Here is a 57671-nt window from a genome sequence, read left to right on the forward strand (position 1 = left end):
CCCCCAACAGCTTCTCGCCCTCGCGGAGCTTGCGGATGATCTGCTCGGGAGTGTGGCGTCGTCGTGCCATGTCGTGATCCTGTCCTCCTGCGCCCATTCTGGCGCATCAGAACTCTCACAACCGTCGGACCTGCTCAGGGGGCTCCAGTCACCACACACACGCGCCGCTACAGCACAACGGCTTGGGAGGGGAACCCCGGCATGGACATCGACATCTCGTGCCCTCACTGTCATCACATCGATCTCGTCCAGAGCGTGCCTGCGTTGCACGCCGACGGCGTGTCCACCAGTTACGGCACCGATCTCTACACCGGCGTCGGGTTCGCTTCGACCGGATCGGTGCCCACGGTGGGGACTGTGACGGTCGAGCGGACTCATACCACTGCGCTCGCACGCAACTTGGCGCGGGAACCGGGCCAGCGGCCTGCGGGGCGTCTTGTCGTGGTGGGGCTGTTGCTCCTGTTCCCGGTCCTGGTGTCAATCGTTCCGACGGCGCTCACCGTTATTCATCCCGAAGAGGCCGGATTCTGGATGTCTCTGTTCGCTGCGGTCACGGTGCTCGGCGCCTTGACCACACCGTCTGCCATTCTGTTCGGGATCGCGACCCGCCGCAGCCGCCGAAACAGCAGGATCATGCGGGGACAGCGTGCAGCACATGCGGTGTGGAGCGCTGCTTTCTACTGCCATCGATGCGGTGTGGCGTTCTGGCCCTTCCCACCGGCTCCGAACATTCCGGCTCGACAGGCTTTCGCCCCGCAATATTTCCGCTGGTACGTCTGGGATGCCGGAGGCTACGCGAACGCGTAACAGATGCATTCTCACTTCTAGTGAGCAGCGTGTTGTGTTTGGTTGCGGTCAAGCCACGGCGAGTTTTTCGCCGACGAGTGGCTAATGACGGGATTCGGAGTGGTGGCTGTGCAGTTCGACAAGAGCGGGTTCGTTCGTCTCAGTAGCGGCGGGGTCAGCGTGTTCCGCATCATCGAGATGCGTGAACGGAGACCCGGGCAAGACGCTGGGCGAGGCTGTCGGTGATCCAGCATCCGGTATCTACCCGTGGCCGATCGAGCTTGCCTACCTTGTCCCCGCCGACCGGCCGATCACCGAACCTGGTGACGACGGTTACGGGACCTGACTCCCGCCAGTCGCGCCTGCGACGTCGTCGTCCCTGGCCAGGGATGCCTCGGCGTTGTCTCGCTGTGCTGGTGCGCTCCGCGCGGGCTCGACGCGGTCCCTTGGCCTGCTGGCGGTTTCGTCGGTGCTTGTCGCTGTGCGTGCCGCAATGATCAGTTGCCGTGCTTGCTTCGGCGTGATTTCGAGGAGTTCGGCGACGTCGTCGTCGGTTTGCCCTTGGTCGCGGATCGTTGCCGCGGCGAGCGCCTGCTGGGTGCGATGGCTCGCGATCTCCTCTGCGGCACGCGCTTGCAGCACCGTGATCTGTTGGCGTAGCGCCTCAATGTCGCTGTCTCGTTTGGCTTCCCGGGCCGCGATCGCTTCCCAGGCCGCGAGGTATTGCTTGACTGCGGCGGTGATGGCTTGCTCACGTTGACGGGCACGGGCACGACGTGCCCGCACACGTCCGCGCGAACGTTCCAGGCGGTCACGGACTTCCGGGTGCTGTGGGGTGCGCGACGAGCGCTTCGGACCAGTGGCGGGCATAGCGGACTCCTTGGCGGCCCGTCTGCCAGATTCTCCCGATCCCCAGCGTACCGAAATCGGAGGTGTTGATGGGGCGCCACAGTGATCGGACCATCAGCTACACGTGGTGGTGCGGCCAGCGGGTCGCCGGACCAAGTGGAACAGCTGGAGGGTGGGCGTGCGTCCCACTCTTCAGCCCGAGCATTTGTAGCAGCCCAAGGATATTGGGGCCGTCTTGGAGCCCGGCCACTTGAAGGAGTTTTCATCGCCGCACCGAACTCGGTGTATTTCACGCAGCGGCCGAGATTCGAGACCGCTGGTACTGCACGCCGATCGGCGGCTGCTCGCCATCGAGGACGCCGCGCTCGCGAGGGCGACGTCGATGCCTGACGCAGCGTGAGTCGGGTCCGACTCGATCAGTCCCCACCCACCCACAAACTCAACCAACCGACCGACGGGATCCGTACGCGACTGCCTCGCGTGCGGTTCCGCCGTCATTGCCCACTCGTGGTGGATGACCCCTGCGGCGGGCGTGTCACGGTGAGCCAGTGACGTAGCCGAACACCCCCTTACTGACCGTGAACGCCAGGTCGGAGCGAAAGCTCCGGCCTGGCGTTCTTTTGTTTCCGGAAGGTGCGCTGCCATGCCCGATATCGATCCCTATCCCCTGTGCACGATCTGCCGAACCCGCGAGCCGGGTGACCGGTACCCGATCGAGGATCAGCTCGTGTGCGGCAGCTGTGTGCCTCGGCTGTCGCGGTGCGGGCGCTGCGGTGAGTCCACGATCGCTGTGACCGCCACCGCCGACGGTCAGCAGTTGTGCGGCCGGTGTGTCGCCGGGTGGCGGGCGTGTGTGTCGTGTCGGGGGTTGACCGACCCGCGGGTGCGCACCGACACCGATGAGGGGGTGTGTCTGCGCTGCGCTGCCGTGTTCTTCGACCTGTGTTTCCGGTGCAGCCGATACAGCGGCTCCAGTCGCTACGTTTCCGGCGGTCACCGCGTCTGCACCCGCTGTGCTGAGCAGTTCGAGTCCTGCCGGGACTGCGGCACGCTGCTGCGAGGCGGCCGCTCGTGTGACTGCTGCGCGCGGCACCCGCACGTGTGGAATTACAGCTACAAACCCGACCCCCGCTTCCACGGGCAGGGTCCACTGTATTTGGGGATGGAGTTGGAGGTCATCGTCCCCGACTACCGCTACCGCGAATGCGTCGCCGTCGCCAGCGACTACCTCGGCGGCCTGGGCTATCTCAAACAGGATTCGTCGATCCGGCCCACCGGATTCGAACTCGTCACGCACCCCATGTCGTACCGGCATGCGATCGATCATTTCCCGTGGCCGCTGCTCGAGGCCCTCGAGGACCTGGACTGCGAGACCGATACGAGTGTCGGTTTGCATGTTCATGCCAGCCGGGCCGGGTTCGATTCTGCGGCGCATGTCTACCGGTGGATGAAGTTGTTGTACCGCAACGAGTCCGCGGTGTCGACGATCGCGCGGCGGCGCTCGCATTATGCACCGTTCGACCGGGCCGCCCGCGCGCGGGTGAAGGACACCGCCAAGGGCCCTCTGCACGCGTTGGGGCTAGATCGGTATCAGGCGATCAACCCCTATCCGCGTCAAACCCTGGAGCTGCGGGTCTTCGCCAGTTCCCTGGACGCCCAGCGGGTGCAGGCGGCGCTGGCTTTCACCACCGCATCCATCGACTACACCCGCCGGCTGCGCGTGACCGATGTCCGCGCCGGCGGCTGGGAATGGGCGAGGTTCGCGGCCTGGGTTCGCGACCACCCCGATTACCAGCCCTTGTGGGCGGAGATGGAGGACCTCGCATGTGCCTGCTGACCTACCTCCCACCCGGTGTCACCCCCGACCCGGTCGCGCTGTCGTTCGGGGCGGCGGCGAATCCGCACGGGCACGGTTTCGCGGTCATCGCCGGACGGCGGATCCTCGTCAGCCGCGGGATGCGCGCTGAGACCGTGATCGACACGTTCACCCAAGTTCGTGCCCGCTACCCCAGCGGTGCGGCGTTGTTCCACTCCCGCTACGCCACCCACGGCACACGCGGGCGCAGCAACTGTCACCCGTTCCGGCTCGGCAACGACCCGCGAACCGTGTTGGCGCACAACGGTGTCCTCCCCAAACGCGTGCACCCGAGCCCCTACGATCCGCGCTCGGACACCCGCATCGCCGCGGAGGACTACCTCGCCCGCGAGCCGTTCGGGTCGATCGACACCCACCGCGGCGCACGCGGGCTGGGGTCGTGGCTGGGGTCGAGCAAGCTGCTGATCCTCACCGTCGACCCCGCCTATCAGCATCACGCCTACCTGTTCGGCGAATCGGCGGGGTGCTGGGTGGACGGGATCTGGTACTCCAACACCAGCTACCTGCCGCCGTCACAACGCTGGCCGTCGCCACGCCCGCGCCGGTATCTGTGCGGGTACTGCCAAAGGCCGGATTCGGACCGGCGCGGCCGCTATTGCACCCGGTGTGGCTGGTGCTTCGACTGTGAAACCGCCTTCCCCGACTGCGACTGCCTCACCAGCGGCCGCAGTGCGAGTGCCTCGGGCATCTCACTACACAGCCCACGCTCCCTGACGCCCGCCACGCGGCAACGCGCCGCACCAGGTGAGACGTCGCACCACACGTCGACCCGCTGATCTGTCCCTCGAGAACCCGCGTCCAGTCCACCTTTCGGCTGTGCGCGGGGTTCTTTCTCTTTCACCGAAAGGTCGTGACTTGTCATGCCCGTGTCCACGCTGATCGACCCTGCATGCGAGGAATGCTCCGATCCCGTCCCCGTAACCCGGGTGGTTTCCACGGTCGAGGGTGAGCGGTTGTGCCCGGCGTGTGCCGAGGACCTGACTCGCTGCGACGAATGCGGCACCCACACCCGCACCACAACTCTGACCACCGCGGAGACCTTCCTGTGCAGTGACTGCTTGATCGGGTGGCAACAGTGCGGGGACTGCGACGCCTACACCCGCGAAACCCGCACCGTGATCGGCGGCGCCGACGTGTGCACCCGCTGCGCCGAGGACTACTCCAGCTGCGATGACTGCGGCCACCTGGCCGTGGATACCTATGCGGTCGATGGCGGCAACCGGGTCTGCTCGACCTGCGAGGGCGACGACTACCGCGAATGCTCCGACTGCTTCACCCTCATCCGCCGCGAGGAAACCTACTGCGAGTCCTGCGAGGACACGCATCCATCCCACGACGCCGTCCACGACTACGACTACAAACCCACACCCCGCTTCCACGGCAAGGGCCCGCTGTATCTCGGGCTGGAACTCGAAATCAAAACCCCCTCCGGTCAGTTCGATGACGCGGTCGAGACCGCCCTCTCCCACCTCGGGAACCTCGCCTACCTGAAAGAGGACTCCTCGATCCGTCCGTGCGGGTTCGAATTGGTCACCCACCCCATGGATTACGCATACGCGCAGGCGCGGTTCCCGTGGCCACTGCTGGGCCGGTTGCGGCTGCTGGGCTGCTACACCGACGGCGACGTCGGTATCCACGTCCACGTCTCCCGTACCGGGTTCGACTCCCCCGCACACGCCTACCGGTGGCTGAAATTCGTGTACCGCAACGAGGACCCGGTCACGACACTCGCGCGTCGACGGTCCTCGCAGTGGGCGGAGTTCTCCCCCTACGCGCGCTCGCAGGCACTCGACCACGCCAAGGGCCAGCGGTCAGCCGCCCGTTACCAGGCCATCAACGTCCGCCCACCAGAGACTTTCGAGTTGCGGATCTTCGCCAGTTCCCTTGTCCCCCACCAGGTCCAAGCCGCACTCGCTTTCGCTGCGGCATCGGTCGAATACACCCGCCACCTCTCAGCGGCTGATATCGCGTGCCGCCGCGGCTGGGAATGGGATGCCTTCACCACCTGGCTGCGCACCCGCCCGCAGTACTCGCCCCTTCTCACCGAACTGGAGGCCCTGCAGTGTGCATCCTGACCTTCGTCAAACCCGGCATCAGCCCCGACCTAGACGCACTACGCAACGGCGCCCTGGCGAACCCGCACGGCCACGGCTACGCCCTCCTCACCGACGACCGCCTCACTGTCGGCCGCGGCATGGACGCCGCCGCGGTGATCACCGAATTCGCGCAGGTGCGGGAACGGTATCCGGATGCTCCGGCGTTGTTCCATTCCCGGCTGGCCACCCACGGCCTACGCGCGATCGAGAATTGTCATCCCTTCGCTGTCGGCGGGGACGAGCGGACCGTGCTCGCGCACAACGGGATCCTGCCCGACAACGTGCACCCCTGCCCTGGTGATCTGCGTTCGGATACCCGTATCGCCGCCGAGGACTACCTGCCCACCTCGCCGTTCGGGTCGCTGGACTCCTGGGCCGGGCGGGAACGGCTGGAGCGGTGGCTGGGCAGCGACAAGATGGTGCTACTGACCGTCGACCCCGCCTACAAGCACCCGGCCTACATCTTCAACGAACGCCACGGGCACTGGGACAACGGGATTTGGTATTCCAACCGCTCCTACCTGCCCGACAGCTGGGCGGCCGAAGCGTACTGGGCCTACTGCGTGTCCTGCGGCGAGTTCGACGACGCCAGCCTCGGCCCACACTGCACCTCCTGCGGATTCTGCGCGGACTGTTTGCAGCCCTTCCCGAAATGTGAATGCCCCACCTTCGACGGCGACGAACGCTACGCCGACCTGCTCGCCTACGAGCACGCCTGACCTGAGCACCACGGCCGAAGAGCCGATGCGAGAAACCCTTCCCTTCCAGAAAGGCCGACTACTCGTGCACCACAAGCTGAACCTTCCCTCGACCCTCATCCGGCTCCACGACATCCATGACCACCATGTCATTGCCAGCACTGACGGCCACCTGGTCCGGCTACTGATCCGCGATGCCGACCACCCCGACACCGACTGGCGTTACGCCGATCTCGACCCCGACGCCGCCGACAATCTCGCGGCGGCGCTGACGACCCGGCATCGAACCCGCCCAATCCGGCGGGCTGCACGATGGTTACGCGTCAAGAACATCCGCCCATGACCATCCCATCAACCCCGCACCGCTGGCGACCGCAGAGTGTCCGAACTGGAGTTCCTGCGTCGCGTCCTCCAAGGAATCGACAGGTGGTTCGACGCCGCGCTCACACCCGACGACCTCAACCACTCCCGTGGCTTGCTCCGCGACCGGCTCGCAGCTCTCGACGCCGCACTCGAACCCGCGGATCCCGACGATCGCAGTGGCGGCGATCCGGTGATCGAGGTGATCGGCGCCGAACTGCACCAGCTGCGCCGTGACCACGCCTGCGCCACTCGCGTCACCCGCAGCGGCTACCTCCACCAGCATGTGCGCGTCCGCGTAGTGCGCCGCCACCACACCGTGCTCGACAGCGACACCCATCCGACCGTTCTGCTGCCGCTGCGGTTCATCGAATCCGTACAGCCGCTCAACGACCCGATCCGACAGGAGTGAAACCCATGAACGCTGCGGTACCCCTGGCCCGCGAAGACATCATCGCGGACCTGCTGCGCGCCCTCGGCCCGCACCTCGAGGCGACCCGCCGGATCGTCGGCTTCGCCCAAGGCATGGCTGAGGCGATCGGCGGTGAGCCTCGCACGGTGCTCAACCAGCTGGTCGCCGAACACGAACCCGGCGACCGGCTGGTGCGGGTCTTCCACCAGGCATTGACCACCGAGCCGACGACGAGAAGCGGTGGCGCCGATGGGAACTGACCTCGACTCCTACACCGCCCGCCTGCGCGCCGACCCCCGTTATGGGCCCTATCTTCCCGACACCGCCGCTGACATCGATCGCGTGCTCGTGGCCGGGTATCACGCCGCGTTCGCCACACCACCCCCTCCCGGCACCGTGATCGCTGTCTTCCCCGGCATCGACCACACCGCCGCCGCGTGCGGTCGCCCGGTGATGGCGTTGGTGCGCGTGGAGCACGCCACCCAGGTCGTCACCGTCCACGCCGACGGCAGCAGCCAGACCCGCTGGGAGAACGACTCTTTCGGTGGCCTGCCGACCGGGATCGGCTGGCGGCTGTCTCCCGCCGTGCCGGACACGGCAGGCCGATGGGTGATCGCCGAGGGCCGGTGGGCCGCCGGTGGCCGCGAGGCCGTGCTGCCGCGGTCGGTGACCGCCCAGGTTCCTGGTGCCCCGGCGGTGGTCACCGTGCATGAGCAGGACCCGCAGACCGGGCGACCCTGGCCGTCGTGATCGGCAGCGCCGCCGAGGTGGTGGCGTGGATCGAAGCGAACCTGCCCGCGCTGGATCAGGACCGGTTCACGCCCTGGGTAACCGAAGCCTCAGCCCCCGGGGCGCTCTCAGCCCATATCCATGTGCGCATCCAGACATCCGGATGACATGACCGCGTCACCAGCATCACCCCCACCACCGCACCGTCGGCGACGACCTTTCCGCCAATGCGCCGCGGCCCCAGGATGCGGCCACTCATCCAGATTCGAGGTGAACTTGAACTATTCGACGCCACCATCCCGCCCCGTGTTCGACCCGGTGCCGGCGCTGGCTCGTCTGGCACACGCCCCTATCGACCACGGCATGGTGGTCCCACACATCACGCTGACTCACCGCAACCGCACCCGTCCGGTCTGGGGCAAGATCGATCCCGCCCGACTGCGGGAGACTTTCGTCCGCAAGCTGTGTCAGATCTGCGGGGACCCACTCGGTGAGCGGGTCGTGGTCTATCTGCGGCCCCGTGACTACCTGCGCGGCCTGGGTGTCGAGCCCGGCGTCCATCCCGAGTGCGGGTACTACTCGCGGCGCGCGTGCCCGATGCTGGCCGGACGTGTCCAGCGCTACAACCCCACCCCGCACGACCGGCTCACTCGCTGTGAGGACCCAGCCTGCGGGTGCCGCTACTGGACCGTCCCTGACCGTGACCACCGCGAGGCATCACGGGTGGGCCAGCCCGCTGAACCATGGTACGAGGTGTGGCTGTCGCTCGACGACTACACCATCGTCTCCGACGCCGGGGACGGGAACTACCCGCCTGCGGTCGGTGTCGACCTGCGGCGGGCAAATCGGTTGAAGGTACGCAAGGTTCGCGATGCCGCACCCGACACCGAAGACCAGCAGCCGATCGACTTGTTGAAGGCGGTCGTCGCGCTGGAGATGGTCCTCGGGCTCGGGGGGTGATCTGCGGTGACCGCCCCGCGAAAGATCCTCGCCCGCATCGGTCCCCCTGATGCGCCACGCCAGGGCCGGGCGCGGACCGGCGTTCTTCGCGGTGTTCTGTGAGCTGCGCGGCGGGGTCATCGGCCCCGACGCCGGGCGGCTGATGCGCACCACCCTCACCGACACCAGAGCCCGCCTCGGGCCTATCGCCCCGACTCGGCAGAAAGGCAGGTAGCCATGGATCTCCTCGCCCTCGCCCACGAGATCGCCGCCGCGCTCGGGCCCGGTTGGGTCGCCGAACGCGGATACATGGTCCAAGCCCACGCAGTGCTGTACGGACCCGATCAGCAGATCCTCGACATCACCTACGGCGACGACTCCCACCGACGCAGCGACCACGGGCGCTTGCGTATTCGCGCCGCCTACGGCGAGCTAGGCCGCCACCTCGACCCCGGCGAAGGCAACCACATCATCACCGTCGCCGCCACCCGCTCGGCGACCGCGATCGCCGTCGACATCACCCGACGGCTGCTGCCCGACTACGAACAGACCCTCGGGCTGTGCCGCACCCGCGCCCGCGCCGACACGCTACGGCTGGCCGCGCATCGCCGGGCCCTCGAAAGCCTGTGCCAGCATCTGGCCCCCGCGCAGATCGTGCGCGGTGACCGCGTCCGCTTCGGCCAATCCGGCGACGCCATCCACGGCGAGATCCGTCTCCTGGCCAGCGGCGAGGCCGAGTTCGAACTCCACACCACAGGCGCAGCCGCGATGCGGCTGGCCCGGCACATCGCAACCCGCCGCCACCGCACCGATCAAGGGCGACCGTGAGCACTACCGTCGCCTCAGCAACGACGGGCCTGGGAAACGTCGCGCTCGGTCACGCCCGCCGCGGTTTCCACATCTTCCCCCTGCACCCGGGCACCAAGATCCCCGCGATCAAACAGTGGGAAGACGAAGCCACCCGCGATGCGAGGCGGATCCTGAATTGGTGGGCCCGCTGGCCTGCCGACAACGTAGCGATCGCCTGCGGGCCCTCGCGGGTGCATGTCCTCGACCTCGACACCAACCACGGTCAACCACCACCAGATCGGTGGCGCCACGCCCGCGACGGCCGCGACGTCCTCACCCGTCTGGCCGCAGAAGCCGGTCAGACGCTGCCCGTGCCGACCTACACGGTATCGACGCCGTCGGAGGGAGGCATGCACCTGTACTACCGTGCGCCCCGAGAACCCGTGTTACGCAACACGATCGCGCGTCTGGGGTGGCGGATCGACAGCCGCGGGGCCGGTGGCTACGTCGTCGCCGCTGGATCCTTACTGCCAAACGGCAGCTACCAGGTGCTCGATGACCGGACGCCGATACTGTTGCCCGACTGGCTCACCGCGCTGCTGGCGCCACCGCCACTGCGGCCTCGCTCCCGGATAGTCGCGTCGATCAGTCATCCCGACGCCTACGTCCGGGCGGCGTTGGGCAACCAGAGCATGCGGATCCGGCTCGCCTACAGCGGTGTCCGCCACCGCACGGTGCTGCTGGCGGCCAACAGTCTCGGTCGTCTGGTCGGGGCCGGGTTGCTCGACTACGACCACGCCTACGCCGTCCTCTACGACGCCGCGCAAATCCACATTGGGCTCGACGACTTCACCGATAGTGAAGCCGCCCGCACCATCACCGATGGATTGACCTACGCCGCCGATCGCGCCGCGCCGCTGCGGTGACGGTGACGGTGAGCATCCGGTGATCGGTCCGGCCCGGCTGGTCAGCCCGGGGCGGCGGCACCCGTGTGGATTATTGGCCATTTCAGGTGCTTTCGGCCCGGTAGCGGCGTTAGGCCCGCTGCGGGGTCAGGGTTTCGGGGGTCGCGCCTTTTCGTTCCGTCGGTTCGAACTTCGACGCTGCCCGCGCTCCCGCTGTGCCTGTTGCACAGCCCGACGCTGAGGCGCGAGGGTGAATGCGACTCCCATACCCTCCAGGCGCGCAGCTCCTCCCCGCCTCAAACCCCGAGCCAGCCAACCTCGCCCGCTCTACTGCCGTCGGCTCACCCACGGCCTCGTTTCGCACGAGTCAGGGCATCTCCGGTCGTTGCCTACCGTCATTGAACGTTGCCGTGCCGTCGTGTCTTGGCGCGCACTCGTGTCCGTCTGCACTCCAGGGAGGTTTGGTGTCGGCGATTCATGATCCCGGCCGGTTCGTCGCCGAGGCGTTGGCGTTGCTGCCACAGCCACCGCGGCGGTCGCTGGTGGTGATGCTGTTGCGCGAAATGCACTGCTGGCCTGATGCTTACGTGGCGGTTGAACGGATCCGCTGGGAGGATCTATTTCTGGCCGGGGACTACCTGGCGACCGTACCGATCCTGTCGCGCACACTCCGCGCGTGCGCAATGCGTCGTCCCGACGCGGTGGCGATCGTAATCGTCGACGACGCAACCCCGGACCGGCCGGTTCCGAACTCGGCGCATCGTGAGCTGGCGACGCTTGTGCGGGATCGGCTGGCCGAGCTTGGCACTGACGTGATCGGGGCGTGGGCGCTCACCGGGCGCGAGTCCGGCCGCCCGTGGTGGAGTCTGTTCGATGACGAGCACGGTGTCCTGCCTTACCAGCCGCCCTAGTCCGACGGCGGCGATCTGCCGCCGGATCTGAGGGCCGATGTCGCGTCGGTCGAGCAGGTCGCCGCGCTGCTGTCGTGGGTGAGTCCCTGGCCCGCCGACTCGATCCCAGCGTGTTGCAGATGGTGACCAAGCTGCTGGGTGTCGGCGGTTCGACCGAGCAGTTGGTCGCCGCGATCCGCACCGCGCCGCGCCGACCAACCGCGCCTGGATGATCGTGCTCGCCATGGAGCTGGCCACCCACGAAACCCCGATCGATAAAAGCGTCTGGCGCAACGGGTTCGCCAGCACCAAACGGTATCTGCACTTCCTCGCCGACACCGGAGCCCTACTAGTTCGCGCTGGTCGATGCCGAACAAGCCGCCACCGGTGACATCGACTACCACGATATCGACATCGACTCCTGAACCCCACCCGGTCACCGAGAGCCACCGATCCGTGCGAGCCGCCGAGCAGCCACAACTCCCGGCGGCACAACCACAGCGATCCATCCCTTATCCACACCCTGTGAAGGAGCATCCACATGGCCGCAGACACGACGATCACCGTGATCGGGAACTTGACCGCCGATCCGGAATTGAGGTTCGTCCCCTCGGGTCAGGCCGTCGCCAACTTCATCGTCGCCTCCACGCCGCGCTATCTCGACCGCAACACCAACGAATGGAAGGACGCCGAGGCGTTGTTCCTGCGCTGCAATATTTGGCGCGAGGCCGCCGAGAACGTCGCCGAGACCCTGACCCGCGGGGCGCGGGTCATCGTCTCCGGACGACTCAAGCAGCGCAGCTACCAGACCCCTGAAGGGGACAAGCGCAGCGTGATCGAGCTCGAGGTCGACGAAGTCGGCCCGTCGCTGCGCTTCGCCACCGCCAAGGTCACCAAGACCAACCGGCGCGGGAGCGGCGGTATCACGACCACCTCCCACCCGATCTCCGATGATCCGTGGGCGTCGATGCCCCCGCACGAATCAGCGCTCGCCCGTGTCGGGGCTGGTGAGGAGCCCACCTTCTGACCCGATGCTCACCTGCCCCGACGGGCAGGTGAGCAGGAGTCATCGAGTGCGGAGGGATGCCCGTCTGGCCGGTCGCCCAGCCCGGACGAGGGCTACCAGACCGTCGGCCGACACGGCGGGGCCCGCGCCCGGCACCACCGAATTTCCCTCTCGCCGTGCACCCGCGCGGTAGTTCGATACAGAAATTCGGTGGTGCACGCCCCGGCGCGTTCCCCACCGCGCCGACCGCCGCCCTGGTCGAAGCGCCCTCGAGCTGGCCGCCCGGCCAGCCGACCATCCCCGTGGAATGTCACGTTCCCGCGGGGGCTGAGTCGTCTCCGCTCGCACGAAAGGGAAACCTCCGATGACCATCACCGAACCTCAGTCCTTCCACGACGCGATCGCCCACATCTCCGGACTCCTCGACGCCCACCTCCACGACGACGCCCGCGACGTCTTCGAGCACGCGCTCACCGAGCTCGCCACCGCCGAGGACCTCGACCGACTGGTCCGCCTCGCCGACACGTTCACCCATTACCCGTACGGGACCGCGCGAGCCTATCTGCGTTCGCTGTGGCGACGCTCGGACCCGGACCTGCGGGGCTGGCTCGATGCGTTCGTCACGCGCACCGACCCGGGCCTGCATCGCCCCGCCGAGCAGCAACCTCGCTGGATCACGACCGTTCCGCTCGCCGCGGTCGACTCAAGTTTCCGGCGACTGCTCGCCACCGACGACAAACCGATAGTGAAGGGCACGCCCTCTACCGCGACCAAGGTCGCCGCCAAGCGCGCGTGGCGGCAGCCCGAGCACATCGAGGCGATCAAAACGAAACGCCGTCCTGTACACGAGCCGCGCATCGTCACCGACTACATCCGCACCCGCTTCCTCGTCGACACCGACCCTGCATACCGACCCTCGACGTGGGACCGGAACTACGTGCGCCAGGTCGCCGACCAGGTCCGCGCCGAGCGCGACCGTACCGGTGCCCGCACCCGCGCCGACTTCGACGCCGACGCAATCGCCCGCACCCGAACCGGTCTCGACATCCGCGACGACGACCGCCCGGCCTTCCTCGCCAACGGCAACGGTCTCGACTACGACCACACCACTCTGGCTCCGCTGCAGGGATGGGTATGTGTCTACTGCTTCAGCGAACGCGCCTGCAGCGACCACTTCCGTACCGACCCGAATGGACACGGCCTCAGCGACGACGGACTGTGCCAGCACTGCCGCGACACCGGTCGCAGCGGGGTCGCCTCACTTCCTGCGGGTTTCACCCTCGCCGACGAGGTCGCCGCGTACTGCCAGTACCTCACCGACCACTACCCCGCCGCCGCGCCCAGCCTGCTCGACGCCTTGAAACAGCGCTCGACACGAGTAGTGCGCGGCCTGGTCATCGCGTTCCTCGACCGAGGCCCGCAATCATCGGCACCGGGCACCCCGATCGCGACACTGACTCCGGTGCCGCTGCGGACAGGGCGTTGCTGCTCCTGCTACGCCCACGATCGCGAGATCGACACCGACGACCTCTGCGACGAATGCCGAGATCGCTTCCGCATCGCCGCCTAACACAACAACTTCCACGCGTTGCCCCCGCCGTTCGGTGGGTCTGCGATCCTCGGTCCGCTGCGGTGTCCACTCCCGCGGCGGGCCGGGCACGACTCACCCACTCCTGCCCGCCCTGTACGTTGCCCAACCCCACCGCCGGAGGGCACCACCGTGACCAACCCCTCGACCGACTTCCTATCCGACCGCTGGCTGTCGATCGTCCTACTGTTTCTGATCGCCCTCCACGTCGCCGCGAACCGCTCGACCAGCCAATGTCGCTGCGGCTGCCCCTGTTCCCCGACGAACCGCCCCGTCCACGATGACAACACTTAGCCGGTTGTGCCTGGGCACGGCGAGCGGACGTGGCCAGTCATGCGCGGGCACAACCCGAACATTCCCCGAGATCCCTCCCACGTCACTGACCCCACTCTCAATCACCACACATCGCCCTCACTGCCCCACCTCACGCCCCCACACCCTCATTCCCACCTCTATCACTCTCATATCCTTCTCTCCCGCTCCCTCATTTTCTTGCTCTTCCTCCAGCACACCTCTTGCATCGAGGATAACGATTTGGTAACTACCAGGGGGTATGCTTGATTTGACTAAAAATAGTAAAACGCACCCCCTGGCGATATTTGTGTCGCGGGCGCTTGATGTATAGATGACCGCGACAATTCATAAAGTCGTGGCAGGCAATGGCTACCAGTATTACCTGCGAAATGTCGCCGCGCACGACGCCAGCGCGCGAGGCCGCGACAGTCTGGCCGATTACTACTCCGCCCATGGCGAAGCACCCGGGTGTTGGCACGGCACCGGCTTGACCGCACTCGGCATCGCCGCAGGTGATGAAGTGACCGAAGAACAGATGAAATCCCTGTTCGGTCTGGGTCGCCATCCCAACGCTGAACTCATCGAAGCTGAGGTCTACGACGAGCAGATCCACCTCGGCGCCAAGCATAAAGATGCGGTACGAGCGGTCGATCAAGCGTCGCGTTTAGGCAACCCGTTTCGCATTTATGCGGAGGTTTCCGAGTTCCGGAAACGGTGTGCGGAAGCGTTCGAGCGACACAATATTGCGCACGGAGCGGACTCGCACGATGCCATTCCCGATGCGGAACGAGCGCGGATTCGCACCCATGTCGCGTTCGAAATGTTCACCGAAACCTACGAACGCGCGCCCTTTGATGCGCGGGAATTGTCGGGGTGGGTGGCCAAGAACTCGCGCCTGAACACCACCGCGGTCGCGGGTTTCGACATCACTTTCTCCCCCGTCAAATCGGTTTCGGCACTCTGGGCATTGGCGCCGCGGGCGGTCGCGGACAAGATCGAGCTCGCCCACCAACGCGCCGTCCACGACGCATTGGGGTGGCTCGAACAGAACGGAATCTTCACACGGCTGGGTCGCAACGGTGTGCGCCAGGTCGACGTCGAAGGCATCGTCGCCGCGTCGTTCACCCACCGCGACTCCCGTGCCGGGGACCCGGACCTGCACACGCACGTGCTGATCGCCAACCGTGTGCGCACGCCCGACGGCAAGTGGCGCACCTTGGACGGCACCGCGATCTACCAGGCCCTGGTCACGGTGTCGGAAATCTACAACACCCGTCTCGAGCACCACCTGGAACACCTCGTGGGCGTGGAGTTCGCCGAACGCCCCACAACAGATCCGGCCAAGCGTCCGATCCGGGAAATCGTCGGCGTCCCAGCGCGGTTGATCGAGGCGTGGTCGCGGCGCGAAACGGCGATAAAGGCGCGCGTGGGCGAGCTCGCTGCGGACTTCCAACACCGCTTCGGGCGCGAACCGATCGCCGCGGAGATGTATGAGTTGGCGCAGCGCGCCACACTGGAAACCCGCCCCGCCAAACACGCGCTGCGGTCCCTGGCCGAGCAACGCCGCACATGGCGGGCCCAGGCGGTGGCGTTGCTCGGCGGGCGCGACGCACTGTCGCGGATGATTGTCGCGGTCTTGAATCCGGTGCGCGCGCCGCGTATCGCGGTGTCCGCGCAGTGGATTGCGCGCACGGCCGAACAGGTGTTGGAGGTGGTGGCCGAGCACCGCGCGACGTGGCGGGCCACCAATGTGCGCGCCGAAGTCGAGCGGCAGGTCCGTGGCCGCATCCGGGCACAGGATTGGGAACAGGCCACCGACGCCGTGCTCACCGAAGCGCTTGCCCCCGGGAGGTCGATCCCACGCGGTGACCCCGATATCGCCGACGAACCGGAATTGGGCACGATCCCGCAGCTTTTGCGCCGCCGCGACGGCGCCAGCGTGTTCACCGCCGCGGCCTCGCAGCTGTACACCTCGGCGCGCACGTTGTCGGTGGAAGCGGCGCTGATCGAGCTGTCGGTACAGTCCGGCGCCCGTCAACTCTCACCCGACCTGGTGTCAGCTGCGGTACGTCACTACAACACTCGCAATCCGGAGAGGCCGTTGAATGCCGGGCAGGTCGGTGTCGTCGAAGGTTTCGCGACTTCGGGGTTGCGGGTGCACACGGCCAACGCCCCCGCCGGTTCGGGCAAGACCACCGCGATGGCCGTGCTCACCGACGCCTGGTACTCCAGCGGCGGACAGGTCCTCGGCCTGGCACCTACCGCGTCAGCAGCGGCGGTGCTGGGCGAGTCGATCGGTGCCCGGGTGGAGACCGTCGATAAGGTTCTCGACGTCCTCACCCGCCATACCCCGCGCCCGGACAACTCTGCTCTCGATCGGGATATGCCGCCGTCGCTGCCGGAGTGGGTGCTGCAAATCGGCTTCGGCACGTTAGTGATCGTCGACGAGCATGCGAAGTTGGGCAACCTCAAACGCCTTCGCCTGCTGCAGTTTCTGACCGATCGGGGGGCGACAATCCGCTGCATCGGCGACGATCACCAGCTGCCCGCGATCGAAGCCGGCGGCGCCGACGCCGACATGAACGCCGCCGCACCCGAGCACACCCTGACCCTCACCCACGTCGTCCGCTTCGCCTCCACCGCGGAGGCGACCGCCAGTTTGCAGCTGCGCGAGGGTGATCCTGCCGCGTTGGGCTGGTATATGGACAACGCTCGCGTGCACGCAGGCCACCTCGGCGCGACCCAGGACGACGCCTACACCGCCTGGGCTGGCGATCATCTCGCTGGCCGCGACACCATCATGCTCGCCGCGACACACAAGGTTGTGACTGCGTTGAACGAGCGGGCCCGCACCGATCGGATAGCACGCGACGGCGGTGTCGTCAGCGCCGAAGTCATGCTCGCCGACCGCCTCTCGGCGTCGGTCGGTGACACGATCCGCACCCGACACAACAACCCGCGATTGCGATTGGGTGCACACGATTGGGTGCGCAACGGCTACGCCTGGACCATCACCGCCGTCCACGACGACGGCAGTCTCACCGCCACACACCTGCGTTCCGGCGGAAAACACAGCGGCAGTGTGCGACTACCCGCGGACTATGTCGCTGCGCATGTGCGTCTGGGTTATGCCGCGACGATCGATTCCGCGCAGGGAATCACCGCCGATTCGTGTCATGTCGCACTCACCGGAACCGAGTCGCGCCAACAGCTGTACGTCGCGATGACCCGCGGCGTGCACGCCAACCACGTCTACATCCCCACCGCATTGGACGGGGATGAAGGATCGTTTTGGACCGAGCCAGCGATTTTTCCTCGCACTGCGGTCGAGGTGCTGGTGCGCATCCTCGGCCGCGACGGCGCACAAAAGTCAGCGCACACGCAACTGCGCGACGCCCTCGACCCGCGCACTCGCATCGGTCGCGCGCTCGATATCTACCTCGACGCGATCGGTATCGCCGCCGAAGCAGCGCTCGGCCCCGACGGCGTGGATCGCCTCGACGCCGCCGCGGACGCGTTGCGCCCGAACCTCACCGACAGCCCCGCCTACCCGGTGCTGCGTCAGCATTTGGCGACCATCGCGCTGTCCGGGCGCGATCCGATCGCCGCCCTGCACGCCGCCGCGGGCGCGCGGGAACTCGACACCGCCGATGACGTTGCCGCGGTATTGGATTGGCGTTTAGACCCTTCTGGTGCCCACTCCTCCGGCATCGGACCGCTGCCGTGGGCGCCCGGCATCCCGCGCGGGCTGCGCAAGGACCTCGATTCCACCCAACTTGCCGCGCGCGCTCGCATCGTCGGCGACCTCGGGTCCCAGATTCGCCGCGACGTTCAGTGGTGGACTCCGGTGACGGCGCCGCACTGGGCCCGCCCTCTGGTCGGTTCCGATCCTGGGCTGCTCGGCGAACTCGCGGTCTGGCGCGCCGCGCTGCACGTCGACGACCGCGATATGCGGCCCACCGGTCCGCCCCGCTACAGCGCACTCGAACGTGACCACCAGCAGCTGCTCGACGCGCGGGTCACCGACGCGCTCGGCGATACCCGTCTGCCGGTCAACAAATGGGCCGACACTCTCGCCCGCCTGGACGCCCGAGTCGTGACCGACCCGTATTGGCCCGTCGTCGCCGACAAGATCGAGGTCGCCTCCAGCGCCGGAATCGACATCGAAACCCTCCTCACCGCCGCCGCACAACAGCCGCTGCCTGATGAGATGCCTGCCGCCGCGCTGTGGTCGCGCCTGGAACTGGAACCGTCTGCCCTCGACACCGGCCTCGGCCACCGAAACCTGCGCCCGGACTGGATCACCGACCTGCGCGCCGTGCTGGGCGATGTCGCCGCCGACCGCGTCACCGCCGACCCGGCCTGGCCACGCGTTGTCGCCGCGATCGACCGCGCCACCGGCACCGACTGGACACCGCAACAACTGCTGACCACCGCCCACGAACTCCTGGCCGGCGCCCAACCCGACGGAGCAACCACCCTGCGCCCCGACCAACTTGCCAGCGCCCTGGCCTGGCGCATCGACGCCCTTCTGCACCCCACCCCGCGCCACGACGGCCGCAGCGGCACCGAACCACACTCCCCTACACCGCCGGAACCCACCACGCCCGTCCCGACACCGGAACCCGGACCCGAACACAGCCCACACGTCAAGCCTGAACCGGCAGAGGCCCCGGAATTCGAGCGTGAACACGCCCGCACCGACGAACTTGCCGACGACCTCCCTGAAGGTATCGGTGAGGTGGCGGAGCTGTTCCACACCGGCCAGATCACCGCTGCGGTCGCCGCGTTCGGCGACCTTACCGACATCGCCACAGACGACCAGCGCACGATCCTCGCCGATATCGCGGCAACGCTCTACCGCTACAGCTTCCCTGTCGCTCGCGCACGCTTGCGGTGGGCCGGTGAACGCTTTCCGCAGCACCGAGCACTCATCGAGGCGTGTACCCCGACCGTCGACCCGCACGTCTACCAACCCGACACCACTCGCGCCGAACCGGTCTATCGGCGCGACCGGCGCCACGAAGCCGCCCGCGATCACCAGGACCACACCGACCCGGCCGCACGTCGCGATGCTCTTACCGACGTGCAGATCCAGGCCCGCCGAGCCGAGCAGGGCTACCACGACACCCGCGCCGACGTCGACGACCAGCCCTACGAGGACGTGATTCCCGACGGGGTCGTGCATCACTACTACCGCCTGGTGCTGCCCGACGCCCGCCCGGCCTACCACCCCCTCGACTACGACCGCGCAGCCCTCCCCGACACCCGTGGACTCGGCTGCGTGGCCTGCGGCCTCGAACGCCCCCGCACCGACACCACCCCCATGCCACCGCGCCGCGCCGACGACGGACTATGCGACGAATGCCGCGACAACCACCAACCCGGCATTCCCGACCACGATCCCGCCGACCACATCACCGCCCGCTGCAAGCACATCACCGCAATAAACCTCCCCGCCGCCACACGCGCCATACTCCGCCGCGACTGGCGCTCCACCCACAACCCGGCCCACCGGGCCGCGATCGAAGCCTGGATCCGCGACCACCCGCTGCCCGACACCGCGCAGGAATCACGCTCCCACGACTCGACCGTCGCCGATCCAGCAGTGGACAATCCACTGTTCGTGCTCACCGACACCCAACTCGACGAGCACATCAATGAGCTTCACCAGCGCCTCGCACTCGCCGACACCGACACCTTCCTGTTCAACCCACCCCAACACACCCCAGACAGCGAACCAGACACCGACGATCTCATCCGCCACCACAAAGCCGCGCAACAGGCGATCCGCGACGCCCGCACCGCCGACCAACAACTCCACGCCGCCGCAAAAGCCGTCCACGCAGTCACGACCGAACTCGTCGATGCCCGCGCCGCCCTCGATGCCACACCCGGCTACCGCCGTGGCCAACGCCGCCAACTCCAAACCCGCATCGACACCCTCATCGCCGAACAAACCAACCGCAGCCGGGATCACAGCACCGCACGAGCCACCGCCCGCAAAGCCAACCGCGACGCCATCCTGCTCGCCGGAACAAGCGACGGCTGGGACCAACTGGTGGACACCGACCCCGAATACACGCCCAGCGCGCATAGACGCGGCACCCACGCGCGGGCCAAAGCAGACGAGGAAGCACAGACACGGATCGCCGACATCAACTACGAGCTCGAGCAGTACCACGCCGAACAATATCGACGCCGTACCCTCGGACCGGCACAAATCACGAACGAACAACAACGCCGTCAGCACGCCGATCCCGTTGGCGATATCACCAACGGGATCAACGACCAGCACGCCGAGCCCTACGATCGCTCGCCGGATGATGCTCTTGGACCGTGAGCCCGGCCCCTGCGAACGCGCCAAGCCTGAAGACGGTCGGGCCCAGTGCCGCGACCTTGACACCTTCACAACTGGGTGCCCGCGTGCCTGGGGACAACTGCCAATGGGCCTGCCCCTCTTGGCCGCAGTACGGAGCACCCCCACGCGCGTGGGGACGACGCTTGGGTCAGCCGGACGCATCCGCCCTCAACCGGAGCACCCCCACGTTCGTGGGGACGACCGCCACAGATCCCGGCCGGTGCGCCGCTCGATCGGAGCACCCCCACGTGCGTGGGGACGACCTGGTCAGTGCCTTTCTGTGCGGTGATCTGGGCGGAGCACCCCCACGTGCGTGGGGACGACGGAGGCGAGCGCCCACACCATGCCGCCGTCTGCGGAGCACCCCCACGTGCGTGGGGACGACCTGATCGGCCGGATCCGAAAGGAACACCAATCTGGAGCACCCCCACGTGCGTGGGGACGACTTGGCCGTTGGATTCGAGCAGATGGCGGTGGGCGGAGCACCCCCACGTGCGTGGGGACGACGTGACCATGCTCCATCGACGCACGCAGTCGGGCGGAGCACCCCCACGTGCGTGGGGACGACACTTCCTGACCTGCGGAATCAGGGCGGGTTTGTGCGTTTTAGAAGTCGCATTCGGTGGTGTCGCTGTCGTGTTCTTGGGGTGGGGGTAGGAAGCGGATGAGTTGTAGGCCGTCGAAGTCGGTGACTGTGCGTCGGCGGTGTCCGGCGGTCTTGATGAGGAAACCTTGTTCGTTGGGGGCCGGGTGGACGCAGATGGCTTCGCCGTCATCGACGGAGTCGGCGACGGCAGACCATAGTTCGTCGCGGACGCGTGCTGAGACTGTGCCGACGTAGAGTCCTGCTGTTGGTTCGGTCAGCCAGCGGGAGAGTGCGCCGCGGACGTGGTTGGGGACGGCGGTGGTGGAGATGATGACGAGTGCAGCCATCAGAATTCCGGATCTGGTATGTCGCCGTAGTTCGTTCCGGCGGGCAACGCGCCGAGGGTCGGGTCCCACAGGTGGGTGATGTCATCGACGCGGTCGGGTAGCTTTCCTGCGGTTTCGGGATCGATCACCTGTTGGATCGAGGTGATGATCTCGGGCATGAGTTTGAGTAGCCGGAACTCGTCGCGGAGTTTGCGTCGGGCGTCGCGTTCGGGGTCGTCGGAGGCATGGAGTGAGAAGGCGAGAGGCACGGTGACGCGCATTTTGAATAGATCGGCGATGTCGTAGACGAAGGCGAGCTGGGTGCCGTTGTGGATGAAGCCGAGGGCAGGTGAGCAGCCGAGGGCGAGTACGGCGGCGTGGACGACGCCGTATATGCATGAGTTGGCGGCTGAGAGTGCGCGGTTGACTGGGTCCTGGGTGTCCCATGCGGTGGGGTCGTAGTTGCGGCGGAAGCGTTTGATCCCGTGTTTCTGGGCGAGGATCCGATACAGGGTCTTGACTCGTTGGCCTTCCAGTCCGCGTAGTTGGGCGATGGATGCGCCGGTCGGGGTTTCTCCGAATCGGTGGTTGTACATGCGGGTGGCGACTTGGGTGCGCAATGTGGTGTCGGCCCAGGCGCGGGCTTGTCGTTCGAGCCAGGTGGTTGTGAGGGAGGCGGGCATGATGCCGGCGTAGCTGCGGACGCCGCCCGCGCCGACGCAGACCAGGCTGGTGCCGTGGCGGGCGAAGGTGGCCAGCGCGGGTTGGGTGATGGAGGTTCCGGGTCCGAGTAGTACGCAGGCCAGGGCAGCGGTGGGAAGGTAGATGCGTTCGGTTCCGCGTGGGGTCTCGATGCGGGCGCAGACGCCGGTGTCGTCTTGGACGATGCGCACCGATTCCAGGTAGAGGAACGACAGTGAGTCGGCGATGCGTGGAAGCATCGCCAAGGTTGGTGTTCCGAGTTTGCGGCGGGCCGGTGACGGGATGCTCATCTGGCTACTGCCAGGCTGAGCAGACCGCATCCGTGGGCTTTGCCGCGGCCGATGCCGTCGCGTATCGCTTGGCGGAGCAGGTCCGGGTCGGTGACGGTAGCGACGCCATCGAAGCGGGCTACGGCGTGCTGGATCCGGTCGCGAGGGTTGGCCTCTGGCCGTCTGCCGGTCAGTGTGCGCATGGGGGTGGTGGTGACCGTGGTGAGTGTCAGTCCGGCGCTACGAGCTTTCGACAGCCACCAGTCCTGGGCTTTCTCGCCGTGTAGTGCGACTAGTTTTCCGGGGCGATCGGCGGTGCGGCCGAGTCGTTTGCAGGTGTTGCCGGTGAGTCGGTAGTGGACGGTGTTGCCGGTATCGAGGGTGGCGAGCATTGGTTCGAGGTCGCGGGTGGCGGTGTCGCCGTATCCGGTTGGTAGGTCGGCGATTTCGGGGTGATGGTTGCTCTGGACGAGTAGCTGGATGCCGGTGCGGGTTTGGTCGAGGCGGTAGAGCATACCGGTCTGCAGCCGCGGCTGGTCGCCGAGACCGTCAGGCATCAGCTTCATCAGGCGTTGGTGCAGCCTGACGGAGTCGGAGAGGTCGCGGGCGACGACGCGGTCACGGGTATTGAGGTGGATCCGGGTGAGCCACAGTGTCATGACGCTCCCATGTAGTCGAACAGGGCGCGGTGGTAGTCGTGGGGGTTCCGCTGCCACAGGTCAGGGGGGATTTCGCTGATCGGGGTGATAGTGACGGGTCGGCGCCGGTAGCGACGGTCCAAAGGGGCGAAGCTTTCGGGCACGTCGGCCAATTCGGTGGTGTGCCCGGTGTCGGAGGCGGTCTCTTCGACGAGGTCGACGCTGGCGCGTTGCCTGCTGTGTATGGGGACCCGGTGTGTGAGGTCGAAGACGGGGTCCTGCACGCCTGTGCGTAGCAGGAGTGGTTGATCCGGTGGGCACGAGCGGCGCCCGAGATACAGTTGCCACTGCGGCGCGGCCAGCGCGGCGGCGAGTCGGGCCAGGGTGTCGTCGGGTCCTTCAACCGCGACGGTGAACGCGGCGTCGGACAGGTATTGGCGCCGGGTGACGATGGTGCCTTTGCCCGCGGCGCGGCGTTTTCCTTCGGCGGTCAGCGGGGTTCGGGAGGGCTCGTTGCCGCCCCCGATGGTGTGGAAGTCGGTGATCACAACGCCGGGCCGGTCGACGCGGACGGTCAGCCGCAGCGAATCGAACTCGGTGAGCGGGGTGTGACGGCGGAATCCGCGTGCGGTGGCGAATATGCCGATCATCCCGGATCGGGTGGGAAAGCGTTGGGTGTCGCGGGTGGTGAAGGCGCTGTGCTCGCCCCAGCTCTGCAAGGGCCCGGACAGGCGCAGGATCATTCCCGTCATGGGCGGTTCTGAGAGTAGGCGGCATGCAGTGCGTTCCGGATGAGTTCGGGGACCGAATCGACGCGGTGGCCGAGGCCGGATTTCGGTGTGTCGTCGATGCAGGTGTATCCGTCCCACACGATGCCGTCGGTGTCCCACATTCGCCGCAGCCGCGAGGCGTAGTAGTCCAATGCGCGCCGCGAGGGTGCACCCCACCCGTCGCCCGTGGCGCGGACCGGTGCTTCGAAGGCTGCCGCCATCGACACCGGTCGATCGGACCGGACAGCGATGTGGATCAGGTCCGGCACCGTCTGCGCGGCGGTGGAGTGCTGTTTTCCCGTAGGGATTGTGCTCGCGAACGCGGTTAGGAATTCCTTCGTCAGTTCCTGCGCCATTTCGAGCTCGGCCGCGCCCAGGTTGTTTCGGAGCCCGGCGACGTCGATGTTGGCGTACCGGTAGAACACTCCGGCGGAGAACTCGGCACTGTTCATGTGGCCGCTGCCTTTGGCGTCGGGTGGGTTGAGATCATCGACAGCGGTGAAGAAGTCGATCTCGGGTTCGGTGCCGTGGGTGGTAAAGGCGTGAGCAAGTTGGACTGCTCCGTAGACGTCACCCCCGGGCAACTCGGCGAGCATGCGCCCGAACAGGTGGATCGTCCCGTTGCGTGTCTTGAGGATGTCAGCGACCGCGCTCGTCGGCAACGCCGCCTTGGGTTCCTTGGCGGCGGACTGTTTCTCGATCTCCTCGCGGTGTTGTTCGGCCAGGTCGGCCAGTGCATCCAGCGCCGTGACCGGAAGGTACAGCAGCACCGAGCTGGCGCCGGTGTCTTCGCTCTTCAGGCCGCCCTTCTTCGCGACCGCAGACAGCAGAACCTGTGCTCCGGCGGCCGCGGCGAGTTCGGTGGACCAGCCGCGGGCCTGAAGACGCTGGGCCACAGCCTGCGGCACGAGGCGAGTTCGTTTCGTCTGCTGGCCGACCCTCTCCTCGACCGCTAGGCGCGTGACCCGCTTCCAGGACTGGCTCGACACCCGGGTGCGGTCGACACCGCCGTAGATCAGTTGTTTCGGTGAGCCGAGGTCATCTCGGTTGATGTTGCTGTAGGGCAGGGTCTGCACGATGTGGATGTCGATGAAATGAGCGGCGCGGGTCACGAGTTCTCGCTTTCGGATTCGGTGTCGGAAGCCTTGGCCTTGGCGGCTTGGATCGCGTGCAGGGTGCGGTAGTAGTCCTGCAGCCATTGCTTGGTGATCTGATCACGTCTCGACTCCCACCCGGCCAGGTCGGCGACCAGCCGCGACCACCCGACCGAGACGCGTTCTGCATGCAGCCGCACGATGACCGACGGAAGGTGGCGGTGGATGCCATTGAGTTGCTGGCGGCACAGCAGATGCAGACGCGCCTCGACGGTGTCGCCGTTGAGCACGCCGGTCGCCACGGCACGCCCGAGTGTCGCCCCAAGCGACTCGGCGGCGGTGTACTCACCGACAGTGGGAGCCTCGTCCTCGGGCAGGCGGGGGTCGGTTGGCATCTGCTCGATGTCGGTGTCACGACCGGTTTCGTCGCGTGCGGCGCGTGGTTGGGCCGCGATCATGGATGCCACGGCGTAGAACGCTCGTTCGGTCGCGGGGTCGGCGTCGACGCGGACGTAGCGGGCCAGAATGCGGTGCACACGCTGCGTTTGAATGTTGTCCGGGGTGCGGCGCAGTGCGCGCCGGAGTGCAGACCGGTCGCCGGGGCGGGACACGACAAGTCTGGTGACGGTCTTGACCATGTCCTCGGCACGTCGGGTCAACTCCGGCGAGTTTGGTCTGTTCACCTGGGTCCTCCTAGGAGTTGGTCGGTGGCGCATCGGCGGCGCGATAGATGTAGCCGCGGGCGCGTTCGATCGCGCGGCGAGTGCGTGGCCGACGACCTGCCTGATCGGTCACGCGGTCGTAGGCGGCCAAGGCAAGGCTGATGAACCGACGGGCCGAATCATCGAAGTCCCGGCACGAAACCTGCCGCCAGAATTCGCCTTCCGCAGCAGGCCAGTACCGACTCGCCGCGTGTGCAATCCATGGGCCAGCGCCGATGTCGCTCTCTTTGCGAGTCGGGCGGCCGTTGCCGTTGGAGGGGTCGTTGATCGCGATCCACGCGTTGCGCAGCGCCCGGTCGAGGTGACGGTGCGTTCTTTCCGCCGCTTCCCGAGCCCTGCTCACCGCCATGGCGGCGGCGTGGTCGACCAGCAGGTCCTCCATCGGAGGCGTCGCCGCGGCGAACCACTGCCGGTCATTGACCTGGGTGCGGTCTTGATCGAACCCGAACGCCTCGATCCGCAACCGGGTCAACAGTTCCGGTGGCAGCCGCTCGGCCAGGTCCAACACCTCCGGGCGCCGCCGGTGTTCGATCCCGACATCATGCAACAACAAGGCATCCAAGTCCCGCCACAGGGAACGATCGGCGTTCGCTGGTCGCGCGTAGATCTCCCCTGCCTTGCTGATCTGATGGATGTTGAACGGATCCTTCACCGGTGGATGCGGTTGCCGCCACGCCCAGGTCAAATAGGCATCTGTGACGGTGCGCGCATCCGCCGACGGTGTCAACAAGGCCGCGTGCCGGAATCGGTCGGCCAACCCGGCACCGACGCCGTTGGATTCCGGCGGGATGGACACAGGGTTCGGCAGTTCATCGCGTTCCCACGCCGCGCGGTCCCCGCTCGGATCCCGCCTCGGGACATACGGTATCGCCGCAACCAAGGATTCGAACATGTTCTTACCCAGGGGGTGATAAGACATCAAGCCTCGAAGCGGCCCTGCGGTCGAGTTCGCTTCGGAGCGCCCGTCGACCGTGCGGCTGGTGCAGCGTCCCGGCGCCCCGTAATACAACGAGGCGATCAGGTGCAGCACCGCTTCACCCGAGGCGACCGGGGCAGCCAGCCGATCGTGGTGGTGCGATACCCACGGCTGATTGTTCCCGGCCGGGCGGCCAAGGATCAGCTTGTTCAGACCGCTGCCGGCCGAACATTGCTGCGCCAACCGCGGGTCCTGCAGCCATGGGCGTTCGGGATGAAAAAGGTGGAACCGGTCGCGATAGTCATCGAAGAAGTAGCCGTCGACGGCATCTGGATCGAAACGGGCCGACTCGAGTACCTCGTCACGGCGTTCGAGCCAGTCATCGACATCGGCGCCCGGGTCATCAAGACCAGACACACGCGCAGCGATCACGGTCAACACACGCAACAGCCCCGCCGCCGCCGGTGCAAGACCGACATCGAGGCCGACGATGTCGTGTGCGTTGACGAACAGGTCCCGAAACCCGACTGTGGCAGGTCCTTCGCTGGTGTGAACCGAAATCCACTGCTCGGACCGAAGGTCCATCGCAGTCATAGTGGTGGGCGTCGTTTCGTTGAAACCATTACCATCCGACACAATTCACCTCACCTGTCCTCACCACCGTGGGGATGCACGATAGGCAGGTCCACATCCGGACACTCACTCAACTCTGCTTCCCCACGCCCGTGCGGGTTCGCCGAAAATCCATCAAACGCAGCGCGCAAGCGCCCGTCCCTGTGCTCCACAGAAGCAGCACGCCGGCACAAGAAAGCGGATGGTCGACACGATGTCACCGACCCCCATGAGAAGCCCCCTGATTCACGCATGCACGATGCGCTTGCCGCTTGGATCGAGCACCGAATCCAGTGAACGCCACGATATCTGAAGTAGGTCGGTCCCCATATAATTTTCAACTCGATAGTCCGAGTTCGTTGCTCAGCTCGCAGGTGCGGCTGCCCAGCCGCATTGCACCGCCTGCGCCTTCATAGGCCATGAGCACAAGCAGCTTTCGCAGGTAGGGGTTCTTGTCCCACGCGGCGGGGGGTAGGTTTTCCGGCATCGGCCCCCTCATCCAGGTGCCCGGCACCGGGATAGACTTCGCGAGAACAGCTTTCACCTGTTCGTCGGTCAAACGACCATGCGGACCCAGCCCGCGTTCCGGGAACGCCACGGTATGGTCGGCGCCGAGCCATCGGCGGCCCTCGGCGTCCACGAAGCAGCACACGACCCGCCCGGAATCGGCGCCGAGCCGGGTGGTGAACAGTGCGTCGTCGAGTTCCCGGTCGGTGAGAGCGTACAAGTCGGCGATCTGACCAGGTCCCGGGATCACCACCATGTCGGCCAACGCCGCCTTGACCTGCTCGTCAGCGAGGTTCTCGATGTCGTCGGCGGCCATGGTCCCGTCGGCGAAGGACTGGTCGTACACCACTTCCATCACAGCCTGCACATCTTGCGGGATCCGGATCGGCGTTCCCTCTCGATCACGGTCGACGAGTAGCTCGAAGGTCCTGCGCAGCAACGCTTTCGGATACACGTACGGCCACGACCGCGGCAGCGTCAAGACACCACCACTGCTGGTGGGAACCAGCACCTCCAATCGAGGTCCACCCGCCCAGTCCGGCCGCGGGTTCCCGGCGTGGCGGTAGCCGCGGCCCGCCCGCTGAAGCAGCAGCGCCACGGGCGCCAGGTCACTGATGATCAGATCGAAATCAAGATCAATCGACTGCTCGATCACCTGGGTCGCGACCACGACGCCCCACGGACGGCTGCCGTTCTTACCATACGCGGCAACGATATTCGTAGTGATCTCCTCACGCCGGTCGACAGGAAACCGTGAGTGCAGCAACGTCAACTCAGGCACGGGGCCGCCACCGTCGCGGATCTCGCCGAACCACTCCCCCAGGTCACGGTAGGTCTGCTGCGCCTCGGCGACGGTGTTGCAGATGATGCCCACACACCCCCGACCCGACCCGACGAGCGGCGTAAGCAACCTCCGCACAGCGGGGCCAAGGTCACACCCTCCCTCGGAGTCGACATCGACCCGGCTCAACCCGACACTCAGCGTGCTCTGCGGACACCTCACCGCGAACGACCGGACAGCACCCGACCCGGCATCTGCGTGCAACCATCCCGGATAGCAGAACTCCATCTCCCCGCCGAGCTCGTGGCCAGCGCCATGCAGATACGACTGCACCAACCTGCGGGCAACCTGCTCTGGAACGGTGGCCGACAACAACACCACCGGAACCCCCACCGCGCCGAGCCATTCAAGCAACCGGCGCAGCAGCTGCTGCATGTAGGCGTCGTAGGCATGGACCTCGTCGACGATCAGAACCTTCCCGACAAGACCAAGCATCCGCACCATGTTGTGCCGCCCGCGCACGCTCGCGAGCAACGCCTGATCGACCGTCCCCGTCGCCCACGGTGCCAACAGGCCACGCTTGGGCCCGCGCAACCACTCCGAAATCAGCACCGCCACATCACCCACCGCGTCGTCCGGGTCTTCACCGGTCACGACATCACCGGTCCCGCCGCGCTGATAAGCCGAGTTCATCCACGCCATGCTGTGCAGCAATGCCAGCGGCGCCGACCCCGCGGCGCGACGATTCCCGTACTCCGACAACCGCGAATACATCGGATCGGCCGTCGCCATGGTCGGCAACCCGAAGAAACTGCCGGGCGCGCCCGCCGCATCCCCCAACACCCGTGCCCCGGTCAGCGCGGTTTCGGTCTTCCCGACCCCCATCGGAGCCGTGACCAGAAGCAGCCCACCCCGGGGCGACACCAGCGACGGCAACATCTGTTCCACCGAACGTTGCAGCTCGTTCGGGGCAAAACCATGCTCGTCGGCGAAACTGCCCGGCCTCAACCTCAACTCACCCAACCCCGCCTGCCTCAGCAGACCCGGAACCTCCCGCATCGACCCGTCGAAGTGCTCACGCAGCGACCGAAGATCTCCCCGCGCGGGAACGCTCGCTGAGCGTGCCCGCAGGAACCCGGTTTGGCTGACCAGCCAGTCCGCCAACATGATCACACCGCACACGATCCCCGCAGCGGCGCGACTGACACGACGCACCGGCTCCGGAGACCCCGCCACTTGATGCACCACAGCAACCAACGCCCGCCGTTGCCGCTCCCACTCCCCGACACCGAGTTCCGGCACCATCACCAACGGATCCGCCGCCGCCCGCGTATCCAGGGCGTAGAAACACCCGTGATGCCCACCAAGAAGTTGCGCGACCGTCTCCGCGGCCCGCGCACCGAACTTCAACTCCACCAGCGCCGATCGCAACCAAACATGAGCCGCGTAGTCATGCCGCTTCCGGCCACCCACCGCCGCCGGATACTCACCACCCGCTCCGAAAGCGCCGGCGTCCTGAGCCTGGAAACAAGCCATCACCTTGCCGATATCGTGCAGCCCAGCCCAGAACACCAGCAGCGCACGAGCTTCCAACTCACCAACACCCAACCCCGCCGCCACGAACCGACGAACACCTGCAGACAGACACCTATCCCACAACACACCCACCCCCGCACCCGCATCGAGCAGATGACACACCAATGGATACGGGACGTCCAAACCGCGCGACTTCCCCCACAAACGAAGATCGATCAAGTCCTGCACAGGAATCGAACCCCTCAAACAGCCAATGCGACAGCCGCAAACGATAAACCGTCCCACCGACAACAACACCCAACAGCCAAGCCAACGCCCGCGCCCGCCGACGACCAGAGGTGCCGGACACCCCTTTTGTCGCCACGTCGACACAGACCATGCACCAGATAAGCTCACCAACTCACAAACCCGCCACCGACGCCCGACAGCCCTCACACTGACACCAAATGCCATCCACACACCGAAACAACCACAGAGCTAACCAACACGCAGGTCACGAAGTGTTCTCCCCACGCACGTGGGGGTGGTCCGACTGCCACGCCCTATGTGTCGCGCGCGGTTGGGTTCTCCCCACGCACGTGGGGGTGGTCCGGAGACCCCGACGGACAAACCAAACCTAACTCGGTTCTCCCCACGCACGTGGGGGTGGTCCTCAGCCGCGGGATACTGCCGTAGGGGAACCCGAGGTTCTCCCCACTCACGTGGGGGTGGTCCGGAATCGGCGGCGAACTGTGTCAGCCCTTCCATGTTCTCCCCACGCACGTGGGGGTGGTCCGCCGGGGAAACCCTGCAGATCGACCTGCATAAAGTTCTCCCCACGCACGTGGGGGTGGTCCGCGCGGTGGACCGGCGTCGCGCCGTCCCGATCTGTTCTCCCCACGCACGTGGGGGTGGTCCGCCGGTGTGCAACTGATCCCTGGCAGCGATTCGGTTCTCCCCACGCACGTGGGGGTGGTCCGCACATCATTTTCTGTTCGCGGGTCTCGGTTGTGTTCTCCTCACGCACGTGGGGGTGGTCCGTAGGTCGCGCAGGTGGTCACCAAGTCGCGCGTGTTCTCCCCACGCACGTGGGGGTGGTCCGCCGCCCTCTGACAGACCGTCGGCTCATCCGCGGTTCTCCCCACGCACGTGGGGGTCCGTACGTTCCGCCAAGCCGGGCGTGTTGATCACTTCCTTGGCAGCGCCGTTTACTCGCGACGACCACAACCTGTTCGGGACTCTCGACACCGGAAGCCGTACGGCTGTCGACAACGGGTCCGAACCCCGCCGTCTACGGTGCGTCGCGACAACAGACTGCCGGTTGTAATCGATGTACAGAGCGCGGTGGCTCGGGTCGCCGAGCGAATGAACGGACCATGGCCACCAGGCCTGACGATCAGCCTCCGTGCCGGCGAATCGCTCGGTCGGGCATCGGACAGTGAGACACTACAGGTCGGGGGTCACCGTCGCGGCCCACGCTGACCGGCCCCGTATTTGCAGACCGGCCGTTGGTGTCGGACGCCAGGCATATCGTGTTGTGATGGCGCTGATTTCGGTGCTTCCGCATGAGCCTGGGGGAAGACGAGGTTGGTCATCGACGGCGACCGAAACACGCCTACGGGAGAACTGTCCTTCAATGGCCACAAATGTGTCACGGCGCTTATATGTCCGGGTTGTGAATCGGATCGAGCGACCGTGGCGGGCGTGCCCGGAATAGTTCAACAAGAAGGGGTGGTGTCCGATGCGGGACGACGATGTCGATGATCGGCTACGCAAGGCGATGCTGTTCACCGCTGCCAACGAATACGGATACAGCTGCCACGACGCTGGTGCCGACGATGTTCTTGTGTCCGGGCCCGACGGCGAAGCCACCATCTCCCTGACCCACCTGCGGCGGCTCACCGCGCCGGAGCCACTCGACCAGTGGTTCGGGCTCATCAGCGATCACATGAGCACCGTCATCGCGACGCTTGCCGTGGAGCGGCAATCGCCCGTGGACGTCACCGACTTCCTACCGGTGCGCGCACTGATCAGGACCAGGGTGTATCCCGACAGCGGCGATGAGGACAACTTGGTCTGCCGGGCGATCGCACCCGGACTGGTCCAACGCCTACTCATCGACCGGGTCCACACCGTCGCCCCCGTCCAACGCAGCTGGATCGAGCACTGGCCGACCACCGAAGCCGAGCTATTTCGCCTCGCCGAGGACAACGTCCGCGCCGACGGTGGTGTGGACGTCGATACGATGCCGTTGGACGGTGTTCCCATGGCCCAGGGCCTGGCGATCACCAGATTGATCGGCCCCGAGTACCTCACCGCGCACATTCGGTGGCTGGACACCTATCCGGTCGTCGGGCCGGCCGGTGCGCTCGTCATCGTTCCGTCCAAGCGGGTGATGTTCTGCTATCCGATCACCGACCTCGACGTGCTGCGCGCGGCGGCGGTCCTGGCACGGCTCGGCCAGATGGTCCACGCCGACGAGCCGTGGCCGGTCAGCCCGTGGCTGTACCGATGGCATAACGGTTCCCTTGATCTGGCTGCCCGCACCATTTCCACCGACGACGGTGTGGGCATCTTCCCGAGCGAAGCCTTCGAAGACCTCATCAACACCCTCGGCACGCCACCCGGTCCCGGACCAGGAAACGGCGCCTGACAACTCAGCTCAGGAACAGGGAAACCATGACCGACAGGATTCGCTGTCGTCGCGAGGACGCGCGGCACTGGCTTTCCAGGGGAGGCATGTCGGACGTGGTGATCCCGCAGTAGCCTCACAGCGTCACGCATCTTGAGAACGACTGGAGAAACCCAGCGCTCGAGCGCCAGGATGGTGCGGTGGTCGGCGCAGAGGAAACCGCGAACGGATCGTATGGAACGATCTGCCGCAACCCGTGCGCGGCGCGATCGAGCGCCGCCTGGGCAGTCAGGTCCACTCAGCGCTCAGCCAGTTGGGCAGGTTCAGCCATTGGATGGCGGCGCGGTTGGAATTGCAGGATGGCCGAAAGGTTTTCGCGAAGGCCATCAACAGCGACGACTCCCTCGCCGGGATGTACCGCACCGAGTCCGAGGCTGCGGCTCGGCTGCCACCCACTGTCCCGACACCGCCGGTGCAATTCACTATCGACACCGAGGGATGGCTGACCACAGTCTTCGAGGACGTCGACGGCCTGACACCCCCGACTCGATCGACCGGCCGAGCTGACTACGATGACCGAAGTGGATGGGCTCACGGTGCGGGCACTGGGGACGCGGGACGAGCGTCCCTTCTTGGCCCTTCGCTCAGCGCTCACCGCTGACGGGCGGACACTCGCCAAGGACTATCAGGCCGGGATGCGGTGGGATGACTACCTGGTAGTGCAGCAGAATGCTTCGGCTGGCGTCGGCCTGCCGCCGGGAATAGTGCCCTACACATTCCTGATCGCTGAGGTCGACGGAGAGTTCGTCGGCAGCTCCGATATCAGGCACACCCTCAGCGATGAACTGATGCGCTGGGGTGGACACGTGGGCTACACGGTCGCGCCACTGCACCGTCGTCGCGGTTACGCCACCGAGATCCTTCGCCAGACGTTGGTTAAGGCAAAGGATCTCGGCATCGCGAGCGCCCGGCTGACGTGCTGGCAGGACAACATCGGATCGCGGCGAGTGATCGAGGCATGTGCTGGACAGCTCGCCGCCGTTACCGCCGACGGGATCTGTCAGTACTGGATCGACCTAGACAACCGATCAGGGCGGGATACGTTTTCGACCGGTAGCCAGAACCTGGACGACGTCCATGTGGCTCAGTCGATGAGTCGACCGAGCAGCGCGCCCTGCCCTGATTGCAGGACATGCGCGGCTTCCAAAGGTATCCAGAAGCATTCGAACTTCGTCGGTTGACCCTCGCCGTCGTGGTCTTCCCGGCTGAGCCACCGCTCGGGGTTTCCGCACGCAGTTCGAGCTCGAAGAAGTGCCGGTGTTGGATCTCGAAACGGTATGGGCTGATGTCGTATTCGGCTTCGCCGAGCTTGCGCCGGATCACGAAGTTGCTCAGCCCGGTTTCCTCGCCGGCCTCGCGAAGGGCTGCCGCCTCAGGAGCCTCTCCGGCGCGGATGGTGCCCGCGGGCACCTGGACACCGACCTCCTCCCAGGAATAGTCGGTGTGCCGGAAGACGAGTAGCTTGCCGTTGCGGACGATGTAGCACAAGACCTTGTCCCGGACGGCCTTCTCGGGCATGGCGGCAATCCTTCCCGCATACATCTGGACGCGCCGCGCGTTCTACACACCGCCGCCAGCAGTGCGGAGAGGCTCACCGGCAACCATCGCTTTCAATGGATCAGCGGCCACCTGCACCACGTCACGACCTGCGCACCCAACGCGAGGATCGGACCTGCCCTCGGCAGATTCAGTCATCAGGTCACACGATCGCAAACGTCAGACGATTCGCTTAAGATACGCCCGGTTACCAGGTTTGTCCTTGTAGATAGAGAAGCTGGTTGTCCGCGTATATCCGCAGCTCTCGTACAGGGCGTGCGCAGCGGCCTGCTTGCTGCCGCAGTCGAGGATTGCGGCCTCGTAGCCCGCCGTGCGGGCATCGTTTTCCAACCGTGCTAGTACACGACGCGCGATGCCGCTGCGGCGAAGGTGCGGCTCGACGTACATACGCTTGATCTCGGCTGTGGCGCCGGTCGGGTCATCGAGATGTCTCCTGAAACCTCCACATGCGACGGGTGTGCCTGCGACGTAGGCAAGTAGGAATACACCACCATGTTCAGGATCGAACTCCTCCGGCGACACAGGCGTCTGGTCCGGATGACCGTAAAGCTCGGCGTTGAAGGCGCTTGCCTTCTCGATCAGGATTTCCGCGTCCGGAGACTCGTATCGCACGATGAGCAGCACGACTGTCTGCGACGATGCCGGTGAAGACTGCATATCAACAGGCTTAGCATATGGGCACGGACATCGACGCCTCGAAGCCTCCGAGGAAATCTTGCACCGAAGCAGTCGAACGATGGGGGTGCAGTTCGGTCCTGATCATCTCTATGAGATTGCGGCAGCGTACCGATCCGACCTTTGGCAGCATCGGCAGAACTTGACCCGCTTCGTAGCAGGCCAATTCAAGATCTTGTCGCCCGGCTGTGCCACGGGCATGTGCCAGTGACAGCGACAGCCCGTACAGGACGCGATCGCGAGAGGCATCATCTCCGAGTTGAGCCAGGCCCTTGGCGAGCTCGGTTTCCGCCCGCTGGGTATCTCCAAGGTGCAAGTAGCAGCGACCCGCCTCACTCGTAAGCACTGTTTCGTCCATCCAGTAAGTCCACGCGGGATCATCTTCGTGTGGGCCTCGTGCGAGGGCGCCGTGCGCGCGTTCGAGCGCGGCTGATGTTTCGTGTGGCATGCCCGTGGTAGCGAAGGCACGGGCCTCGCGCATCGCGATCAACGCCGCCACTCGCGGAGTTGCCGCGCCTCGAAGCTTTTGGGTGACAGTGCTCATGATCGCTACAGCGTCATGCGGTCGATTCCGCCACGTCTGTTGGAAAGCGATACAGCTCAGAATGAGTGCACCGAGCTGGCGGTCGCCGGACGCAGCCGCGGCTCGAAGGCCGAGCAGATACATCCGCTGCGCGAATCCGTGGCGTCCCAGATCGAATCCCAGCCATCCTGCCAGCTGCGCCATTTGGCCGACCGCAGACAGCAGACGTCTGCCGATGCCGGCCTTGTATGAGGAGTCGGCCAGCAGATCGATCGCCAGACTCAGTCGGTGAGTCACTGTGCGCAAGACCAGTTCACCGCCGTGCCCGTCGTCCAACCGCCGCAACTGCAGCAGGTCTTGCTCCAGGTAGGCGATGAGGTCCGGCGTTATACCCCCCGCGTATTTGGGGCGGGTCCGGTCCGACATGAGTGCATGCGTGGATGAGGCCCAGGACTCAGCGACCGAGGTCAGCTCGCTGCCCGAGACTGCGAAGAACGTACGGGCCTCGCTCCCGACCCTGCACTCGTTCAGCAAGGCCAGTGTGCCTTCCGGCGCCCATGGCCCATCGACAACACCTGAAAGCGCGGGAAGCCAGACCTCGGTTCCGTGGTTTCTACCGGGCCACAGTTGATCTGCGGTGACGATCTCTCCGCGTGACTCGGTGAGGATGCCGGCCACGACTGCTGGCAGCGGATCCCGGGGCACCGTACCTCGATCGCGCCAAGCGAATGGAGTCTTGGCATGTACTCGGCGGTCGGGTGCAACCACGCGATTAACCGCCCGGGCCAGCTCATAGGGCGACCAGCCGATTTCGTTGAGAAGTCGACGAAGTTCTTCGTTGGAGCGCTTTTCGCTCATTCCTGTGATGGTAGTGAACGCTTGCCTTCTCAGTAGAGATCATCAAGACCTCAGCCAAAAGTCGACAAAATACTCCACTCCTCAACGCCCTTTCGGCGATGTACGACACGACGAGTGCTAGCGCACGCATCCCGACTGGGCTGTTCTGAGAACAACCGGTACGCAGCAAGGTTCAGAAACTCCAGGCAGACAGCCAGATCGCCGCCGTCCGAACCGCCAAGGAACTTCCCCGACTGCGATTGGTCCGGCCCAGTAACTCAGATACGCCCACGGAGCCTCTTGCCAACGGCACCGCGGGCGAGGAGGTGAATTGTGCAACTGTCGACCGACGCACGTGTAAACGCCGCACGTGCACCGGGATCGAGGTCGTGGACGACTCCTCGACACTCCTCGCTCCCATTTGGCGTGGACTGCGACCCTCAGCACTCACAGAGCGAGGATCGCTGAGATGTGGTTCGGATACGCCCGTTCAGAATTGCTGTCCGATCAGGCGCGTGATGCGGTCCACCGCGCCATGCACGAGTACGCGACGTACTTCTCGTTCGGCCCGGGCCAGGTCATCATCGAACCGACCGCACCCGAGCGAGTCTTGCGGACAATGCTCGAGGAAGCCGATCGCCGCGATCCCGCCGCAGCGGTCATGTGGCGGTTAGAGCAGGTGGCGCAGTCTTGGGACCTCGATCTGGCGCGAGTGTTCGACGCCGATTCGCCTCGCACACAGAAGCTATGGCAAGCGATGGAGGAGATCGAGGGCCGTGGCGGTGGCCATCTCATCGTGCCGTCTCGGGTCCATCTCACCAGCCTCGGACCGTCCGGCAGCGCCGTGATACAGCGGCTCACGCGAATGCCGCAGGCGCACATCTACTTCCTGGACGCTGACGCCCCCATGAACCTTGCGGAGGTCGGCCGGATGAAGGACACCGCGCCTGACCGGCGGCGCCAGGGCGAGCGCGTGCTCGTGGAATCACACATGGGTGCAATCCCCACGGTGACCCGGTTCGACATGGTCTCCGAGCTGACCCGTCGGGGCTGGCCACAGGTGATGGACGCCGTGGACACGTTGTATATGGCGTTGGCCGACGACGCCAAGGCCACAGCCAAGGCGCCAGGCGAGCTCGGGTTCGGACCGGGTGGCGAAGACAGTGTCATCCGCCTGGTTCAGCACGACGACGGACTCCTGGTGGTCGAGCTCGAGGAAACCCGCCTCCGCGACGACGAACCGGCCGAGACGCTGACAGAACTGTGCGCGCACACCGAACGATTCACCGATCGAGGCCGCACGATCACCCGCTGCACGCTGTCCTCGCAGTACACGCCACCCACAGCTGCTCTGCCCGCCGCATGCCCAGGTGCGCGGTCGTGAGCGGCGCGACGCAGCTGAACCGGGTGATGCCGGTGTCAACACAACGTGTCGGGAACGGCAGGTCCGGTTCAGCAGCACTGTTGGCGCCCGAACAGTTGCTGTCTGCGATCTCCGGGCATCTCAACCACGACTCGCCGTTGATCGGTTGGGCGCGCGAGCTCGGTGATCTGCACGCCGCGCGGCTGCCCGGCTACTTGGATTCACCGCGACACCCGCCGGATTTCGACGAAGCGGCCGTGCGCAGGCAGATCGCAGGCGTGGTCGAGCAGATCGATTCGTGGGCGGCGTTTCATCTGCCGCGCCCGACCGGCGCTCGCAAGCACACCCACTCCCTCGGGGAAGTGATCAGCCACGTGGCCAAGACCTTCACCCAAGCCTGGTGGACCGTTCGGCGCACCGACGACGAGCAGTTGCGTCACGAAGCCTGGTTCCACCTCGGCCAAGTCCGCGAAGGCTATGCCGATCTCTTGGCCGATATTCACGCGCGCCGTGTCGAGCTGCCACTGGGATGGCGCGGGATCGGCCCAACACAATGACCATCAGAACAGGAGTAACACCGCTGGTGGACTCGGATGTCCCGAGTCTGGCCGGGCTGCCACAGGCCAAGGAATGGTTCACGCACTTCGCCTTATGGCTGCCCGCACAGCACAAACCGACAACTCTGCGCGCTGATCGAGCAGGCCGCTACGCCCGGAGAGCGTTGTGAGGTTCTTACCCCAACGCAAAACCACCCCCGATCGCGCTCGGCTACGCGCATACCGTCATCTGTCACCCCATGCCACCCTCGCCCGGCTCGGTGCGGTGATACGCGGGCGCGCCGAGATTTGGGGTTACCTCTGGGGCGGAGCGCCTCGACCTCGCCACCCATAGCGGCACCGTCGCGGCGTCGACCCGCCACGCCGCCCGTGAGCCAGACGTCTGGCTGATCGTCGTACCCGACAACGCCCACCTCCCCCACAGCCAACGGCTTCTCACCACCAGGGCCGCATTCGTGCGAGTCGTAACCGCCGACAGCGGCGACGGCGCCACCATCTGCCCGCCCCAATCCCCGCCTACCCCTCGACCCCACCACAACAAGCCTCCCATCCACTGGGAAGGCCGTCCCCCTGAAGGAATCCCGTGACCGCTGAACTCCTGATCTCATCAGCATTCGCCGCCGCTACAGCACCCACCATGGTGTTCGACACCGACATCGGCCACGACCTCGACGATGCTCTCGCCCTATGGATTGCAGCCCAGTCGGTTCGCAACTTGATCGTGGTCACCAACGACGAAACCAACAACAACCAACGCGCCCGGTATGCCCGCGCGCTGCTCGACCAGATGGACCGCCCCGACGTGCCGGTGGTCGCCGGCCGCACACTCGACGGCGCCGAGGACCGGTTCGTCATGCACGGACTTCTTCCCCACACCCGGCCGGTACTCACTGACCTCGTGGAGGTCGTGTCCACCGCGTGCGAGAACTCAACACAACCGCTGATCTGGGTCGGACTAGGTCCCGCGACCAACGTCGCCGAGTTCTTCATCACCTGCCCACACCACATCGATCAGATCGAGTTCACCATGATGGGCGGCTGGCTCGACAACTACCGTAACCCCAGCCGAGCGTCCCACAACCCGCGCAGGGACCCTTCCTCCTTCGGGCTCGTGCTGCGCGCCGCCCGCCGGCCACGCTGCGTGCTGTCCACCCACACCAACGTCGAGGAACTCGCCGTCACCCCCGACTCCGACCTCTACGCCTGGCTGACCGCCCTCGACGCACCGCCGGAAGTCGAACTCATCGCCGCCAACGCCACTCGCTGGTTTGACCACCGACCCTCCAGTTGGATGAACGACCCGGTCACCCTCGCCGCCGCCCTCGCAGTCCCCGCCATCGAGTTCAGCACCGAAACAGTGCGAATCGCCAAAGACGGCCGCATCTACCGCGACCCCGCCGGACGCGCCATCGAAGTCTCCACCCGCATCGACTACCCCGCCGCCCTCACGTGGCTCGCCGAACTGCTGCCCTCACCCCGTCGACGCCCTGATGTGCCTTACCAGACGGATCCCCGCCCAGCGACCTCGATACGGAACCCAACGACGCCATGACCATTTCGCGCCACCCTCACGGCCTTGGTCTACTCGAACGCGGCCGTGCTACCTACGACACAATCGCCACCCTCGCCTGTCGACGCGCATGCATCACCTCCCACGACATGCCCATCGACTACGGAACTGACCGCGAGGACACCGCGCCACCTTCGTCACGCGGCGACTGATCCCGATAGAGGCGACACCGCTCGGTCGCTCCCGGACACGACCCCGGCACATTCACAACAGGTTCGGCCACTGTTGTCCGGGTTGGATGTCGGTCACAGCCATATCCGATCCGCGCCCGGTCCTCCACGACGCAATCGTCCCCGAGAACAGTGCCTTCCTGGACGACGACCTGGTTGAACACCAGACAGCGATCCCCGATGACAACCGGCTCACCAACCGAGGACTGCCCACGCTGTGCATCGCGGATACGGGACTCCTTCGGACACCCCAGAACGCAGTGCTCCCCCACCGCCACCGCGGCACCGAATCGGACCGGTGCGTACAACCGAGCCAACCTCAATGGATCACAGCGCACTGCTCGGCCAGCCAATCGACCGTCATCCCGATCGCTTCGTCCTCCCGCTCCCGTGAATCGAACCCATGATCAGACCCGACGACCGTGTGCAGGGTCGTGACCTGCCGGGCTCGGGCCGTTTCGGCGGCGATCTCGTAGGACACGGCGCTGTCGCGATCGCCGTGCACAATCAACGCAGGGACCGCACTTGCCAGGAACTCCTCACGCGGCGAGTACCGCGCGAACTCACCGAACATCACACGACCGAGCCGGAAATCCCCGTCCACGAGCAAGAAACCTTTGTCCTGCAAGCACTTCCGCTGCTCGGGCCCGAAGTTCTCCACCCCCCACGCCAACCGAGGGTCCAGAAACGTGTGCCCCAAGTCCAGCACCGGGCTCCACAGCACCAACCGATGCAAGCCAGCCCCCAGCCACGATAGTGACAGTGCCGTCGACACAGCCCCGAAACTAGCCGCGACAATCGACAACGCTTGCCGAGGGAATTGTTCGCGTGCGTAGTTGACCGCGGCTTGCAGATCCAGGCACTCCCCCGCGACGGTCACACCTTCCTGGGTTCCACCGCTGGCTCCGTGCCCGCGAAAGGAGAACCGCAGCACATCGAACCCCGCCGACGTCAGCCGCTGCGCGAGCCGCACGAACATCTGACCGCCCTCGTCCAAGTCCACCGTGATCCCGTGGACCAACAACACCGACCCGAGGGCCGGGGTTACGGCAGTCCGATCCACCACAGCCTCCAACCGGACACCGTCTACAGACGTCAACTCGATACGCTGCACTTCCTCGGGTCCCCTCACTCGCAATACCTTGTGCCCACAGGGCATCCATGGTCTCGTGTGACACCGGCCGGGACAATTCGTCCGCCGAAGCGAACGCCATATTCACAATCGTGCGGCGGCCCCGGCGAATCGGAGCCACCCGGTGCAGCGTCGTGTTCGTCCGCATCACATACACATCCCCCGCCCCAAGCTCCAGCCGACAGCCTCGATAAGACTGCACGATCTGCGCTACATCCGGCTGCCGCTTATCCCACACGGTGTCAGGCACGCACTCCACAAACCTTCCATCCACCGGCGCCGGGCACTCGGCAACCCACACCAGCGCGAAACTGTAATCATCCCAATGCCAACCGTGCGTGTCACAAGACCACATGTGACGGGCAGGGGGACTGCATTGCATGGCGAGGCTGCACCTGCCGACGGGTGGGCATGTCGAGCCTGGCGAGCACCCGCTGAGCGCCGCGCGTCGCGAAACCGGTGAGGAGCCCGGCATCGATCTAGTCTTCGACATAGTGGACGAGCAACCGCTGTTCCTCACCTGCACCACCACCGTCGGCCAGACCGGAAGCCATGTCGATATCTCGCTGTGGCACGTGATCTGCGGCAACCGCGCTCGCCACTACCCACTCGATCCCGTCGCGTTCGACGGCGGATGATGGTGGGATCCGTACGGGCTGCCTGCGACCGTGCCGCACCTACCGCGATGTCCGGAAGCTCGACGGCATCCTGATGCCACAGACGCTGGAATGAGCGTGCTGTTGTGATGCGGGAGAACTCCGGCAGCGGCAGGTCAACTGTTGCCCGCGCCGTGCGGCAACGGTTCTCGCGCAGCTGATTCGCCTGTCGAGGCTCCGTGCGATGCTTGCAGTGGGCCACAGGCTGGACCACGTGTTGATTCGAACGGTGCACATCTGCGATCAATTCGCCGGTTTCGATTGCCTCGGTGGAGTTTTCAAGCTTTGACAGTCCGCTTACCATAGAATGCCGAGGCAACGGACCATTCATCGGGGTAGTCCGTGGCTCCGCGTCATTCGTATCTGCCGATCAGCGACAGTAGGTCAACATCGATCGCAGCGCATCAGCCAGCAACGACGTCAGGCACCGACCCTGTCGGGGGAGCAGCGCCGTGCGAGTGCACGCGATGTTCGGAGGGGGTGTTGAGGATAGATAGCAGTCTGATTCGTTCTGCGCGGAAGGCACGTGGCTGGTCACAGACGCGGTTGATCAGCGCGATGCAAGCCCAAGCCGTTCGTGACCGAATCACGCTGATGAGTCCCACCAGCCTTCGTGTCGCGCTGTCACGTTGGGAGAACGGGCATATTGCGCCCGACCACATCCACAGCGACCTTCTGAGCCGGGTCCTCGAAATCGCACCGGATGATGCAGCTCCCAGCATTCCTACCTTCGATGGTCCAGACGATGACTCGTTGTTCGCGGCGTTGACCAATCACACGAACAGTCTCCGATTGCTGGACCGCCGCCTCGGCGCTCCCGCCGTCCGCATCCAGACCGCCAGCCATGTCGCCGCGCTCGAGACGATGTGGCGAACTGCAAACGGTAGCGACAGACGCAGCATCGCTCGGGCGCAGTCCGATACTGCCGCGTTGGCGGCGTGGCAGGATCTCGATGTCGGCAACCAGGCGAGCGCATCCAAGCATTACGCAAGAGCGCGGCGGGCCGCGTCCCGGGCGGGAGATCCGATCATGCTGGCGCATGCCATCGGTGAGCATGCCATCCTTCTCGCGGAAACCGGCCATGCCACTGTCGCCTTGACACAGGTGAATTTCGCTGAGGCGTTTCCTGGGCTTCCGCCGCTGCTTCGATGCTGGTTGTCGGCAACCCGGGCACAGGTTGCCGCAGCGACTCCAGGTAACGCATCCATCGCGCGTGCCGCGCTCGCGTGCGCTGAGGCCGATCTTGCCCACTCGCGGCCTGGTGATGAAGTTGAGCTCCCCTTCATTTCGCTCGACGCAGTGCATTTGCAGCGTTGGCAGGGGCATGTCCTCGTCCGCCTTGGCGACCCTGCGGGGTCCAAGGTTTGTCGTTCTGCCTTCGATGAACTGCCGGCGGAATTCGTTCGCGCCCAGTCCGCTCAGCTCCTGGATCTGGCCGAGGGCGCCCTGGGCATCGGCGAACTCGACGAAGCGGAAAACCTTCTCAGCGTGGCGACACCTCGGATCACGCGGCTCGGCTCAGGGCGACTCAAGCGCCGACACGACTTGCTGACCAGGCGAGTCGCCAGCAACCCTGTCGCCGTATAGAGCAGCCGCCGCCAACATTCCGACAGCAGTGCCGGTACCGAGCAGCGCCCCCTTGGCCAGCAGCTCGGCCGTGGCACTGAGTGGGATCCACAGTAGTTCGGCAGCCTCTTCCGCGTCGGTCGGCGACGCAACCTGGCGTGCATCACACCCGATGTAGACGAAATGGCGGGTCTGTACTAGACCTGGCATAGGTTCGAGATCGGCCACGAGTTCGAGATCCCCGGCTTCAAACCCTGTCTCTTCCAAGAGTTCTCGGTGTGCGCACACGATCGGGTTCTCCCCGGGATCGACGATCCCGCCTGGCGATTCCAAGCCCACCGTACCGACGATCCAACGATGGCGGCGCATGAGAAGTGCGCGTCCGTACTCATCGATCGTGGTCACCGTGGCCACGGTGTTCAGACGAATCGCGTGGTGGGATCGGTGGATACCGTCTGGGGTGGTGATTTCGTTGCGGGTCACGGTCAGCCATGGCTTTCCGTCATATACGGTCCGCTCGCTGTGTACTTGGGTCTGCGGCGGCTCGATCATGCTTTCCACGCTACGGGGGTCGCGCTACCTGTTGCTACGTTCCGCGTGAGCGACATGTCGCCGATGCTGAAGGCATGTTCGACAAATTTCATTCCTACGACGGCACGCGAGCTGGTCATCATGGTGGCGAGTGCACCACCACGAGCCATGACAGCACTGTCAGGCCCCTCGGCTAGCACTACACTCGACCCTCGGCTTGTCATCCGCAGCTCACAGTTGTCGGGGCATGGCTGGCCAGCTCCCGCAACAAGCCCCTTCGCCGCTGTTTGTGGGCGTAGCACTCTTCGATCCACGGTCCGCACGAGCGGGCCTGATGCAGGAAGGACATGGCAGTCGTGACGCAGACCCGGGTCAACGCCCTTGACGAGCTCTCCTGGCGAGGACTCGTCGCACTGTCCACCGACGAGGAGGCGCTGCGCGCCTCGCTAGCGGCGGGCCCGGTGACGTATTACTGCGGTTTCGATCCGACCGCACCGAGCTTGCATATGGGCAACCTCGTCCAACTCCTCACAATGCGTAGGCTCCAGGACTTCGGACACAAGCCGATCGCGCTCGTCGGCGGCGCGACTGGCCTCATCGGCGACCCCCGGATGTCCGGGGAGCGCGTACTCAACGACCGCGAGACGGTGGCTGACTGGGTCGAGCGGATCCGTACACAAGTCGAGCGTTACCTGTCCTTCGAGGGCGAAAACGCGGCACAGGTCGTGAACAACCTCGATTGGACGTCCCCGATGTCGGCAATCGACTTTCTGCGAGACGTGGGCAAGCACTTCCGAATAAATCGCATGCTCGCCAAAGAGGCCGTTTCGGCGCGGCTGGGCAGCGAGGCGGGGATCAGCTTCACGGAGTTCTCTTACCAGCTCCTCCAAGGTATGGACTTCTACCAGCTGTACACGCGGTACGGCTGCTCACTGCAGACCGGAGGTTCGGACCAGTGGGGCAACCTGACCGCCGGTGCGGACCTGACCCACCGAGTCGAGGGTGTCAGTGTGCACGCGTTGGCGACGCCGCTGGTCACCAAAGCCGATGGGACAAAGTTCGGGAAGACAGAGGGAGGCGCGATTTGGCTCGACGCCGAGATGACCTCGCCCTACGCCTTCTATCAGTTCTGGCTCAACGCCGAGGACACCAAAGTCGGCGACTACCTCAAGATTTTCACCTTCCGAGAGCGTAGCGAGATCGAAGCACTCGAGCAGGCGGCTCGCGAACGGCCGGCACTACGCGAAGCCCAACGCGCCCTGGCAGAAGATGTCACGACGCTGGTGCACGGCAAGGACGCCATGCTTCGCGTACGGGCAGCAAGCCAAGCACTGTTCGGCGGCGGCGACCTTGCCGCACTGGACGCTGCGACGTTGCAGGACGCGGTCCGGGAGCTTCCCTCGGCCTCGGTCTCTGCTGGAGCGCACGATGTTGTCGATTTGTTCGCTGCAACAGGTCTTGTTGCGAGCAGGTCGGCTGCACGGCGTGCGGTCGCAGAAGGTGGAGCCTATGTGAACAACACGAAGGTTGCCGCAGTCGACGCGATTGTCGACAAGAACGATCTACTTCACGATCGGTGGATCCTGTTGCGCCGTGGGCGTAAATCGCTGGCGGTAGTCGAGATCGTCTGACTGCGCGCCGATCTCATCTGCTGCACCACTACCGGCAGCTGTAGGCCCGTTGTATTCGCGACGGTCGGTAGTGGTGTGCGCAGAACTCGCACCACGGCTGGCGCAAAGGAATGTGGGTGGCAAGGACGGCGAATGGCTCCCTTCAAAACACTTGTCTTAGATCTCGACAGCACGATCTACCCGGCGGACACTGCGCTGACCACGTTGATCGACGCTCGTACGACGGCCTTCCTTCAGAGGAATTCCGGTCTGACTACTGCAGAATTGGCAGTTCTCGAGGCCGAGCGCCCATCGATTCTCGACGCGCTCGACAAGCTCGGTATCCCTCGGCGCCGCTGGGCCGAGTCGGTGTACACAGACCTGCCCTACACGCAGGTTCTCCATCCTCACCCAGAGCTGCAATCCGCGCTGGCTCGGTGTCAGACCCGACGGGTTGTTGTCACACTCGCGCCGTCCGCGCACGCTGCGAGCGTCCTGGCAGCCCTGGGGGTAGCCGAGCTTATCGATGACCTCCACTCGGTCTTCGACTCCGCCGATTCCGTCAAGGACGGCATCTACGGCGCCCTATTCGCCAACGACGTCGATCCGAAGCAATCCGTCGTGATCGGCGACAACCCGCTGCTCGATCTCGAGCCCGCAGCAGCTCTGGGCTGTCGCTGCCTGCTGGTGGGCCAGCCGCGGGTCTCGCAGCCGTATCCGACATTCGCCAGCCTGCTCGACGCTCTGACTCACATTTCGGCGTGGTAACACGACCGAGCCATACCCGACGGTCCCGACAGCGTGCTACCGGTTGCTACGTTCCCGCGTGGGTCTGGCTGGTCGACCCTCAATAGATGACCTGGAATCTCGACGACATCCAGTCGATCCCCCACTCGCACAGTACTTCTCACCGCATGTTGCCGCAGAGGTGGCGATCGAGCCTCCCTTCCAACCTGATCGCGTGCCATAGAGCGTTTCCTCAGGCCGTTCGAAATCAGGAGAGGATCGCAGGACTCGCACACATCACGTTCCCATCGGACCAGACTCCCCATCGGCGGCGCACCGGATCACGATCGGCTTCTTCGAGAGGGCCTGCCCTCGTGGATGATCCGGCAGGCCGGACTGGCGGTGATCAGCTGTGATGCCCTCGATACGGGAGTTCTTCCAAGACCCCGACGACAACGACGTTGCCGAACTGCAGCGGAATCTGGCGGCACTACATCACCTCGTCGGTCGCTACATCGACACCGACGAGCCGCGGGTACAACGACATGACGAGCGGTCCTTCGGCCAGATCCTGGCAGATGAGTCGCTTCCCGCCACATCCAGTCCGCCGGATGCGGTATTGGCTGACTTGGCTCCCTACTTCCAGGGCATGATGCGCTGGAACCACCCTGGCGCGATGATCAATGTGACGCCACCGCCGACGCTCGCGTCCGTGGCGGCTGCGGCATATGTTTCGTTGTTCAATCCGAATGGCGCCCAAGACATGTCCAGCGGACTCCTGCTCGGCACCGAGCTCGCCGTCGTCAAGATGGTGTCGCAATTGGCCGGGCTCGATGTCGATAGGTCCGGCGGTATCTTCACCTTCGGAGGTAAGAGCACCAATGTCCATGCCGTGAAACACGGCATCCAACGAGCCCAGCCTGACGCGCTTCGGCTGGGAATCCATACACCTGTCCGGGTTCTGTCTTCGACCCAGGGACATCCGTGTCATGAGGAGGCGTGTGGGTGGCTGGGAATCGGCGAAGCCAGTTGCATGCGAGTTCCGACGCTGTCAGACGGCTCGATGGATCTCGATGCGTTGGACCAGGCCGTGCGGCAGACGGTGCGATCAGGTGAACAGGTTGCGACCATCTTCGCCAACGGAGGCACCACGATCCAAATGCTCGTCGACCCGATCGCCGAGATCGTGGAGTTGCGCGACGCGCTGGTCGAGGATCTCGGACTCGATTATGTCCCCCGTGTGCACGTCGACTCGGTGGTCGGTTGGGTCTGGCTGTTCTTCCGCGACTATGACTACCGATCCAACCCATGCGGTTTCCCTGCCACGACGCTCGAGAGAATCCGCCAGCAGGCGACGCGGATAGCACAGATCCGACTGGCCGACTCTTTCGGCGTCGACTTCCATAAGACCGGCTTCGCGGCCTACTCATCCAGCCTGTACGTTGCCGCCGACCGATCTGAGATCTACCGCCAGAGCGGTCTCACCGACGCCGATCACCCCATCGGTGGCGGAGGCCGAAAAGGGCTGCCCTATGAGGATCTCCACTTCGGCAACCACTCCCCGTTCCAGTACACCTTCGAACTGAGTCGCTCGATGACTGGTCCGGTGGAGGCATACGTCAACCTCAAACTACTCGGAGTCGAGGGCTACCAGCAGCTGATCGGCGGCCTGATCGTCGCCTCGCAACGATTCAGCGCCCAGCTGGCTGCCCTGGATCGCTTCGAGGTGCTCAGCGACACAGACAGCCACGGGTTCGCGGTCCTCTTCGTCGCCAAACCCGACCCGACTACCCCATCTGTCTTCGCTGATACCTGGGACCGCTCGGGGTTGGAATCGTTGGCGACCTACAACTACGAGTTCTACCGGTTCCTTTTCGAGCAACAGAGCCGCGGACGCTGCCCGATCGCCTGTGACTACTCCTCGGGCTACCACAAGCTCGTCGGCGGCGCGAAGATCGGCGTGCACAAGTCGTATCCGATGTCCCCGTTCTACGACGAGAAGACAGCGGTCGCCTTTGCTCTACTACTGGGCGAGCTGCTCGACGAGTTCGATGCACGGGCACCGGGAGCCGTCTACACCGCTGGCCCGCATGAGGCACGTCCGAAGATCTTTCGACCGGGGAGTCTGGCATGAACGACGGGCTCTACCTCTCCACCTTCTTCGACATCGGCCCCCTCAAGAACCTGCAGCGAATCAAACTGCGCCACGACCACGGCGCAGCGCTATGGGAACTCGCGGACGGCCAATTGACACTGCGCCGCTACTGGGAGTTCGAGCGGCTGAGCGGCATCAAACAGCATGCTCATGCCCTCTACGACGTCGACGCCGCACGACGCCTGCTCCAGCATCTCCTCGCAGAGGAAGGCGCTGGACTCGACGACGTAGTCGAGATCTGGGGCACGCCGGGCATCGAGACAACGACGGCCTACCAGGACACATTCGGCTCGGGCTTCGCCTTCCACGGTATGGCGCACTTGATGACCGCGATCTTCTGCCAAACCACCGACCCGTTCGGTAGCCCGGTCGTGGCCATGTCGCTTGACGCCGGCCCCGATTGCCTGTTCGAGCCGGACGCCTACGGCCGCCACTACTACCCAGGCTGCGTCATCGACGAGCGCGGGCTGCGTATGTTCCCGTGTGAGTCTCCGGGCCGCCTCTGGTCTTATGCGAGCAAAAAGTACGGGCTTCGGGAGGGGGCGCTCATGGCCCTCGCCTCGGCCAGCGACAGCACGGTCGAGCTCGATGTCGCGGAGTTCGACCAGACATCGTTGCTCGATCTGTCGGCACGCGCGTCCGCTCGAAGCATTGTCGATGAAATCGACGCCCGGGTACACGCTGCACGAAGCAGGGGTCTGTCCGCGAATAATGGTGCAGACGGGCGCCTCTCAGAACGCGACCACCATGTGAGCGCGGTGACGAAAATTGTTTCTGAGCTGTCGCTGCGTGTTGTTGCCCGCAACCTCGAGCGCGCCGAACACGAGTACGGCGCCGACTTCGGTCGCTCCCGGCTTGCTCTCGCTGGAGGGTTCGCGCTGAACTGTCCGACCAACTCACGGCTTCTGGCTGAGTATCCGTTCATGGACTATCAGATTCCACCGTGTACGAGCGACAGTGGCATCGCCTTGGGCACCGGGCTTGCCGCGTTCTATCCGACACTGCGGTCGGGAGACGTTGCGACGCGATTCGACTCGGCGTATTACGGCCAGGAACCCGGAGACGTAGCGGCCGAACTAAAAGCTGTCGAATCGCTGGTCGAGTCCGTCGAGGACGTTACCGCCCGGCAGGTCGCCGCACTGCTGGCGACAGAAGGCATCGTCGCCTGGGTCAACGGTCCGGCCGAAATCGGACCTCGGGCGCTGGGGAACAGGTCGCTGTTGGCCGACCCCCGGTCCCTCGAGGTGAAAGACCGTCTCAATGTCATCAAGCAGAGGCAGTGGTGGCGCCCCGTCGCACCCTTGGTCCTCGACGAGCACGGGGACGACTACTTCGAAAGCTACCGCCACTCGCCGTTCATGCTCCTGAACTTCCGGGCCACCGACCTCGCGTACCGCACGATACCTGGAGTTCTCCACTTGGACCGCAGCGCGCGAGTGCAATCGGTTGACTCACGAACAAATCCCGCACTCGCTGAGGTCCTGACTGCTTTCAAACGCCGGACCAGCATCCCGGTACTCGGCAACACGTCACTGAACGACGCCGGTGAGCCGATCGCGAACCGACTGTCGGAAGCCCTACATTTCGCGGCGGGCAAAGGAATCCGTTCTCTTGTCGTCAACGCCTCGACGTTGGTGCGGCTTCGCGACGCCCAAGCGGACTATTCGGGGCCTCTACCGCGGCTTCGGTCCTTCTTCGATCCGCCTAGCGACGCCGATCCGAATTCCGTTCTCGGCGTCGAGAACCCCCTCGGGCTGACGTGCCATGAACTCACCTACTTCTTCGACAACCCCGCAACGTTTCGCGGTGTCGATGTTCGACGGTCCCGAGACGCGGCACTCATCCGCGAGAAAACCGCATGCTATCTCAGAGCTAACCCCGGCGCTCTGGACAGGGGTTCATCATGAGCCTGGACGACAACCATCTCGAGTCACTCCTGCGGCACTACGCCTCGTTCGACGAACCGGATCAGGCCCGCATCCTCGCCACCGTGATCAAGAACTACCGACGCAGCATTCACGACGACGACCGTGCTCGCCAACACCGCTGGGAGTCCGAGGGACATGAACTCACGAAGACCGGAGTAGCCCTCGCCCGAGTGACAGCCATCGCCAACCAGATCAGCGGCCACACACCCGCAGTTCACAATTCACGTAGATCATCCACCCTCCTCGCCGACCTCGGAACCGCTGTAGCCGGGCAGCCTCTCACCGCCGAAGCACAATTGGGCCTAGCTGTTGCCCTACATGCAAATGGCCTTCCACCGCTGCTCACCTACGCATTCAACGCATGGCAGGTCCACGCACGCTCTCCCACCGACCTCGGTCGCCGACTCGCAGAGCTCATGGTCATGGGCCTGTACCGTCTCGCGGAGCAGACCGACCCCACCCACACCGGCCTTCTTCTAGGCTCCGGCGCTGTCGCCGAGGTAGTTCAGACACCCGATGGCCGCGTGACGAAACTGCCCAAAAACTACGCTGCACGTGTAGTGCTCCTCGCAGAAGAATTCACTAACTACCGGATCCTCGCCTGCGCAGGACTGGGTGAAAGAATCCCCCGCGACGCCAGATACGACGTATGCACGCAGTCGTTGTCTCACGAGTATGTTCGCGGACAAGACGGCGAAACCATCCTCCGCGACCGAAACGAGCTGACACCACAGCAACGCGACGATCTACGAGACCTCCACCAAAGACTGTGCGGAGTCACAGCAAAGGATGGCCTAGTCCTCGACCTTCATCCCGGAAACTTCGTTTGGGACAACCACTCCAAACGGTGGATCCTGGTCGATCTCGGGCCAGTCCCCTCCATCGGCTCCGAAGAATACTTCGATGTCTGCTTCGAGGACTACTACCAAGGAACCTGGCTGGATCGACTCGAACGTGAACAGCTCGAGCCGATCCGGTCGGTCGACTATGGGCATGAGTTAACCCGATTGCGTTGCGTAACCGACCGAGAAAACTGCCGCTCTCGATAAACAGCACCAGACAGTCTCGCAGGCGACAGCTGCCACTGCCGGTGACAGTTCTACTATGTCAGACACATTGCACCGCAACATGGTTCAGCCTCCGCCGTTGACGGGCTGAATCTCCCAATCTGGGCACGGGTCGGACGCGGCGCAACGTTATCGGTTTCTCGGCTCCCCCTCGCGGTCGAAGGCGGTGAGTGTCAGACACAGCTCAGCCAGTTTCGGCCAGGCACCGGTGCCGGTCAGGGCCTGGAAGTATCTCGCGCCTCGCACCCGTTGAGGTTCCTCGCTGACGGAGGTGACCAGACCTGCGTCCCGGAGCCTTTGAAGTATTGGCCTTACCACGCTGTCCGGAAGGCCAGTCGCCCCGGCGATCTGCCGATTAGTGAACTCTGCGGCCACGAGGCCACTGCTGATTGCGTGTACGACTGTTACCAGGTGGCGGTTGTTGAACAGCGCTGCCGACCTGTCGGCGTGTGGACCGTCAAGAGGCAACGTCACGTAGATATGGTGACACGTATAGCTATCCACGTCACGGTAGGATCCGTCCATGCCGATCGCAGCCACCACTGCCTCGCCGCCCGTCACCAGCCGCGCCGCAAGCCTGCGGCGCGGCCGTCCACTTGAGAAGATTCGCGTCGGCGGCCGGTCATACAACATCACCCCGGTGTTCGACACATACTGGAGGTTCGCGGCGGCACGGCAGTCGGTCTACGAGGCGAGGTTGGCGGGAGCTCCGGGACCGTGGACCGACGATCCGATTCTTCGTAACCATCGATTCACCAACTGCTATCGCGCAGCTGATCGAGTCAGCCAGTACCTGATTCGACAGGTCGCTTACCAGGGGCCGCAGGACATCGACAACCTCGTGTTCCGGGTCTTGCTGTTCAAGATGTTCAATAAGATCTCGACTTGGGCATTGCTCGAGGAACAGCTAGGCCCGCTGACTGTCGATACATTCGATGTCGTCAGGTACCGCGAAGTGCTCGATACAGCCTTCGCGGCCGGACAGCGCGTGTACTCTGCGGCATACGTCATCCCACCGCCTTCACTGGGCGAACAGCGCAAGCATGCCAACCATCTGCGCCTGCTCTCGCGGATGATCGACGATCAGCTTCCCCGGAAGGTGGGATCGGCCGCGTCGATGCAAAGCGTGTTCGCGCTGTTGCGGACGTATCCAGCGATCGGGGACTTCCTCGCATTCCAGTTCACCATCGACCTGAATTACACCACTGTGCTGACCTTCGACGAGATGGACTTCGTCGTCGCCGGACCCGGCGCTCGTGACGGGGTGCGCAAGTGTTTCGGGCCATCCGCGGCGGGACACGAGGTCGAGCTAATCGAATACATGGCTGCTGGCCAGGAGGAACACTTCGACAGACTTGGCCTGCAATTCAGGGGATTGTTCGGCCGTCGGTTACAGCTCATCGACTGCCAGAACCTGTTCTGCGAGGTCGACAAGTACGCGCGGGTCGCCCACCCAGGCATCAGCGGTCACACCGGCCGGACCCGGATCAAGCAGAAGTTCACGCCGGTGCCGACGGCGACACCGGCTTGGTTCCCACCGAAGTGGGGATTGCACTACGACGCCCCGACCTCTCTGCGTAATGCGCGCCTCTAGGGCAGTTTCACCTCAGCAACGATCGGAGCGACATGGAACTTCCAACACAGCATCAGGATCGCGAACTGCTGCTTGTCGTTCGGGCACTTGAACGGCTCACTGTTCGAGTCGAAGCCCAGTTCAATCCCGAATTGGTCGAAGGCGGGGACCAGGAACCTTCAGGTGATCGACTCCTGGCCTACGCGAGGTCGTGCCGGGAGGTACTCGACGACCCGGCCTTGGCGCGCCGCCTGGGCGCCGGCAACCCTCGCTGGTGACCACCTCCCCCACGGTGTGAGATCTCCGGACGCCCTCAACCTCCATCGTCGGCGCTGGCCGCCGTTGGTCTGACACCTAATCAAGCCGACTGGCGGTCACCACAACTCCCATGCCTGATTCCAGCTTGTGACACCGAGATCGTCGGCGAGCATTCGCAATGAGGCGGCGAGATCTTTCCGCAGATGGTCCACATGAGCGAGCCCGACGACCACGGTCAGGGTTCCGGGACTGACACCCGTTTGGTCCGCAATGTAGGTAAGTAGACGGCTGATACCGAGGTAGTTGCCGTAGCCGCGCTGAACCAAGTACTGGCTGCGGTAGTGGGCCACAGCGTGTAGTTGCGAGCCATCGAGCTGAAACGATAGAAGTGACAAGCACGGGAAGGCCATGGCCGAGGTGTCTCGCGCGGGCACAACAACCGGGACCGTGCCGTCGACGTCAGGTACGGCGAGCATCGCCTCGTATCGGGCACGCTTCGGTCCCCGGCCTGACCGCTCTCTGCTCAAGGTGTTGATGATGCGGGCAAGTTGGTTGACAGATCTTCCGTCGGCGGCTGGATAGTCCACCAGCCGTTGGAAGTACGTCCCCTTGCTGTTATTCGAATCTAGGCGTTTCAGCTGGGGGACAAGGTCACGGTAGCGGGCGGCCAGCTCGACAGGATCAGAGTTCTGTTTGGCGATCGCGGCCGGAAAGATCGTGTTGGCAACGGTGCTAACCGGTTGTAGTTCAGCCTCGGTGAGCAGACAGTCAGCAGCGTTTCGGATACGCGGCTCCTCAGCCTTGCCGGCATCGCCGATACGGGTGACCGTGTGAAACGCCGCCTTGCCAGCAGCGTTGACTGCAAGGGTGGTCGCCAGCCAGGCAGTGGATAGATCGGGAGCACTGAGATGGATCGGTTCGCTCACAGACTGATTCCTGTCGATATCGGGGACGCTGTCGAACGGAGATAGATGCCGTGGGGGTGGGGTTCGGGTACGACGGTGATCGCCGCGCTGCTGGTCTCGATCACGGCGGTGCCGGTATGTCCTTCCTCAGGCTTCTCGCAGCGCAGCACAGTGTCACCGCCCTCAGTTCGACCGGCAGTCTCCACCGGGCCGGCGATGCTGCAGACGCGGTGAGGTCGAGGAACGATCAGCAGGTCCCCTGGACTGGCATATAGGGCTCGTTCAGAGCCCCTTCCGAGGTGCCAGACGTCAGCGTCGCGCGTTGACTCGATCAGCTCTCCGGCCAATGCCCGCTTGAACTTGCCAGGTGCGATCTTCGCCCACTCACGCGCGCTCATCTGGCCGACCAATCGCAACGCAACCAACTGCCGGACAGTCGCCGCGTACGTCGTACCCAAGTGCAGGGAAAGCTGATATGCCTGCACTGGTGTAGCGAGACCGGACAGCCCCAGACTGGCCAGCGTCGCTCTGACCCCGCGATGTGGCATCAAGAACCAGGCAGCGAAAGCCTCGGCCGCTTGCTCATTCGGTTGCCGCCGGTGCTCGGCAGGCGCCAGCCCGAGTGGGTCGGCGTCGTCGCTGTCGGGATCGGCGGTGGTCGAATGTTTCAGACGATGGTGCCCGAGTTCGTGCGCCGCGGTGTGGCGTCGGACAGCGCGAGTGAGCGTTTCGTTGATCAACACACCTCGTTGGTCGGCCAAATACACACCAGACAGGCCAGCCAGTTCTTGCCACATCAAGCACAACCCCGCGCGGTCGATTGCAGCGGCTACCTGGATCGGGGTGTCAGTCGGATCGACGTCGAGGTCCCCGTGCGCCTGGGCCGCCGCGACGGACGCGATCCGGTTTGCCACCTGCCAGGACATTGGTTCCTTCCCTATACACGGTCGGATCGGTTGGCGTAGTTGAGGAATTCGGCGAACTTGCGGACCTGTTCACGGTCCTTGGTTGTCAGATCGTCCATCAATCGACCCAGCACAGCGTTCGGATGTTCGGTGGGAGCGCCACTACTGAGGAAATAGTCAGTCGGGTACTGAAACAACCGGGCCAGCTTCGCCAGCTCCAAGCTGTCAACCTTTCGGTTACCCCGCTCGATCTCCGAGATCGCCGGCCTGGGGATTCCGGTCGCGGAGCTGACGTACTGCTGGGACAGCCCCAGGTATTCACGCGTTTCTCTGAGCCGCTGCGCTAGCTCGAGCTGCCCGACTTCCGGTTCCGGATTGCTCACGGTGCCTCCTATCATTGCGATTGCGGATTCTGTTGCTGAACCAGAACGGCCTGCGCGAGACCACGCACCGACCGCATCGCGGTCGCGGTCTCCTCCGTGGCGGGCAGGGTCACGCCGGTCGCCTGCTGGAGGCGGACCAGAACGTCGACCGCGAGCAGTGAATCGATCGGCATATCAGCGCCGAGTTCGAGCAGCTCGACGCGGAGCAATCCTGGATCGATTCCGGCATCCTCAGCCAGCAGCTCCACGATGCGGTCGGCCACGTCTTGTTCTGTCACGCCACCCTCCAGGCATTGTCAGCTTTCCTGTCATCGTGTTCGATGGTACAACATTGAAGGGAAATCAGACAGCCTGTCAGAACTTCCAACGGGAGGGCGTATGAAGTTCACCGAGTTCCAGCATCGAGCCAAGCAAACCGACCAATCCGACTACGAGAACCATCTCCTTGGCCTCAGCGCTGGCGCTGGGTCGGTGGCCGCGGTAGCCAAAACCAGGAAGGACTACGGCGAGTCTTTCAGCGGCTTCCGCAAGCAGATGCGCGAGGAACTCGGCGATGTGCTGTGGTACGTCGCTGCGATCGCCAACGATCTTGATCTCGACCTCGACGACGTCGCCAAGGCAAATCTTCACCGCACGCATACTCGGTGGGAGACAACGTCGCCGCATCCTCTTGACGCCGACTCCCCAGCCAGCGAGCAGCTGCCGCGACGCGGCACCTATGAATTCCGGCAGCAGATCAACGACGCCGGCCGCCCTGAGGTCTCGGTCACCTTCGCCGGCAGACAGGTCGGCGACCCGTTGACCGACAACGCACTCAATGGTGACGGCTACCGGTTCCACGACGTGTTCCACCTGGCCTATTCCACCGTTCTCGGATGGTCGCCGGTAACACGCGCCTTGCTGAAACGGAAACGCAAGTCTGTCGCCGACATCGATGAAGCGCAGGACGGTGGCCGTGGGATCGTGATCGAGGAAGGAGTTGCAGCGTTCGCCTTCGCCTATGGCGAAATCCACAACCGTCTCGAGGGCATCGCACGTCTCGACCATACGTTCCTCGACTCGATCGTCATGATGACGTCGATGCTGGAGGTTGGCGTTCGCTCACATGCAGACTGGGAGTCCGCGATCATTCAGGGGTACAACATGTTTCGTGAGCTTCTGACCCACGAGGGCGGAACAGTCGATTTCGACGCTGACCAACAGCGACTGTGGTTCACGCCGCCGTCCTATCCGGCTACGCCCTCAAACGGGCGGGCCACGAACTCAGCAGACTCGTCCATACCGGGAGTCTGCTGACTGCTGACACTGCACCACCGGAACCCCAAGGGGTTGAGGAAAAGCGAAAGTACCAGCCGCTTGAACGATTTCGCGAGCTCCTGATTGCAGCTCCAACGATCGCCGTGTTGGGCGAATCTTGTTGACGACGTCGGCTCACGGTAGCGCACATCGCGGAGGAATTCAGTAGGGCATGGCCAGACCACGCGCGTATCCTCCGACGACGCGCTACAGCGTCTCTGCGCCTCCGGAGCTTCTCGAGCGGATGGCCGAACTGGCCCTGCTGCTGCACGGCTGTCGCGAAGCCTTCCTGCGGATCACCCACGACCACCACTGGAGACCAGCCGCGGGTTCAATTGCGGCGGCAGACCTAGCTGCATATGTCAATTTCTGCCGAGACGGCTCCCCGAATCCCCAGATTCACACCATCCCACCGTCGGCAGCGAAACGCAGGAGCGTGTCAACGGCCCCGCACGCTAGAGGATCGAGAACCACGATCAGCGTCCATAGCGCAATCCATTGCACCCAAGTGGATCAACACACCCAAGATCGCTGAGTAGGCGGCGGCTGCCGCTCCGTTCCCCGGACCTCTCGCCGAACCCGCCGTGCGCCTCTCAATGACGTCGGGTCGGGGCGGTGCTCGACCAACAGTGTTATCGCCGTGGCCAGCATCGTGCAGCCGTTCCAACCCGACAGCAACACCGCTTCGGTGTCTTTCACGTCGGCTCGGGGACCATTGCAGGGTTCGAAACCCCGGTGAATGACGACAATCCCGCGTCCACCGGAGCCGACGGAGGGAAGGTGACCGGTAGTTCCTGGAGGGCTCGGTGGAACGGGCCGGGTCTCCAGACCAGCTTCTGCGCGGGTACGGCCAGCTGTATGTCGGGCAGGGCATCGAGCAGTTGATTGATGGCGTGTTCGGCCATGAGGTACGCCACGTCCTTGGCAGGGCAGACGTGCGGTCCAGCGCCCCACGCGAGATGGGAGCGGTTGCCGGTGCGGTCGCCACCGGCGCTGGCGGGGTCGCGGTTACAGGCGGCG

The 57671-nt window shown here is 65.0% G+C and carries 53 protein-coding genes, 2 pseudogenes and 2 CRISPR repeat arrays (1 of these 57 running past the window's edge); of the genes and pseudogenes, 35 read left to right on the forward strand and 20 right to left on the reverse strand.

Annotated features, from left to right (window positions below):
- Positions 1-201 precede the first annotated feature (201 nt).
- Entirely contained in the window at positions 202-807 is a 606-nt protein-coding gene (locus AB4Z47_RS02585) for a hypothetical protein (RefSeq protein ID WP_441947546.1), read from the forward strand.
- 181 nt (positions 808-988) lie between these two features.
- Positions 989-1132, forward strand: a complete 144-nt coding sequence (locus tag AB4Z47_RS02590) for a hypothetical protein (protein WP_441947547.1) — start codon at positions 989-991, stop codon at positions 1130-1132.
- Here the strand turns inward: AB4Z47_RS02590 and AB4Z47_RS02595 are convergent.
- On the reverse strand, positions 1120-1656 hold the full coding sequence (locus AB4Z47_RS02595) for a hypothetical protein (RefSeq protein ID WP_441947548.1): 537 nt from the start codon (positions 1654-1656) through the stop codon (positions 1120-1122). The two genes, AB4Z47_RS02590 and AB4Z47_RS02595, sit on opposite strands and share 13 nt — an antisense overlap.
- 1141 nt (positions 1657-2797) lie before the next feature.
- Between AB4Z47_RS02595 and AB4Z47_RS02600 the strand changes: the two genes are divergently transcribed.
- The 18 genes from AB4Z47_RS02600 (at position 2798) to mobF (ending at position 20560) form a co-directional block, all read left to right on the forward strand.
- On the forward strand, positions 2798-3472 hold the full coding sequence (locus AB4Z47_RS02600; protein WP_441947549.1) for a hypothetical protein: 675 nt from the start codon (positions 2798-2800) through the stop codon (positions 3470-3472).
- Complete coding sequence (locus AB4Z47_RS02605) at positions 3460-4287, forward strand: class II glutamine amidotransferase (RefSeq protein WP_441947550.1); 828 nt, start codon at positions 3460-3462, stop codon at positions 4285-4287. The genes AB4Z47_RS02600 and AB4Z47_RS02605 overlap by 13 nt, the downstream gene beginning before the upstream one ends.
- An 84-nt stretch (positions 4288-4371) precedes the next feature.
- Positions 4372-5586 (forward strand): hypothetical protein, encoded by a 1215-nt coding sequence (locus AB4Z47_RS02610; RefSeq protein WP_441947551.1) that lies wholly within the window; start codon positions 4372-4374, stop codon positions 5584-5586.
- On the forward strand, positions 5574-6326 hold the full coding sequence (locus AB4Z47_RS02615; RefSeq protein ID WP_441947552.1) for a hypothetical protein: 753 nt from the start codon (positions 5574-5576) through the stop codon (positions 6324-6326). The genes AB4Z47_RS02610 and AB4Z47_RS02615 overlap by 13 nt, the downstream gene beginning before the upstream one ends.
- A 25-nt stretch (positions 6327-6351) precedes the next feature.
- The gene (locus AB4Z47_RS02620; RefSeq protein ID WP_441947553.1) at positions 6352-6648 is read left to right on the forward strand and encodes a hypothetical protein; all 297 of its coding nucleotides are present in this window, start codon (positions 6352-6354) and stop codon (positions 6646-6648) included.
- A 36-nt stretch (positions 6649-6684) separates the two neighbouring features.
- Positions 6685-7077 (forward strand): hypothetical protein, encoded by a 393-nt coding sequence (locus tag AB4Z47_RS02625; RefSeq protein WP_441947554.1) that lies wholly within the window; start codon positions 6685-6687, stop codon positions 7075-7077.
- Between the two features lie 5 nt (positions 7078-7082).
- On the forward strand, positions 7083-7337 hold the full coding sequence (locus tag AB4Z47_RS02630) for a hypothetical protein (RefSeq protein ID WP_441947555.1): 255 nt from the start codon (positions 7083-7085) through the stop codon (positions 7335-7337).
- Positions 7327-7827, forward strand: a complete 501-nt coding sequence (locus AB4Z47_RS02635; protein ID WP_441947556.1) for a hypothetical protein — start codon at positions 7327-7329, stop codon at positions 7825-7827. Before AB4Z47_RS02630 ends, AB4Z47_RS02635 begins: the two co-directional genes overlap by 11 nt.
- Positions 7824-7973: a hypothetical protein gene (locus tag AB4Z47_RS02640; RefSeq protein ID WP_441947557.1), complete on the forward strand. Its 150-nt coding sequence runs from the start codon at positions 7824-7826 to the stop codon at positions 7971-7973. Before AB4Z47_RS02635 ends, AB4Z47_RS02640 begins: the two co-directional genes overlap by 4 nt.
- A 139-nt stretch (positions 7974-8112) precedes the next feature.
- Positions 8113-8766 carry a hypothetical protein gene (locus AB4Z47_RS02645; protein WP_441947558.1) on the forward strand — a complete coding sequence of 218 codons (654 nt, stop codon included), beginning with the start codon at positions 8113-8115 and terminating at the stop codon, positions 8764-8766.
- A 49-nt stretch (positions 8767-8815) separates the two neighbouring features.
- Positions 8816-8980, forward strand: coding sequence for a hypothetical protein (locus AB4Z47_RS02650; protein WP_441947559.1), 165 nt, complete (start codon positions 8816-8818; stop codon positions 8978-8980).
- Positions 8981-8982: 2 nt separating this feature from the next.
- Positions 8983-9573: a hypothetical protein gene (locus AB4Z47_RS02655; protein WP_441947560.1), complete on the forward strand. Its 591-nt coding sequence runs from the start codon at positions 8983-8985 to the stop codon at positions 9571-9573.
- Positions 9570-10460 (forward strand): bifunctional DNA primase/polymerase, encoded by an 891-nt coding sequence (locus tag AB4Z47_RS02660; RefSeq protein ID WP_441947561.1) that lies wholly within the window; start codon positions 9570-9572, stop codon positions 10458-10460. Before AB4Z47_RS02655 ends, AB4Z47_RS02660 begins: the two co-directional genes overlap by 4 nt.
- A 443-nt stretch (positions 10461-10903) precedes the next feature.
- Positions 10904-11350 carry a DUF4192 family protein gene (locus tag AB4Z47_RS02665; RefSeq protein ID WP_441947562.1) on the forward strand — a complete coding sequence of 149 codons (447 nt, stop codon included), beginning with the start codon at positions 10904-10906 and terminating at the stop codon, positions 11348-11350.
- 74 nt (positions 11351-11424) lie between these two features.
- The gene (locus AB4Z47_RS02670) at positions 11425-11562 is read left to right on the forward strand and encodes a hypothetical protein (protein ID WP_441947563.1); all 138 of its coding nucleotides are present in this window, start codon (positions 11425-11427) and stop codon (positions 11560-11562) included.
- 308 nt (positions 11563-11870) lie between these two features.
- A complete protein-coding gene (locus AB4Z47_RS02675; protein ID WP_441947564.1) occupies positions 11871-12356 on the forward strand; it encodes a single-stranded DNA-binding protein in 486 nt (161 codons plus the stop codon).
- A 343-nt stretch (positions 12357-12699) separates the two neighbouring features.
- Positions 12700-13905, forward strand: a complete 1206-nt coding sequence (locus AB4Z47_RS02680; protein WP_441947565.1) for a hypothetical protein — start codon at positions 12700-12702, stop codon at positions 13903-13905.
- 643 nt (positions 13906-14548) lie between these two features.
- Positions 14549-20560, forward strand: a complete 6012-nt coding sequence (gene mobF / locus AB4Z47_RS02685) for a MobF family relaxase (RefSeq protein WP_441947566.1) — start codon at positions 14549-14551, stop codon at positions 20558-20560.
- 131 nt (positions 20561-20691) lie between these two features.
- Positions 20692-21146: direct repeats of the CRISPR family, unit length 28 nt; unit sequence GGAGCACCCCCACGTGCGTGGGGACGAC.
- A 38-nt stretch (positions 21147-21184) separates the two neighbouring features.
- Here mobF and cas2e read toward each other — a convergent pair.
- The 8 genes from cas2e to AB4Z47_RS02725 all read right to left on the reverse strand — a co-directional run bounded on the left by cas2e (position 21185) and on the right by AB4Z47_RS02725 (position 30265).
- On the reverse strand, positions 21185-21511 hold the full coding sequence (gene cas2e, locus AB4Z47_RS02690; protein ID WP_441947567.1) for a type I-E CRISPR-associated endoribonuclease Cas2e: 327 nt from the start codon (positions 21509-21511) through the stop codon (positions 21185-21187).
- On the reverse strand, positions 21511-22482 hold the full coding sequence (gene cas1e / locus AB4Z47_RS02695) for a type I-E CRISPR-associated endonuclease Cas1e (RefSeq protein WP_441947568.1): 972 nt from the start codon (positions 22480-22482) through the stop codon (positions 21511-21513). The genes cas2e and cas1e overlap by 1 nt, the downstream gene beginning before the upstream one ends.
- On the reverse strand, positions 22479-23120 hold the full coding sequence (gene cas6e / locus AB4Z47_RS02700) for a type I-E CRISPR-associated protein Cas6/Cse3/CasE (protein WP_441947569.1): 642 nt from the start codon (positions 23118-23120) through the stop codon (positions 22479-22481). The genes cas1e and cas6e overlap by 4 nt, the downstream gene beginning before the upstream one ends.
- Positions 23117-23851, reverse strand: a complete 735-nt coding sequence (cas5e, locus tag AB4Z47_RS02705) for a type I-E CRISPR-associated protein Cas5/CasD (protein ID WP_441947570.1) — start codon at positions 23849-23851, stop codon at positions 23117-23119. The genes cas6e and cas5e overlap by 4 nt, the downstream gene beginning before the upstream one ends.
- Positions 23848-24981, reverse strand: a complete 1134-nt coding sequence (gene cas7e / locus AB4Z47_RS02710; RefSeq protein ID WP_441947571.1) for a type I-E CRISPR-associated protein Cas7/Cse4/CasC — start codon at positions 24979-24981, stop codon at positions 23848-23850. The genes cas5e and cas7e overlap by 4 nt, the downstream gene beginning before the upstream one ends.
- Entirely contained in the window at positions 24978-25646 is a 669-nt protein-coding gene (locus AB4Z47_RS02715; protein ID WP_441947572.1) for a type I-E CRISPR-associated protein Cse2/CasB, read from the reverse strand. The genes cas7e and AB4Z47_RS02715 overlap by 4 nt, the downstream gene beginning before the upstream one ends.
- Positions 25647-25656: 10 nt before the next feature.
- Positions 25657-27186 (reverse strand): type I-E CRISPR-associated protein Cse1/CasA, encoded by a 1530-nt coding sequence (gene casA / locus AB4Z47_RS02720; protein ID WP_441947573.1) that lies wholly within the window; start codon positions 27184-27186, stop codon positions 25657-25659.
- A 364-nt stretch (positions 27187-27550) separates the two neighbouring features.
- Positions 27551-30265 (reverse strand): CRISPR-associated endonuclease Cas3'', encoded by a 2715-nt coding sequence (locus AB4Z47_RS02725; protein WP_441947574.1) that lies wholly within the window; start codon positions 30263-30265, stop codon positions 27551-27553.
- A 274-nt stretch (positions 30266-30539) separates the two neighbouring features.
- Positions 30540-31119: direct repeats of the CRISPR family, unit length 30 nt; unit sequence GTTCTCCCCACGCACGTGGGGGTGGTCCGC.
- A gap of 638 nt (positions 31120-31757) precedes the next feature.
- Here AB4Z47_RS02725 and AB4Z47_RS02730 point away from each other — a divergent pair.
- Together AB4Z47_RS02730 and AB4Z47_RS02735 are read left to right on the forward strand one after the other, a co-directional pair.
- Complete coding sequence (locus AB4Z47_RS02730) at positions 31758-32669, forward strand: hypothetical protein (protein WP_441947575.1); 912 nt, start codon at positions 31758-31760, stop codon at positions 32667-32669.
- Between the two features lie 551 nt (positions 32670-33220).
- Positions 33221-33889 (forward strand): GNAT family N-acetyltransferase, encoded by a 669-nt coding sequence (locus AB4Z47_RS02735; RefSeq protein ID WP_441947576.1) that lies wholly within the window; start codon positions 33221-33223, stop codon positions 33887-33889.
- 124 nt (positions 33890-34013) lie between these two features.
- On the opposite strand, the pseudogene AB4Z47_RS02740 reads toward AB4Z47_RS02735, so the two are convergent.
- The 3 genes and pseudogenes from AB4Z47_RS02740 to AB4Z47_RS02750 form a co-directional block, all read right to left on the reverse strand.
- Positions 34014-34250: pseudogene (locus AB4Z47_RS02740) on the reverse strand (NUDIX domain-containing protein); the annotation flags it as partial.
- A 174-nt stretch (positions 34251-34424) separates the two neighbouring features.
- On the reverse strand, positions 34425-34922 hold the full coding sequence (locus AB4Z47_RS02745; RefSeq protein ID WP_441947577.1) for a GNAT family N-acetyltransferase: 498 nt from the start codon (positions 34920-34922) through the stop codon (positions 34425-34427).
- A gap of 10 nt (positions 34923-34932) precedes the next feature.
- The gene (locus AB4Z47_RS02750) at positions 34933-35889 is read right to left on the reverse strand and encodes a hypothetical protein (protein WP_441947578.1); all 957 of its coding nucleotides are present in this window, start codon (positions 35887-35889) and stop codon (positions 34933-34935) included.
- 880 nt (positions 35890-36769) lie between these two features.
- Here AB4Z47_RS02750 and AB4Z47_RS02755 point away from each other — a divergent pair.
- The 4 genes from AB4Z47_RS02755 (at position 36770) to AB4Z47_RS02770 (ending at position 39772) form a co-directional block, all read left to right on the forward strand.
- The gene (locus AB4Z47_RS02755) at positions 36770-37684 is read left to right on the forward strand and encodes a hypothetical protein (RefSeq protein ID WP_441947579.1); all 915 of its coding nucleotides are present in this window, start codon (positions 36770-36772) and stop codon (positions 37682-37684) included.
- Complete coding sequence (locus AB4Z47_RS02760; RefSeq protein ID WP_441947580.1) at positions 37681-38220, forward strand: hypothetical protein; 540 nt, start codon at positions 37681-37683, stop codon at positions 38218-38220. Before AB4Z47_RS02755 ends, AB4Z47_RS02760 begins: the two co-directional genes overlap by 4 nt.
- Entirely contained in the window at positions 38217-38390 is a 174-nt protein-coding gene (locus AB4Z47_RS02765) for a hypothetical protein (RefSeq protein WP_441947581.1), read from the forward strand. The genes AB4Z47_RS02760 and AB4Z47_RS02765 overlap by 4 nt, the downstream gene beginning before the upstream one ends.
- Before the next feature lie 413 nt (positions 38391-38803).
- Positions 38804-39772: a nucleoside hydrolase gene (locus tag AB4Z47_RS02770; RefSeq protein WP_441947582.1), complete on the forward strand. Its 969-nt coding sequence runs from the start codon at positions 38804-38806 to the stop codon at positions 39770-39772.
- A 507-nt stretch (positions 39773-40279) separates the two neighbouring features.
- On the opposite strand, the gene AB4Z47_RS02775 is transcribed toward AB4Z47_RS02770, so the two are convergent.
- Together AB4Z47_RS02775 and AB4Z47_RS02780 are read right to left on the reverse strand one after the other, a co-directional pair.
- A complete protein-coding gene (locus tag AB4Z47_RS02775) occupies positions 40280-41092 on the reverse strand; it encodes an alpha/beta hydrolase family protein (protein WP_441947583.1) in 813 nt (270 codons plus the stop codon).
- Between the two features lie 25 nt (positions 41093-41117).
- Positions 41118-41585: pseudogene (locus AB4Z47_RS02780) on the reverse strand (HalD/BesD family halogenase); the annotation flags it as partial.
- Here AB4Z47_RS02780 and AB4Z47_RS02785 point away from each other — a divergent pair.
- Both AB4Z47_RS02785 and AB4Z47_RS02790 read left to right on the forward strand, forming a co-directional pair.
- Complete coding sequence (locus AB4Z47_RS02785) at positions 41473-41730, forward strand: NUDIX domain-containing protein (protein ID WP_441947584.1); 258 nt, start codon at positions 41473-41475, stop codon at positions 41728-41730. The pseudogene AB4Z47_RS02780 and the gene AB4Z47_RS02785 overlap by 113 nt on opposite strands.
- An 810-nt stretch (positions 41731-42540) precedes the next feature.
- Positions 42541-43335 (forward strand): hypothetical protein, encoded by a 795-nt coding sequence (locus tag AB4Z47_RS02790; RefSeq protein WP_441947585.1) that lies wholly within the window; start codon positions 42541-42543, stop codon positions 43333-43335.
- Here the strand turns inward: AB4Z47_RS02790 and AB4Z47_RS02795 are convergent.
- Positions 43267-43866, reverse strand: coding sequence for an NUDIX hydrolase (locus tag AB4Z47_RS02795; RefSeq protein WP_441947586.1), 600 nt, complete (start codon positions 43864-43866; stop codon positions 43267-43269). The two genes, AB4Z47_RS02790 and AB4Z47_RS02795, sit on opposite strands and share 69 nt — an antisense overlap.
- Before the next feature lie 326 nt (positions 43867-44192).
- Here AB4Z47_RS02795 and tyrS point away from each other — a divergent pair, with 326 nt between their 5' ends.
- The 6 genes from tyrS to AB4Z47_RS02825 all read left to right on the forward strand — a co-directional run bounded on the left by tyrS (position 44193) and on the right by AB4Z47_RS02825 (position 52925).
- A complete protein-coding gene (gene tyrS, locus AB4Z47_RS02800; protein WP_441947587.1) occupies positions 44193-45476 on the forward strand; it encodes a tyrosine--tRNA ligase in 1284 nt (427 codons plus the stop codon).
- Positions 45477-45608: 132 nt separating this feature from the next.
- A complete protein-coding gene (locus AB4Z47_RS02805; RefSeq protein WP_441947588.1) occupies positions 45609-46223 on the forward strand; it encodes an HAD family hydrolase in 615 nt (204 codons plus the stop codon).
- Between the two features lie 373 nt (positions 46224-46596).
- Complete coding sequence (locus AB4Z47_RS02810) at positions 46597-48315, forward strand: pyridoxal phosphate-dependent decarboxylase family protein (protein WP_441947589.1); 1719 nt, start codon at positions 46597-46599, stop codon at positions 48313-48315.
- Entirely contained in the window at positions 48312-50243 is a 1932-nt protein-coding gene (locus tag AB4Z47_RS02815) for a carbamoyltransferase C-terminal domain-containing protein (protein ID WP_441947590.1), read from the forward strand. Before AB4Z47_RS02810 ends, AB4Z47_RS02815 begins: the two co-directional genes overlap by 4 nt.
- Complete coding sequence (locus AB4Z47_RS02820; protein WP_441947591.1) at positions 50240-51313, forward strand: hypothetical protein; 1074 nt, start codon at positions 50240-50242, stop codon at positions 51311-51313. Before AB4Z47_RS02815 ends, AB4Z47_RS02820 begins: the two co-directional genes overlap by 4 nt.
- A gap of 541 nt (positions 51314-51854) precedes the next feature.
- Positions 51855-52925: a nucleotide kinase domain-containing protein gene (locus AB4Z47_RS02825; protein ID WP_441947592.1), complete on the forward strand. Its 1071-nt coding sequence runs from the start codon at positions 51855-51857 to the stop codon at positions 52923-52925.
- Between the two features lie 353 nt (positions 52926-53278).
- Here the strand turns inward: AB4Z47_RS02825 and AB4Z47_RS02830 are convergent, their stop codons facing one another.
- From AB4Z47_RS02830 to AB4Z47_RS02845, 4 genes are read right to left on the reverse strand one after another with little or no spacing between them, the layout of a single operon-like run.
- A complete protein-coding gene (locus AB4Z47_RS02830) occupies positions 53279-54088 on the reverse strand; it encodes a thymidylate synthase (protein ID WP_441947593.1) in 810 nt (269 codons plus the stop codon).
- Positions 54085-54993, reverse strand: coding sequence for an ImmA/IrrE family metallo-endopeptidase (locus tag AB4Z47_RS02835; RefSeq protein WP_441947594.1), 909 nt, complete (start codon positions 54991-54993; stop codon positions 54085-54087). Before AB4Z47_RS02835 ends, AB4Z47_RS02830 begins: the two co-directional genes overlap by 4 nt.
- Before the next feature lie 11 nt (positions 54994-55004).
- On the reverse strand, positions 55005-55355 hold the full coding sequence (locus tag AB4Z47_RS02840; RefSeq protein ID WP_441947595.1) for a helix-turn-helix domain-containing protein: 351 nt from the start codon (positions 55353-55355) through the stop codon (positions 55005-55007).
- 11 nt (positions 55356-55366) lie between these two features.
- Positions 55367-55633 carry an acyl carrier protein gene (locus AB4Z47_RS02845; RefSeq protein WP_441947596.1) on the reverse strand — a complete coding sequence of 89 codons (267 nt, stop codon included), beginning with the start codon at positions 55631-55633 and terminating at the stop codon, positions 55367-55369.
- A gap of 100 nt (positions 55634-55733) precedes the next feature.
- Here AB4Z47_RS02845 and AB4Z47_RS02850 point away from each other — a divergent pair, with 100 nt between their 5' ends.
- Positions 55734-56651, forward strand: a complete 918-nt coding sequence (locus AB4Z47_RS02850) for a MazG nucleotide pyrophosphohydrolase domain-containing protein (protein WP_441947597.1) — start codon at positions 55734-55736, stop codon at positions 56649-56651.
- 695 nt (positions 56652-57346) lie between these two features.
- Here AB4Z47_RS02850 and AB4Z47_RS02855 read toward each other — a convergent pair.
- Positions 57347-57671, reverse strand: partial view of a cytochrome P450 gene (locus AB4Z47_RS02855; RefSeq protein ID WP_441947598.1) — the end only. It continues 998 nt past the right edge of the window; 325 of the gene's 1323 nt are visible here — the last part of the coding sequence; its start codon lies beyond the right edge, outside the window; the stop codon is at positions 57347-57349.

This window comes from Nocardia sp. 2TAF39 (assembly GCF_052114905.1).
GTDB lineage: Bacteria > Actinomycetota > Actinomycetes > Mycobacteriales > Mycobacteriaceae > Nocardia.

What these genes read in the sequence shown, in the direction of transcription:
- AB4Z47_RS02595 (WP_441947548.1), bottom strand. Translation starts at nt 1,656, where the DNA reads ATGCCCGCCACTGGTCCGAAGCGCTCGTCGCGCACCCCACAGCACCCG.
- AB4Z47_RS02765 (WP_441947581.1), top strand. Translation starts at nt 38,217, where the DNA reads ATGACCATCAGAACAGGAGTAACACCGCTGGTGGACTCGGATGTCCCG.
- AB4Z47_RS02620 (WP_441947553.1), top strand. Translation starts at nt 6,352, where the DNA reads ATGCGAGAAACCCTTCCCTTCCAGAAAGGCCGACTACTCGTGCACCAC.
- mobF (WP_441947566.1), top strand. Translation starts at nt 14,549, where the DNA reads ATGACCGCGACAATTCATAAAGTCGTGGCAGGCAATGGCTACCAGTAT.
- casA (WP_441947573.1), bottom strand. Translation starts at nt 27,186, where the DNA reads ATGGACCTTCGGTCCGAGCAGTGGATTTCGGTTCACACCAGCGAAGGA.
- cas1e (WP_441947568.1), bottom strand. Translation starts at nt 22,482, where the DNA reads ATGAGCATCCCGTCACCGGCCCGCCGCAAACTCGGAACACCAACCTTG.
- AB4Z47_RS02745 (WP_441947577.1), bottom strand. Translation starts at nt 34,922, where the DNA reads ATGCAGTCTTCACCGGCATCGTCGCAGACAGTCGTGCTGCTCATCGTG.
- AB4Z47_RS02655 (WP_441947560.1), top strand. Translation starts at nt 8,983, where the DNA reads ATGGATCTCCTCGCCCTCGCCCACGAGATCGCCGCCGCGCTCGGGCCC.
- AB4Z47_RS02850 (WP_441947597.1), top strand. Translation starts at nt 55,734, where the DNA reads ATGAAGTTCACCGAGTTCCAGCATCGAGCCAAGCAAACCGACCAATCC.
- AB4Z47_RS02785 (WP_441947584.1), top strand. Translation starts at nt 41,473, where the DNA reads ATGGCGAGGCTGCACCTGCCGACGGGTGGGCATGTCGAGCCTGGCGAG.
- AB4Z47_RS02810 (WP_441947589.1), top strand. Translation starts at nt 46,597, where the DNA reads ATGCCCTCGATACGGGAGTTCTTCCAAGACCCCGACGACAACGACGTT.
- cas6e (WP_441947569.1), bottom strand. Translation starts at nt 23,120, where the DNA reads ATGACACTGTGGCTCACCCGGATCCACCTCAATACCCGTGACCGCGTC.
- cas2e (WP_441947567.1), bottom strand. Translation starts at nt 21,511, where the DNA reads ATGGCTGCACTCGTCATCATCTCCACCACCGCCGTCCCCAACCACGTC.
- AB4Z47_RS02730 (WP_441947575.1), top strand. Translation starts at nt 31,758, where the DNA reads ATGCGGGACGACGATGTCGATGATCGGCTACGCAAGGCGATGCTGTTC.
- AB4Z47_RS02630 (WP_441947555.1), top strand. Translation starts at nt 7,083, where the DNA reads ATGAACGCTGCGGTACCCCTGGCCCGCGAAGACATCATCGCGGACCTG.
- AB4Z47_RS02600 (WP_441947549.1), top strand. Translation starts at nt 2,798, where the DNA reads ATGGAGTTGGAGGTCATCGTCCCCGACTACCGCTACCGCGAATGCGTC.
- AB4Z47_RS02755 (WP_441947579.1), top strand. Translation starts at nt 36,770, where the DNA reads ATGTGGTTCGGATACGCCCGTTCAGAATTGCTGTCCGATCAGGCGCGT.
- AB4Z47_RS02585 (WP_441947546.1), top strand. Translation starts at nt 202, where the DNA reads ATGGACATCGACATCTCGTGCCCTCACTGTCATCACATCGATCTCGTC.
- AB4Z47_RS02835 (WP_441947594.1), bottom strand. Translation starts at nt 54,993, where the DNA reads ATGTCCTGGCAGGTGGCAAACCGGATCGCGTCCGTCGCGGCGGCCCAG.
- AB4Z47_RS02815 (WP_441947590.1), top strand. Translation starts at nt 48,312, where the DNA reads ATGAACGACGGGCTCTACCTCTCCACCTTCTTCGACATCGGCCCCCTC.
- AB4Z47_RS02825 (WP_441947592.1), top strand. Translation starts at nt 51,855, where the DNA reads ATGCCGATCGCAGCCACCACTGCCTCGCCGCCCGTCACCAGCCGCGCC.
- AB4Z47_RS02605 (WP_441947550.1), top strand. Translation starts at nt 3,460, where the DNA reads ATGTGCCTGCTGACCTACCTCCCACCCGGTGTCACCCCCGACCCGGTC.
- AB4Z47_RS02610 (WP_441947551.1), top strand. Translation starts at nt 4,372, where the DNA reads ATGCCCGTGTCCACGCTGATCGACCCTGCATGCGAGGAATGCTCCGAT.
- AB4Z47_RS02820 (WP_441947591.1), top strand. Translation starts at nt 50,240, where the DNA reads ATGAGCCTGGACGACAACCATCTCGAGTCACTCCTGCGGCACTACGCC.
- AB4Z47_RS02635 (WP_441947556.1), top strand. Translation starts at nt 7,327, where the DNA reads ATGGGAACTGACCTCGACTCCTACACCGCCCGCCTGCGCGCCGACCCC.
- AB4Z47_RS02795 (WP_441947586.1), bottom strand. Translation starts at nt 43,866, where the DNA reads ATGATCGAGCCGCCGCAGACCCAAGTACACAGCGAGCGGACCGTATAT.
- AB4Z47_RS02735 (WP_441947576.1), top strand. Translation starts at nt 33,221, where the DNA reads ATGACCGAAGTGGATGGGCTCACGGTGCGGGCACTGGGGACGCGGGAC.
- tyrS (WP_441947587.1), top strand. Translation starts at nt 44,193, where the DNA reads ATGGCAGTCGTGACGCAGACCCGGGTCAACGCCCTTGACGAGCTCTCC.
- AB4Z47_RS02680 (WP_441947565.1), top strand. Translation starts at nt 12,700, where the DNA reads ATGACCATCACCGAACCTCAGTCCTTCCACGACGCGATCGCCCACATC.
- AB4Z47_RS02805 (WP_441947588.1), top strand. Translation starts at nt 45,609, where the DNA reads ATGGCTCCCTTCAAAACACTTGTCTTAGATCTCGACAGCACGATCTAC.
- AB4Z47_RS02750 (WP_441947578.1), bottom strand. Translation starts at nt 35,889, where the DNA reads ATGTCGGACCGGACCCGCCCCAAATACGCGGGGGGTATAACGCCGGAC.
- cas5e (WP_441947570.1), bottom strand. Translation starts at nt 23,851, where the DNA reads ATGACGGGAATGATCCTGCGCCTGTCCGGGCCCTTGCAGAGCTGGGGC.
- AB4Z47_RS02675 (WP_441947564.1), top strand. Translation starts at nt 11,871, where the DNA reads ATGGCCGCAGACACGACGATCACCGTGATCGGGAACTTGACCGCCGAT.
- AB4Z47_RS02650 (WP_441947559.1), top strand. Translation starts at nt 8,816, where the DNA reads ATGCGCCACGCCAGGGCCGGGCGCGGACCGGCGTTCTTCGCGGTGTTC.